This is a genomic window from Pseudomonas sp. (assembly GCF_030683065.1).
In the GTDB taxonomy this organism is placed as follows: domain Bacteria; phylum Pseudomonadota; class Gammaproteobacteria; order Pseudomonadales; family Pseudomonadaceae; genus Aquipseudomonas.
The window spans coordinates 1-56,934 of record NZ_JAUXMX010000012.1 but is presented as its reverse complement, the minus strand read 5'-3'; the positions used below and the strand labels follow the sequence as shown (position 1 = coordinate 56,934).

Annotated in this window: 49 protein-coding genes and 1 pseudogene (1 of these 50 only partly in view); 29 read left to right on the top strand and 21 right to left on the bottom strand. The window is 61.1% G+C overall.

Annotated features, from left to right (window positions below; translation table 11 throughout):
- The 3 genes and pseudogenes from Q8K09_RS03025 to Q8K09_RS03015 all read right to left on the bottom strand — a co-directional run.
- Positions 1-942, bottom strand: partial view of an ATP-binding protein gene (locus Q8K09_RS03025; protein WP_305253543.1) — the beginning only. 1,077 nt of this gene lie to the left of the window's left edge; only the first 942 of its 2,019 coding nucleotides appear in the window; it begins with the start codon at positions 940-942; its stop codon lies beyond the left edge, outside the window.
- A gap of 49 nt (positions 943-991) precedes the next feature.
- Positions 992-1,918: a putative 2-dehydropantoate 2-reductase gene (locus Q8K09_RS03020; RefSeq protein ID WP_305253542.1), complete on the bottom strand. Its 927-nt coding sequence runs from the start codon at positions 1,916-1,918 to the stop codon at positions 992-994.
- Between the two features lie 15 nt (positions 1,919-1,933).
- A pseudogene (locus Q8K09_RS03015) lies at positions 1,934-2,953 on the bottom strand (response regulator); the annotation flags it as partial.
- A 151-nt stretch (positions 2,954-3,104) separates the two neighbouring features.
- On the opposite strand from Q8K09_RS03015, the gene Q8K09_RS03010 reads away from it, so the two are divergent.
- Entirely contained in the window at positions 3,105-3,584 is a 480-nt protein-coding gene (locus Q8K09_RS03010) for a YajQ family cyclic di-GMP-binding protein (protein ID WP_305253540.1), read from the top strand.
- Between the two features lie 106 nt (positions 3,585-3,690).
- Positions 3,691-4,518, top strand: a complete 828-nt coding sequence (locus Q8K09_RS03005) for a mechanosensitive ion channel family protein (RefSeq protein ID WP_305253539.1) — start codon at positions 3,691-3,693, stop codon at positions 4,516-4,518.
- Between the two features lie 128 nt (positions 4,519-4,646).
- Here the strand turns inward: Q8K09_RS03005 and Q8K09_RS03000 are convergent, their stop codons facing one another.
- A complete protein-coding gene (locus Q8K09_RS03000; protein WP_305253538.1) occupies positions 4,647-5,405 on the bottom strand; it encodes an SDR family oxidoreductase in 759 nt (252 codons plus the stop codon).
- Positions 5,406-5,509: 104 nt separating this feature from the next.
- Here Q8K09_RS03000 and Q8K09_RS02995 point away from each other — a divergent pair, with 104 nt between their 5' ends.
- The 7 genes from Q8K09_RS02995 (at position 5,510) to Q8K09_RS02965 (ending at position 13,405) form a co-directional block, all read left to right on the top strand.
- The gene (locus Q8K09_RS02995; protein ID WP_305253537.1) at positions 5,510-6,316 is read left to right on the top strand and encodes a HugZ family protein; all 807 of its coding nucleotides are present in this window, start codon (positions 5,510-5,512) and stop codon (positions 6,314-6,316) included.
- 63 nt (positions 6,317-6,379) lie between these two features.
- Positions 6,380-6,844, top strand: coding sequence for an FxsA family protein (locus tag Q8K09_RS02990; protein WP_305253536.1), 465 nt, complete (start codon positions 6,380-6,382; stop codon positions 6,842-6,844).
- Positions 6,845-7,156: 312 nt separating this feature from the next.
- Positions 7,157-7,450: a co-chaperone GroES gene (locus Q8K09_RS02985; RefSeq protein ID WP_305253535.1), complete on the top strand. Its 294-nt coding sequence runs from the start codon at positions 7,157-7,159 to the stop codon at positions 7,448-7,450.
- 60 nt (positions 7,451-7,510) lie between these two features.
- Positions 7,511-9,154, top strand: coding sequence for a chaperonin GroEL (gene groL / locus Q8K09_RS02980; protein ID WP_305253534.1), 1,644 nt, complete (start codon positions 7,511-7,513; stop codon positions 9,152-9,154).
- 1,019 nt (positions 9,155-10,173) lie between these two features.
- A complete protein-coding gene (ltrA, locus tag Q8K09_RS02975) occupies positions 10,174-11,865 on the top strand; it encodes a group II intron reverse transcriptase/maturase (RefSeq protein WP_305253533.1) in 1,692 nt (563 codons plus the stop codon).
- Between the two features lie 623 nt (positions 11,866-12,488).
- Positions 12,489-13,175, top strand: coding sequence for a lipopolysaccharide kinase InaA family protein (locus tag Q8K09_RS02970; RefSeq protein WP_305253532.1), 687 nt, complete (start codon positions 12,489-12,491; stop codon positions 13,173-13,175).
- Positions 13,172-13,405 (top strand): hypothetical protein, encoded by a 234-nt coding sequence (locus Q8K09_RS02965; protein ID WP_370869478.1) that lies wholly within the window; start codon positions 13,172-13,174, stop codon positions 13,403-13,405. Before Q8K09_RS02970 ends, Q8K09_RS02965 begins: the two co-directional genes overlap by 4 nt.
- Positions 13,406-13,563: 158 nt before the next feature.
- Here Q8K09_RS02965 and Q8K09_RS02960 read toward each other — a convergent pair whose 3' ends face one another.
- The 7 genes from Q8K09_RS02960 to Q8K09_RS02930 form a co-directional block, all read right to left on the bottom strand.
- The gene (locus Q8K09_RS02960) at positions 13,564-16,602 is read right to left on the bottom strand and encodes a multidrug efflux RND transporter permease subunit (protein ID WP_305253531.1); all 3,039 of its coding nucleotides are present in this window, start codon (positions 16,600-16,602) and stop codon (positions 13,564-13,566) included.
- A gap of 46 nt (positions 16,603-16,648) precedes the next feature.
- A complete protein-coding gene (locus Q8K09_RS02955; RefSeq protein WP_305253530.1) occupies positions 16,649-17,776 on the bottom strand; it encodes an efflux RND transporter periplasmic adaptor subunit in 1,128 nt (375 codons plus the stop codon).
- A 191-nt stretch (positions 17,777-17,967) separates the two neighbouring features.
- Positions 17,968-19,593, bottom strand: coding sequence for a methyl-accepting chemotaxis protein (locus Q8K09_RS02950; protein ID WP_305253529.1), 1,626 nt, complete (start codon positions 19,591-19,593; stop codon positions 17,968-17,970).
- A 252-nt stretch (positions 19,594-19,845) separates the two neighbouring features.
- Entirely contained in the window at positions 19,846-20,940 is a 1,095-nt protein-coding gene (locus Q8K09_RS02945) for a DUF1513 domain-containing protein (protein WP_305253561.1), read from the bottom strand.
- Between the two features lie 6 nt (positions 20,941-20,946).
- Positions 20,947-22,008, bottom strand: coding sequence for an imelysin family protein (locus Q8K09_RS02940; RefSeq protein ID WP_305253528.1), 1,062 nt, complete (start codon positions 22,006-22,008; stop codon positions 20,947-20,949).
- A 10-nt stretch (positions 22,009-22,018) separates the two neighbouring features.
- Entirely contained in the window at positions 22,019-23,431 is a 1,413-nt protein-coding gene (locus tag Q8K09_RS02935) for a di-heme oxidoredictase family protein (RefSeq protein WP_305253527.1), read from the bottom strand.
- 156 nt (positions 23,432-23,587) lie between these two features.
- On the bottom strand, positions 23,588-24,922 hold the full coding sequence (locus Q8K09_RS02930) for an imelysin family protein (RefSeq protein ID WP_305253526.1): 1,335 nt from the start codon (positions 24,920-24,922) through the stop codon (positions 23,588-23,590).
- Positions 24,923-25,162: 240 nt separating this feature from the next.
- Here Q8K09_RS02930 and Q8K09_RS02925 point away from each other — a divergent pair, with 240 nt between their 5' ends.
- Entirely contained in the window at positions 25,163-25,735 is a 573-nt protein-coding gene (locus Q8K09_RS02925) for a LemA family protein (RefSeq protein ID WP_305253525.1), read from the top strand.
- Between the two features lie 9 nt (positions 25,736-25,744).
- Positions 25,745-26,632, top strand: a complete 888-nt coding sequence (locus tag Q8K09_RS02920; RefSeq protein ID WP_305253560.1) for a GIDE domain-containing protein — start codon at positions 25,745-25,747, stop codon at positions 26,630-26,632.
- 27 nt (positions 26,633-26,659) lie between these two features.
- Here Q8K09_RS02920 and Q8K09_RS02915 read toward each other — a convergent pair whose 3' ends face one another.
- The 3 genes from Q8K09_RS02915 to Q8K09_RS02905 all read right to left on the bottom strand — a co-directional run bounded on the left by Q8K09_RS02915 (position 26,660) and on the right by Q8K09_RS02905 (position 30,554).
- Positions 26,660-28,726 carry a bifunctional diguanylate cyclase/phosphodiesterase gene (locus tag Q8K09_RS02915; RefSeq protein WP_305253524.1) on the bottom strand — a complete coding sequence of 689 codons (2,067 nt, stop codon included), beginning with the start codon at positions 28,724-28,726 and terminating at the stop codon, positions 26,660-26,662.
- A 446-nt stretch (positions 28,727-29,172) separates the two neighbouring features.
- Complete coding sequence (locus tag Q8K09_RS02910) at positions 29,173-29,754, bottom strand: superoxide dismutase (RefSeq protein ID WP_305253523.1); 582 nt, start codon at positions 29,752-29,754, stop codon at positions 29,173-29,175.
- Positions 29,755-29,942: 188 nt separating this feature from the next.
- Positions 29,943-30,554 carry a LysE/ArgO family amino acid transporter gene (locus Q8K09_RS02905; RefSeq protein WP_305253522.1) on the bottom strand — a complete coding sequence of 204 codons (612 nt, stop codon included), beginning with the start codon at positions 30,552-30,554 and terminating at the stop codon, positions 29,943-29,945.
- An 89-nt stretch (positions 30,555-30,643) separates the two neighbouring features.
- Between Q8K09_RS02905 and Q8K09_RS02900 the strand changes: the two genes are divergently transcribed.
- The gene (locus Q8K09_RS02900) at positions 30,644-31,537 is read left to right on the top strand and encodes a LysR family transcriptional regulator ArgP (RefSeq protein ID WP_305253521.1); all 894 of its coding nucleotides are present in this window, start codon (positions 30,644-30,646) and stop codon (positions 31,535-31,537) included.
- Between the two features lie 189 nt (positions 31,538-31,726).
- Complete coding sequence (locus tag Q8K09_RS02895; RefSeq protein ID WP_305253520.1) at positions 31,727-32,719, top strand: NAD(P)-dependent oxidoreductase; 993 nt, start codon at positions 31,727-31,729, stop codon at positions 32,717-32,719.
- A 26-nt stretch (positions 32,720-32,745) separates the two neighbouring features.
- Here the strand turns inward: Q8K09_RS02895 and Q8K09_RS02890 are convergent, their stop codons facing one another.
- The gene (locus tag Q8K09_RS02890; RefSeq protein WP_305253519.1) at positions 32,746-33,063 is read right to left on the bottom strand and encodes a hypothetical protein; all 318 of its coding nucleotides are present in this window, start codon (positions 33,061-33,063) and stop codon (positions 32,746-32,748) included.
- A 314-nt stretch (positions 33,064-33,377) separates the two neighbouring features.
- Here Q8K09_RS02890 and Q8K09_RS02885 point away from each other — a divergent pair, with 314 nt between their 5' ends.
- The 5 genes from Q8K09_RS02885 (at position 33,378) to Q8K09_RS02865 (ending at position 37,032) form a co-directional block, all read left to right on the top strand.
- Positions 33,378-34,232, top strand: a complete 855-nt coding sequence (locus Q8K09_RS02885) for an ATPase (protein WP_305253518.1) — start codon at positions 33,378-33,380, stop codon at positions 34,230-34,232.
- Positions 34,233-34,333: 101 nt separating this feature from the next.
- Positions 34,334-34,804, top strand: a complete 471-nt coding sequence (locus Q8K09_RS02880; RefSeq protein ID WP_305253517.1) for a nuclear transport factor 2 family protein — start codon at positions 34,334-34,336, stop codon at positions 34,802-34,804.
- Between the two features lie 192 nt (positions 34,805-34,996).
- Positions 34,997-35,707, top strand: a complete 711-nt coding sequence (pcsA, locus tag Q8K09_RS02875; RefSeq protein ID WP_305253516.1) for a phosphatidylcholine synthase — start codon at positions 34,997-34,999, stop codon at positions 35,705-35,707.
- 24 nt (positions 35,708-35,731) lie between these two features.
- Positions 35,732-36,031 (top strand): GIY-YIG nuclease family protein, encoded by a 300-nt coding sequence (locus tag Q8K09_RS02870; RefSeq protein ID WP_305253515.1) that lies wholly within the window; start codon positions 35,732-35,734, stop codon positions 36,029-36,031.
- A 65-nt stretch (positions 36,032-36,096) separates the two neighbouring features.
- On the top strand, positions 36,097-37,032 hold the full coding sequence (locus tag Q8K09_RS02865) for a glutathione S-transferase family protein (protein WP_305253514.1): 936 nt from the start codon (positions 36,097-36,099) through the stop codon (positions 37,030-37,032).
- Positions 37,033-37,049: 17 nt separating this feature from the next.
- Here Q8K09_RS02865 and Q8K09_RS02860 read toward each other — a convergent pair whose 3' ends face one another.
- The 4 genes from Q8K09_RS02860 to yjeH form a co-directional block, all read right to left on the bottom strand.
- Positions 37,050-37,895 carry a DUF4344 domain-containing metallopeptidase gene (locus tag Q8K09_RS02860; protein ID WP_370869477.1) on the bottom strand — a complete coding sequence of 282 codons (846 nt, stop codon included), beginning with the start codon at positions 37,893-37,895 and terminating at the stop codon, positions 37,050-37,052.
- The gene (locus Q8K09_RS02855; protein WP_305253513.1) at positions 37,892-38,710 is read right to left on the bottom strand and encodes a polyphosphate kinase 2 family protein; all 819 of its coding nucleotides are present in this window, start codon (positions 38,708-38,710) and stop codon (positions 37,892-37,894) included. The genes Q8K09_RS02860 and Q8K09_RS02855 overlap by 4 nt, the downstream gene beginning before the upstream one ends.
- 2 nt (positions 38,711-38,712) lie before the next feature.
- A complete protein-coding gene (gene yejK, locus Q8K09_RS02850) occupies positions 38,713-39,720 on the bottom strand; it encodes a nucleoid-associated protein YejK (RefSeq protein ID WP_305253512.1) in 1,008 nt (335 codons plus the stop codon).
- Between the two features lie 118 nt (positions 39,721-39,838).
- Positions 39,839-41,116, bottom strand: coding sequence for an L-methionine/branched-chain amino acid transporter (yjeH, locus tag Q8K09_RS02845; protein ID WP_305253511.1), 1,278 nt, complete (start codon positions 41,114-41,116; stop codon positions 39,839-39,841).
- A gap of 129 nt (positions 41,117-41,245) precedes the next feature.
- On the opposite strand from yjeH, the gene Q8K09_RS02840 reads away from it, so the two are divergent.
- The 6 genes from Q8K09_RS02840 to Q8K09_RS02815 all read left to right on the top strand — a co-directional run bounded on the left by Q8K09_RS02840 (position 41,246) and on the right by Q8K09_RS02815 (position 49,182).
- Complete coding sequence (locus Q8K09_RS02840; RefSeq protein WP_305253510.1) at positions 41,246-41,665, top strand: Lrp/AsnC family transcriptional regulator; 420 nt, start codon at positions 41,246-41,248, stop codon at positions 41,663-41,665.
- A 73-nt stretch (positions 41,666-41,738) separates the two neighbouring features.
- Positions 41,739-42,959, top strand: coding sequence for an exonuclease subunit SbcD (gene sbcD / locus Q8K09_RS02835; protein WP_305253509.1), 1,221 nt, complete (start codon positions 41,739-41,741; stop codon positions 42,957-42,959).
- Complete coding sequence (locus Q8K09_RS02830) at positions 42,956-46,390, top strand: AAA family ATPase (protein ID WP_305253508.1); 3,435 nt, start codon at positions 42,956-42,958, stop codon at positions 46,388-46,390. The genes sbcD and Q8K09_RS02830 overlap by 4 nt, the downstream gene beginning before the upstream one ends.
- 107 nt (positions 46,391-46,497) lie before the next feature.
- On the top strand, positions 46,498-47,298 hold the full coding sequence (locus Q8K09_RS02825) for an ABC transporter substrate-binding protein (RefSeq protein ID WP_305253507.1): 801 nt from the start codon (positions 46,498-46,500) through the stop codon (positions 47,296-47,298).
- Positions 47,299-47,325: 27 nt separating this feature from the next.
- Positions 47,326-47,793, top strand: coding sequence for a potassium channel family protein (locus Q8K09_RS02820; protein WP_370869476.1), 468 nt, complete (start codon positions 47,326-47,328; stop codon positions 47,791-47,793).
- A gap of 102 nt (positions 47,794-47,895) precedes the next feature.
- The gene (locus Q8K09_RS02815) at positions 47,896-49,182 is read left to right on the top strand and encodes an AarF/ABC1/UbiB kinase family protein (RefSeq protein ID WP_305253505.1); all 1,287 of its coding nucleotides are present in this window, start codon (positions 47,896-47,898) and stop codon (positions 49,180-49,182) included.
- Here the strand turns inward: Q8K09_RS02815 and Q8K09_RS02810 are convergent.
- Both Q8K09_RS02810 and Q8K09_RS02805 read right to left on the bottom strand, forming a co-directional pair.
- Positions 49,179-50,318, bottom strand: coding sequence for an ABC transporter substrate-binding protein (locus Q8K09_RS02810; RefSeq protein ID WP_305253504.1), 1,140 nt, complete (start codon positions 50,316-50,318; stop codon positions 49,179-49,181). The genes Q8K09_RS02815 and Q8K09_RS02810 overlap by 4 nt on opposite strands.
- A 110-nt stretch (positions 50,319-50,428) precedes the next feature.
- Positions 50,429-51,226 carry an ABC transporter substrate-binding protein gene (locus tag Q8K09_RS02805; RefSeq protein WP_305253503.1) on the bottom strand — a complete coding sequence of 266 codons (798 nt, stop codon included), beginning with the start codon at positions 51,224-51,226 and terminating at the stop codon, positions 50,429-50,431.
- Positions 51,227-51,638: 412 nt separating this feature from the next.
- On the opposite strand from Q8K09_RS02805, the gene Q8K09_RS02800 reads away from it, so the two are divergent.
- The 5 genes from Q8K09_RS02800 to Q8K09_RS02780 all read left to right on the top strand — a co-directional run bounded on the left by Q8K09_RS02800 (position 51,639) and on the right by Q8K09_RS02780 (position 56,668).
- Positions 51,639-52,559 (top strand): ABC transporter substrate-binding protein, encoded by a 921-nt coding sequence (locus Q8K09_RS02800; RefSeq protein WP_305253502.1) that lies wholly within the window; start codon positions 51,639-51,641, stop codon positions 52,557-52,559.
- 7 nt (positions 52,560-52,566) lie between these two features.
- Positions 52,567-53,733: an ABC transporter permease gene (locus Q8K09_RS02795; RefSeq protein WP_305253501.1), complete on the top strand. Its 1,167-nt coding sequence runs from the start codon at positions 52,567-52,569 to the stop codon at positions 53,731-53,733.
- Positions 53,730-54,674 (top strand): ABC transporter ATP-binding protein, encoded by a 945-nt coding sequence (locus Q8K09_RS02790; protein ID WP_305253500.1) that lies wholly within the window; start codon positions 53,730-53,732, stop codon positions 54,672-54,674. The genes Q8K09_RS02795 and Q8K09_RS02790 overlap by 4 nt, the downstream gene beginning before the upstream one ends.
- Positions 54,671-55,420 carry an ABC transporter permease gene (locus Q8K09_RS02785; RefSeq protein WP_305253499.1) on the top strand — a complete coding sequence of 250 codons (750 nt, stop codon included), beginning with the start codon at positions 54,671-54,673 and terminating at the stop codon, positions 55,418-55,420. Before Q8K09_RS02790 ends, Q8K09_RS02785 begins: the two co-directional genes overlap by 4 nt.
- A 213-nt stretch (positions 55,421-55,633) precedes the next feature.
- Complete coding sequence (locus tag Q8K09_RS02780) at positions 55,634-56,668, top strand: IS110 family transposase (protein WP_305253498.1); 1,035 nt, start codon at positions 55,634-55,636, stop codon at positions 56,666-56,668.
- The last annotated feature ends 266 nt before the right edge of the window (positions 56,669-56,934 follow it).

Sequence of the window (56,934 nt, the reverse complement as noted above, 5' to 3'; positions counted from 1 at the left end):
CTGATTCCACTGGGTGACATAGAGTTGCTCGTCGAGGGCGATCAAGGCCGAGGGCATGGAGTCGATTATGCTGTTGAGGTAGTTCTGGAAGCCGGTGAGCTTTTTCTCGATCTTGCTGCGTACCTGCACCTCCAGCTCCAGCTTGCGGTTGGAGTGGCGCGTTTCTTCAGCCAGGCGATGTGCCTGATCGAATGCGGCCTGGGCATCGTCGCGGGCGCGCTCGAGTTGCTGTTCGCGCGCTTCGATGCGCACCAGCATGGTATTGAACGCATCGGCCAGGCTGCCGATCTCGTCCCGATTGCCGCGCTTGGCCCGCAGGGCATAGTTCTCCTCGCGGGTGACCTGGCGCGACAGCTCTTCGAGCCGGCGAATCGGTTTGGTCACCAGGCGGCGGATCTGCCTTGCCACCAGCAGCCAGAGCAGCACGCTGAACGCAAGAATCGCCAGGCTGGCGGTCAGCGTGCCGGTATAGAAGGCGCTAGGTAATTCGCTGGACGCGACCAGCAGCAAGTAGCCGGGGCGTGCATCAGTTTGTGGCAGTTCAACCAGCAGGTTGGTGCGAAATTCGTTATGGCGCCAGCTGTCCAGCTGCTCTACACGCAGTGGCAACTGAAGTTTTTCCCCGCGATGCAGTTGCGCCAGGCTCACGCCATTGCTGTCATAAATCACCGCGGCGCGCAGGGGCGAGTAGTCATCCAGGCGTTGCAGCAGGGCTTGGGCGGCGCTCGCCGAGCTCAGCGCTTCCTGGCCAAGTGAGGGGCTGGCGATTAAGCGACCGAGTGTATGCAAGGCTTGCGGTGCGACGCTCTGCTGGGAAATCCAGTAGGCCGCGCTGATGAATGCCAGGTTGGCCATCAGTAATACAGCGGCCAGCAATACCAGCAGTGCGGCGAGCAGTTTGCGGCCGACTGGAAGGTTTTCGAGGCGTTGACGCAATGGCATGGGCTGATGAGTCGCAGTGACGGTAAGTTCAGGCAGGGTAACGCGCGGCTTAATGGCTGGGCAATCCGCGCGCATCAAGGTAATGCCGTAGGCGCTCGTGCAGCGCCGCCAGATGCGGTAAGACCAGGCTCTGATGCTGCGCCGTAGCGCAAGCATGACCAAGCAGGTAGGCAATTTCGGTGCGCCGACCCAGGGCGACATCCTGGTGCATCGAGGAGAAGTTTGCCGCAGTAGCCTGGATCACCTGCTGCACATCGGCATGCAGATTCGCCGCTGCAGCGGGCTGGCCACAGCGCTGCAGCAGTTGGTCAAGCTCAGCGCAGAGGGTCGCGACTTCCGTGGCATGGTCACTGAGGCCGCCATTGCGGCAATCGTAAAGCACGGTCAATGGGTTGATGGCGCAGTTCAGCGCCAGTTTGCGCCATAGCCTGCTGAGAATATCCGGGCTCCATTGATGGGGGATGTCGCTGCGCTGAAGGTCGCTTAGCCAGCTCGGCGGAGTGTCGTCTTGCGAGTCGCCGAGCCACGTATGGCCACGCCCGGCGAACACCACCCGCCATTCGCCTTCAGGCGCAGTGCCGTCGCGAAAGGCGCCTTCGGTGCTTGAGGCAAAAATACAGCGCGCCTGGGGTACTTGAGCGGCCACGGCCTCTTGGCTGCCCAAGCCGTTTTGCAGAAGTATCAGCTCGGCGCCTGGCGCCAGTCGCGGTGCGATACTGGCAATGGCTGTTTCGGCGTCGTAGGCCTTGCAGGCCAGCAGCAGGCGCTGGATGGGTGATGCGTCGTCGGTCAATTGCCCTGGCACGGCGTAGCGCCGGGCCTGATCGTGTTCGACCAGGGTCAGGCCTCCTGCGCGCTGGTAGGCGGCGAGGCGAGCCGGGTTGCGCAGGATCAGCTGCACAGCGACCCCAGCACGCGCCAGACGCGCAGCCCACAGGCAGCCCAGGCTGCCTGCGCCGAGCACATGCCAGCTCACGGCAGACACGGCCTGCTAGCGCGCAGGCGGCAGGCGCATGCCTGCTACCCGGGCACTGGCGTAAGACTCCGGCAGCAGCGTGCTCGCATGGGCGATCAGGCTCTCCGGGCTGATGGGCAAGGCTTGGGCATCGAGGCCAACCAGGCAGATGCCGGCCTTGAGGCTGATGAAACCTTCGCTGGTCTTGAACGCTTTGAGATTGAGCCCTTCATGCAGGCGTTTGAAGCTGTTCGGCGAACACTCTTGCAGACCTTCGAGCAGCGTGATCAGGGCGAAGTGGTTGTCGTCCAGGCGCACCAGCACGTCAAGCGGGCGCACCAGTTGCTGCAGGCGGCGGGCGACGCCGTGGAGCAGTTCGTTGTAGAAATCGTTGCCGTGACGCTGGCGCAGTTCGCTGGCCTCTTGCAGGCCGATCAGCAGGTAGCACAGCGCACCGCCGCGCGACTCGACCTGGCGCATGCTGTCGAGCAGCTTCTGTCGCAGGTAGCGGGCATTGCCCAGGCCGGTGAGTGTATCGACCAGATTGCGCTGTTCCAGGCTGGCGATGTTTTCCGTCAGCAGGCGATTTTCCTGGAGCAGGCGCTGCAGGGTGTTACACAGGCGGTCGGCAGCGTAGACCCGGGGCACCAGTTGCTCGTTCATCTGCGCCTTATTGATGAAGTCGTCGACACCTCGATCAAAGGCTTCACTCAATACGTTTTCACCTTCTTTGCCGGTCAGCAGCATGACGTAGGTGTAGTGATCGGTCATTTCATCCAGTTGACGAACGCGGCCAGTCAGTTCCAGGCCATCCATTTGCGGCATTAACCAGTCTGCCAACAGCACGCTGGCCGGGCGCAGTTCGAGCTGCCTGATGGCTTCTGCGGCGCTATTGGCAAAGCGTACATCCTGGTAACCGACCTGGCCCAGGGCGCGGCCGATCATGGCGCTGGAGAATTTGGCGTCGTCCACCACCAGGATACTGAGATGGGGGTTGGGCATGGGCAAGCTCGCGGGAAAAGTCGCATGGGCCCGGTACATTGCCGGGCAGTGTGTGTCGCTAGGAGCCTGCTCGATGTCACGCAGCAGTACAGGGTTAAGTCAGACAAGCGCCTATGACTATATAATGGCCGGGTTTTTCAACCGTCAACAAGCCACGCGTGTCCCGTCTGTGATCTGGGCCGCGCCGTCTATCTGGAGGAAACCTATGCCCTCGTTCGACGTGGTGTCCGAACTGGACAAACACGAAGTCACCAATGCTGTCGACAACGCCATCAAAGAACTTGAGCGTCGTTATGACCTGCGCGGCAAAGGTAGCTTCGAAATCAAAGACCTGACCGTCAACCTGACCGCCGATGCAGATTTTCAGCTGGAGCAGATGGTCGAGATTCTCAAGCTCTGCCTGGTAAAGCGCAAGATCGATGTGCAATGCCTAGAGTTCAAAGATGCCTATCCCTCGGGTAAGAGCGTCAAGCAGGAAATGACCCTGCGTGAAGGCATCGACAAGGAGCTGGCGAAGAAGATCGTTGCCCACATCAAGGACAGTAAGCTCAAGGTGCAGGCTGCGATTCAGGGCGAGCAGGTGCGCATTACCGGCAAGAAACGCGACGACCTGCAGGAAGCGATTGCTGCACTGCGCGCCAAGGACTTCGGTATGCCGCTGCAATTCGACAACTTCCGCGAGTGACGCAGCGAGCCCGTCGGGCCTGGGTTGCGCAGCAGCAATGATTGTAAAGCGACCGCCATGGCTTGCCATGGCGGTCGCGTTTTAAGCAGTGAACAAGGAGTGGTAAATGGAGATGAATGTCGAACAGCTGGTGAAGATGTCCGAGAGCTGGCTGCCAGTGGTGCTGCAATACAGTGGCCAACTGACCCTGGCGATTATCACCCTGCTGATCGGTTGGTGGTTTATCAACACGCTGACCCTCAAAGTCAGCGCGGTACTGGATCGGCGCAATGTCGACCGCGCGCTGCACAGTTTTATCGGCAGCCTGGCCAGCATGATTCTCAAGGTGCTGCTGCTGGTCAGTGTCGCCTCGATGATTGGCGTTGAAACCACCTCCTTTATCGCGGTCATCGGTGCCGCAGGCTTGGCCGTCGGCCTGGCGCTACAAGGCAGTCTGGCGAATTTTGCCGGTGGCGTGTTGATCATGCTGTTTCGGCCGTTTCGCGCGGGGGACTGGATCGAAGGGCAGGGCGTGTCGGGCAGTGTCGACAGTATCCATATCTTCCACACCACCCTGAAGACCGCAGATAACAAAGTGGTCATCGTGCCTAATGGCAGCCTGTCCAATGGCAACATCACTAACTACTCACGTGAGGCCACGCGGCGCGCTGACATCAACCTGGGCATCGATTACTCCAGTGACATCAAGAAAGCCCGCGACGTGCTGCTGAAGATCGCCGAGGACCCGCGCATTCATCGCGACCCGGCGCCGGTGGTGTTCGTCACGGGGCTGGGAGATAGCGCGGTCAACTTGTCATTGCGCGTCTGGGTGGCTACGCCGGATTTCTGGCCAGTGACCTTTGCTTTCACTGAGCAGGCCAAGGAGCAGTTGACTGAAGCCGGTATCGGCATCCCGTTCCCGCAGCGGGTCGTGCATCTGGTTCAGCCAAGCTGAGTCAGCTGCGCTAAAAGCCACCGGTTGCACCCATGAAAATGCCGCGTTCCCTTCGACAGGAATGCGGCATTTGTCTGTGCGTTGGCCTGCCCGGATTGCGCCGCGTTGCAGGCTGATGCACGCGGAGATTACATGCGCAGGCCGCCATCCAGTTCGAGGATACGGCCGGTGTAGTAGTCATTTTCCAGGATGTACGCTACCGAATGGGCGATCTCGGCCGGCTTGCCCATGCGCCGCAGTGGAATGCCTGCGGTCATTTTTTCCAGGGCTTCGGGTTTCATGCTGGCGACCATTTCGGTCTCGATGAAGCCGGGCGCGACACCCGCGACACGAATGCCGTAGCGCGCCAGTTCCTTGGCCCAGACTACGGTGTCAGCGGCAACGCCAGCCTTGGCCGCAGAGTAGTTGGCCTGGCCCATGTTGCCGGCGCGGGAGATCGAGGAGATGTTGACGATCGCGCCCTGGTTCTTCAGCTCGATCATCTTCGCCGCCACTTCGCGGGTGCAGAGGAATACGCCAGTCAGGTTGACGTCGATCACCGCTTGCCACTGAGCCAGGCTCATCTTGGTCATTTCGCCGTCTTTGACCTTGATGGTCAGGCCGTCACGCAGGATGCCTGCGTTGTTGACCAGGCCATTGATCGCGCCGAAATCTTCGGCGACCTGGGCAACCATGTGGGTCACCTGCTCCTCATTGGCCACGTTGCACAGGTAAGCGCGTGCTTCCACACCATGGGCCTTGCAGGCGGCCACAGCGTCGTCGAGTTTTTCCTGGTTGAGATCGACCAGCGCCAGTTTCACGCCTTTTTCAGCCAGGTATTCGCCCATGGCGCGGCCTAGACCCTGGCAACCGCCAGTGATGATGATAACTTTGTCTTTGAGTTGCATCGCGTATCCCCTCAAGGTGTGTCGTGTGGTCCCGCTGGCGCGCTGTAACAGCTATTCTAGGGCGCCTGTCCGTTAGTGACGGATTCTTTGCAAGGAGTCATAAGGTGAGCGTGAAAGCGGCCAAGCATGCCCGAGAATTGCTGCTCAAGGAATACCGCGGGGTGCTCTCGACCCATTCGAAGGCTATGCCGGGCTTTCCTTTCGGATCAGTGGTGCCCTACTGCCTGGACGCTCAGGGCTGGCCGTTGATCCTGATCAGCCGCATCGCCCAGCACACCCATAACCTCAAGCAGGACGCCAAGTGCTCGCTGTTTGTCGGTGAGCGTGGCGCCGAGGATGTGCAGGCGGTCGGTCGTCTGACGCTACTCGCGCAAGCACGACAATTGTGTGACCAGGCCGCAATCGACGCTGCAGCCCGGCGTTATTACCGCTATTTTCCCGAGTCGCAGAATTATCACCGCGCCCATGATTTCGATTTCTGGGTGTTGGCACCGGTACGTTGGCGTTACATCGGTGGTTTCGGCGCGATTCACTGGTTGGATCAGGTGGCGCTGGCTAACCCGTTCGCTTCGCCAGTCGATACTGCGCCAGTCGACACTGCGCCGGTTGATACTGTGGCAGCCACTGCTGCGCCAGTCGACACCGGTGAAGTCGAGCAGGGCATGATCGCGCACATGAACAGTGACCACGCCAGCGCCATCGCTCATTATGTCGCCCTGGCTGGTTTGCCGAGCCAGGTGCCGGCCGAACTGGTGGGTATCGACAGTGAAGGGTTCCACCTGCGCATCGGTCAAGGGTTGTATTGGTTGGCTTTCGCCGCATCTTGCAACACCTCCGCTGAGGTGCGTCAGGCCTTTGTCCAGCTGGTTCGTGCACAAACCTGGCCGACCGACGGTAGCGCTTCAGCTTGAATTAAGCGCAATACCCCATACTTACAGCTTATTGGAAGCCGTTCTTCCGCTAAGGAATCTTTGATGCGTGTTTTTTTGTTTTTGTTCTTGCTGTTCCCGGTCATCGAGCTAGCGCTGCTGATCCAGGTGGGCAGTGCGATTGGTGTGCTGTCCACCCTGTTGCTGGTGATAGGTACGGCGATTCTCGGCAGCATTTTGCTGCGCGTTGCCGGCGTGGCTACAGCCTGGCGCGCGCGCGAGAAGCTGGCGCGCGGCGAACTGCCCGAGCAGGAAATGCTCGAGGGCCTGCTGATTGCGGTCGGCGGCGGCCTGCTGCTGCTGCCGGGCTTCATCAGCGATATCTTCGGCGTGCTGTGCCTGATCCCCTTCACTCGCCGGTTGCTGGTGAACAAAATCCGCCTGCGCGCGGCTGAGCAAGCCATGCGCCAGCGGGCATTTGTCGATGACCTTGCAGCGCGCACCGGACAGACTCGGCCGGGTGCTGCCCAGCCGAATGTGCTGGAAGGCGAGTACGAGCGCCGCGATTGATGCAATTGCCCAAGCGCCATGCACTGCAGGTGAGCGGCTGGGCAATCGCGCCGCTCAAGGGCTTATTTTGCCCATTGGGCCTGCGCCAATACGCCGCTACAGTCGCTCATCAGCCGTAAAAAATTAATCGCTGACCCTTGAAATCCACTTGTGCGCCCTTATGTAGCGGTCACCGCAAGGTTTTCTGCTGGTTTCGGCAGAACAGACTTCCGCGTTGTACTTCGGTGCAGCGCAACCGGCTTCGCCGGACTTTGCTAACCCGCCGGTGTGAACGCCGGTCGATGTAAACAACCTATTTGGGAGAGATCGACAATGAAGCTTCGTCCTCTGCATGACCGCGTCGTAATCCGTCGCAGCGAAGAAGAAACCAAAACCGCAGGCGGCATCGTGCTGCCAGGTTCCGCTGCCGAGAAGCCGAACCAGGGCGAAATCGTCGCTGTAGGTACCGGTCGCGTGCTGGACAACGGTGAAGTGCGTGCGCTGGCCGTCAACGTTGGTGACAAAGTGGTGTTTGGTCCTTACTCCGGCAGCAATGCCATCAAGGTCGACGGCGAAGAGCTGTTGGTCATGAGCGAGAGCGAAATCCTGGCCGTTCTGGAAGCCTGATTTCCGTCTCCGCCACTGTGCATCGCGCTCCACCAAAACGAATTTTGAGGAATATCCATCATGGCTGCTAAAGAAGTTAAGTTCGGCGACTCCGCCCGTAAGAAAATGCTCGCCGGTGTAAACGTCCTGGCTGATGCCGTAAAAGCGACCCTCGGCCCGAAAGGCCGTAACGTGATCATCGAGAAGAGCTTCGGCGCTCCGACCATCACCAAGGACGGCGTATCCGTCGCCAAAGAAATCGAGCTGAAAGACCGCTTCGAAAACATGGGCGCACAGCTGGTTAAAGACGTAGCTTCGCGCGCTAACGATGACGCTGGCGATGGCACCACCACCGCTACCGTACTGGCTCAGTCGATCGTCAACGAAGGCCTGAAAGCCGTCGCTGCCGGCATGAACCCGATGGACCTGAAGCGCGGCATCGACAAGGCGACCATCGCCATCGTTGCTGAGCTGAAGAAGCAGGCCAAGCCGTGCGCTGACACTAAAGCCATCGCTCAGGTCGGTACCATTTCCGCCAACTCCGACACCTCCATCGGCGACATCATTGCCGAGGCCATGGAGAAAGTCGGTAAAGAAGGCGTGATCACCGTTGAAGAAGGCTCGGGCCTGGAAAACGAACTGTCGGTTGTAGAAGGCATGCAGTTCGACCGTGGCTACCTGTCCCCGTACTTCATCAACAAGCCGGACACCATGGTTGCCGAGCTCGACGGCCCGCTGATCCTGCTGGTTGACAAGAAAATCTCCAACATCCGCGAAATGCTGCCAGTACTGGAAGCTGTCGCCAAAGCCGGCCGTCCGCTGCTGATCGTTGCCGAAGACGTTGAAGGCGAAGCCTTGGCGACTCTGGTGGTGAACAACATGCGTGGCATCGTCAAAGTCGCTGCCGTCAAGGCACCGGGTTTCGGTGATCGTCGCAAGGCCATGCTGCAGGACATCGCCATCCTCACTGGCGGTACCGTGATTTCCGAAGAAGTTGGCCTGAGCCTGGAAAGCGCCACCCTGGAACACCTGGGTAACGCCAAGCGGGTCATCCTCAACAAGGAAAACACCACCATCATCGACGGTGCTGGCGTGCAAACCGATATCCAGGCGCGTGTTGCCCAGATTCGCAAGCAGGTTGAAGACACCTCGTCCGACTACGACAAAGAGAAGCTGCAAGAGCGTCTGGCCAAATTGGCTGGCGGTGTTGCCGTGATCAAGGTCGGCGCCGGTTCCGAAGTCGAAATGAAAGAGAAGAAAGCCCGCGTCGAAGACGCCCTGCACGCTACCCGTGCAGCCGTTGAAGAAGGCGTTGTACCTGGCGGCGGTGTTGCCCTGGTGCGTGCCCTGCAGGCCATTAGCGAACTGAAAGGTGAGAACGCCGATCAGAACGTTGGTATCGCTCTGCTGCGTCGTGCTGTTGAAGCGCCACTGCGTCAGATCGTTGCCAACTGTGGTGACGAGCCGAGCGTAGTAGTCGACAAGGTCAAGCAAGGTTCGGGTAACTACGGTTACAACGCAGCCACCGGCGAGTACGGCGACATGATCGAAATGGGCATCCTCGATCCGGCCAAAGTGACTCGTTCGGCGTTGCAGGCAGCTTCTTCGATTGCCAGCCTGATGATCACCACCGAAGCGATGATCGCCGAGATCGTCGACGACAAGCAGTCCGGCGGCGGCATGCCGGATATGGGCGGCATGGGTGGCATGGGCGGCATGATGTAGTGCGACGAGAGTCGTTGTAGGTAGCTAGCCTAGCGGGCTACATCTGGTGGTCACCAACATGGTTTGGTGACCACTTTCCCGCAGAAAATAGCACTATTAAAACCCGATCCCGGGCCTCTAAGCCCGGTTTTGGTCACCCACAAGGTGTCGAATACAGGGTAAGTGCGCCTTAAATTTGGAGCTTTACCCGCTCTCAAATTACCTGCAAGAAGCATATTCCCCAAGGGGAGTGGCTGCTTGTATGGGATCTTGTTTGATATGTGCTTGTTAGCTCTTCTACAGGGCGCAAGCTGTATCTGTCATTGTCTCTCTCGAATACCACAAGGTATTTGGGCATGAGACCTTTTGTTCAGCCAAAAGTAGCCTACGGATAGTGCGTCACTGGTAACGGTGGGGTGCGAAGCTTCCTGACAATGTAGTCCCACGATGTTTGTGGTGTGTGGTCGCCGCGAGGTGCCATGCAAATCCTGCGAGCAACACGCGGGTGCGACGCTAGGCTGGTTGGTATGGTCAACATAAGTGAACTGCTGATAAACACCGTCAACCGCATGGAGCCAAAGTTGCTGATAGGCTTTGACCAAAATGGTGCATGACTGGTTGTCTCTTTTACATCTGGAGACACGCTGACATTGAGTCATCGGTGAATAGGCAGGACCTAACCCATCCTTGTGACAGGTATGGAACTCGGTAAACCCGTATTTTCGCCACTGGCCGTCATGGCAGGGCAGGCTAACCGTAAGGAAAGCTGTTGGAAGTGCGGGCAAAGGATGTCGGAAAAAGCGAATGCCATCCTGTAATGGTATTGGATAGAGGCTATTGCCTTGGCCCGAAAGGGTGCCCACTTCCGACGGGTCTTTGATCGCGTGAAGGCATGTAAAGCCATCAAGAGTGGATGTCTGCTGGGCTGACCGGCAGCATTCATCAAATAAAAATCCCTTGCGGGGCAGTGAACTCACTCCCCCGCAGGGGGGACGTGTGTCTGCTGCCGCCAAGGGAAATTTTCTTTGGAGGAAAGCAAGATGAGTGCGTCTGAAATAGAAGTACCTGCATCCTCCCTCCCGGCCACTGGTTGGCACATGATCGACTGGGAAACCAGTCATCGACGGGTGAGAGGGCTACAGGTTCGAATCGCGAAGGCAGCCAAGAGTCAGCAGTGGCGGCAGGTGAAAGCCTTGCAGCGCATGCTGGTTCGTTCGTTTGCCGCCAAGGCGTTGGCGGTAAAGCGAGTCACTGAAAACCGGGGTCGCAGGACTCCGGGCGTCGATGGGGAAACCTGGAGCACGCCTGAAAGCAAATGGAAGTCAGTTTTTCGGTTACAGCGCAGGGGCTACCAACCCCGGCCATTGCGACGGGTGTATATCCCGAAAGCTAATGGCCAGCGCCGTCCGCTGGGAATACCGACGATGCTGGATCGAGCAATGCAGGCGTTATACCTGCTGGCCCTCGAACCGGTGTCGGAGACCACAGCTGACCGGAATTCCTACGGCTTCCGTCCTCACCGCTCCACGGCAGATGCAATTGAGCAATTGTTCATCAATCTCAGTCGTAAGCATTCTACGCAGTGGGTCATGGAGGGCGATATCAAGGGGTGTTTCGACAACATCAGTCACGACTGGCTGATCACCAACGTCCCTATGGACAAGGTGGTTTTAAGGAAGTGGCTGAAGGCGGGATATATGGAATCTGGCCGATTGAGCCCAACCGGGGCGGGAACTCCGCAAGGAGGCATTATTTCTCCCGTATTGGCCAATTTGGCGCTTGATGGACTGGAAAAGGAGCTTGAATCTCGATTCGGGCAGCGCAATACCAAAGCCAGCTACAAGACCAAGGTCAACTATGTGCGTTATGCAGATGATTTCGTCATCACTGGCATCTCGAAAGAGCTGCTGGAAAATGAGGTAAAGCCTGTCGTCGAAGCCTTTATGGCCGAGCGTGGGTTGAGTCTTGCGGTGGAGAAAACGCTGTTCACGCATGTATCGGAGGGGTTTGATTTCCTGGGTCAGAATGTTCGCAAGTACGGTGACAAGCTGCTGATAAAGCCAGCCCACAAGAACGTGAAAGCATTTTTGGCCAAGGTTAAGGCACTGGTTGAAGCGAACAAAGCGGTACCGGCCAGTCTGTTGATCGAGCGGCTCAATCCGGTTATTCGGGGTTGGTCCAACTATCATCGGCCGATTGTCGCTAAGCAGACCTTTAACTATGTGGATTACAGAATCTGGAAATTGCTATGGCGATGGTGCAGGCGGCGACATGGAAATCGCTGCAAACGTTGGGTCAAGGATAAGTACTTCAAGCGCGTGGGACCACGCAATTGGGTCTTCTCCGGACTACAGCTCAGCGGAAAACTGCTCCACTTGTTGTACGCCAGCGATACGCCAATCAAGCGGCACACCAAGATCAAGGCGGAGGCTAACCCATACGCCCCAGAGGACGAGATGTACTTCGAGCAACGGCTGGAATATGCGTGGCGAAGGTCGGATGAGGGGAAACGGAAGACGCTGACGTTATGGCTCGGCCAGAGCAAGCGATGCCCGATGTGCAAGCAGTTGATTACGTTCGAGACGGGATGGAATATTCACCATGTCATCGAACGGCACAAAGGGGGGAGCGATGCGATGGATAATTTGGTGCTGCTGCATCCTAATTGTCATCGGCAGTTACACAGTGTTGCACCGGTTCTCTCGATTGAGAGAGGGCTTACAAAGGCTTGAGCCGTATGCGGTGAAACTCGCACGTACGGTTCTTAGGGGAGGGATGGCTAGGAATGGCCATTTCTTACCCGACAGCCAGCCTGCTCCCCAGCAGTCCTTGAAAAACCCGCGCCTCGGCGCGGGTTTTTTATTGGCTGCGTAATCGTCAACTGCTGCGCCCGATGAGACGTGTTCGCAGTGCGCGCCAGCGCCGCCCTGGAGGCCGGTCTGCGCGTGTAGGTTGGCGTTGGGCGCAGCGAGGCGCGGCAGAGGCATGCCCATTAGGGTTATTCCTGCACCCCACTAACGTCGGCATAGCCTTGCAGTGGACGCAGCCTGGCGTGCCGATGTTGCTCAATGGACGGCTTGGTCGCGCTGAGCGTGATGGGTGCGGCTGTTAAACGGCATCCGTTCTTATGGCCCTGTAAATTGCTCGCTTTTATGGCCTGTAAATTGCTCTAAGTTTCGTTCTCGCTGCAACCAGCACGCCATCGATGGTTGTGCCCATGCAGCCAGGGTGCCCGGGCCCTTTGTGACGCGGCGCGGGAGGTTACCCGGCGAGCTGGTTTGTTACTGATAGTGACTTGCCAGGGCGGGTAGCTGTATGCGGTCAGGTTGAGGCGCTCGATTTACAGGCGGATGAAATGACAGTGGCGATGGCATTCGAGCAGTGGTGGCAATTGCAGGGTGAATGGGTCGAAGAACCCAATCATCGGCGCGGAGGCGAGAGCGGCGTACAGCGGTTGTGCCAAAGCGACGGCCAAGTGCTTTATGCCAAGCGTCAGGTTGGACACTTCTATCGCAGCCTGCGTTACCCGTTCGGTCGGCCCACGGTGCTGCGTGAGCGTGATGCCTTGTTGGCCCTGCCGCTACTCGGCGTAAAGGCGCCGAACCTGCTCTATTGCGACGTGCAGCGCGACGCTGCCGGGCGTTGGCGTGGTTTGCTGGTGTCTGAGGAACTTAAAGGCTTTCAGGAACTCAGTCACTGGTACGCCGAGGGCGGCCGTGAGTGTTTCAGCGCGGCGGTGAACGAGCAGTTGCTGGAGCAAGTGGCTGGCATGCTGGCGCGATTTCACCGGGCTGGCTGGCAGCATGGCTGCCTCTATCAGAAGCATCTGTTCGTGCGAGTCGAGCAGGTGGGTGAGTGCATCGAGGTTGAAACAGCCCTGCTGGACCTGGAAAAAAGCCGCCGGCGATTCAGTCCACGACGGGCTGCTCGCCATGACATGCAGCAACTAAAGCGCCATTCGTCGTGGAGTGCTGGTGATTGGGATCGATTGGTCTACTTTTATCAGCAGGCGTTTGGCAGCGCTATCAAGGGGTTGCAATGATGAAGTTAGAAATTGCTAGAGGTGTTTTTCTGATTGCGGCACTGGGCGTGGCCTCTTTGGCTGCGGCAGCCTGGCATGAGCCGGGCCCGGTGATGCTGGGTAACGCCAGTCAGGTTGAGTACTGCCCACTGCCACGTAAAATCAGTGCAGCAACGCAACAGGTTACGCCGGACAAGGATTTACTGCTGTTCATGTTCAGCTTGTCGCAGAGTCTGGCTGGACATAAATGAGCGAACGATCCGCCTGACAAACATTACTGTCGTGCCAATGCCGTGTACTTGAGCCAAGTGCACGGCATTTCTTTTCCTGACTGCTTCAGTCTGCTCTTCCTCTGGCCCGCCATGGCTTGCGCCTCACATGCATTTCCTGTGCTGTTTTGTGTGCAGGCTTACGCTGTCGCAGGCTCCGGATCCGGCTTGGCCAGCAGGCTGTAGACGCAGGGCAATACGAACAGGGTGAACAAGGTGCCAACCGACATGCCGGTGGCGATCACCAGGCCTATATCGAAACGACTTACCGCGCCGGCGCCTGTGGCCAGGATCAGCGGGATCATGGCGAAGACCATGGCCGCGGTGGTCATCAGCACCGGGCGCAAGCGAATCGCTGCCGCTTCTTCGACCGCTGCCCGCCGTGACAAGCCTTTTTCACGACGCAGTTGATTGGCGAATTCGACGATCAGGATGCCGTGCTTGGTGATCAGGCCGATCAGGGTGACCAGTCCAACCTGGGTGTAGATGTTCATGCTGGAAAAGCCGAGGAACAGTGGGATCAGTGCGCCACAGATCGACAATGGCACTGTCACCAGGATCACCAGCGGGTCGCGGAAGCTTTCGAACTGCGCCGCCAGCACCAGGAAAATCAGAGCCAGAGCCAGGCCGAAGGTGGCATACAGGGCGCTGCCTTCTTGGATGAACTGGCGCGCCGCGCCGGCATAGTCGGCGGCAAAGCCGGCCGGCGCCTCCTCGGCCATGATCTGCTGCACGGTCTCGATCGCTTCGCCCATGCTGACGATAGGTACGCCCTGGATGATCGCCGAGTTGAGCTGCTGGAACTGATTGAGCTGGGTCGGGCGTGCGCGCTCGCTGACGCTGATCAGGGTCGACAGCGGCAGCATCGCGCCGCTTTCGCTCTTCACCTGATAGTTGCCGAGCCAGTCCGGGTTGTCGCGGTAGGCGCGCTCGACCTGGGCGATGACCTTGTAGCTGCGCCCGTCGATGGTGAAGCGGTTGATCTCGCCTTCGCCGAGCAGGGTTGCCAGGGTCAGGCCGATGTCCTGCATGGATACGCCCATCTGCGCGGCCTTGGCGCGGTCGATATCGACCACCAGTTCGGGCTTGTCGAAGGCCAGGTCGATGTCGAGGAAGGCGAATTTGCCGGAGGCCAGGGCGCGTTGCTTGACCCGCTCGGTGACCTGTAGCAACGACTCGTAATCGCTCGGTGTATTGATCACGAACTGGAATGGCAGGCCGTCACCGGTGCCAGGCAGCGAGGGCAGGTTGAAGCCAAATATCTGCAGGCCGGCGATCTGATTCAGGCGCGCTTGCACCTGCGGCAGGATCTCCATCTGGGTGCGCTCGCGCTCGTTCCAGGGCGTGAGCAAAAAGCCGCCGATCCCCGATTGCACGCCATTGAAGCCATTGATCTGGAACGAGGAGTAATACTCCGGGAACTCCTTGAAGATCTCGACGAATTCATCGGTATAGCGGTTCAGGTATTCGAGGTTGGTCGGCTGCGGCGCGTTGGCGATGAGGAACACGATGCCCTGGTCTTCCTCGGGCGCCAGCTCGCTCTTGGTAAACATCAGCAGCAGCGGAATCAGGCACAGCACGATCAGGGCGAACACCACCACCACCGGGCGAGTATTGAGGGTGGCGTGCAGCGCAACCTGGTAGCGGCGCTTGAGTGAGTCGAAGAGCATGTCCAGGCGATGTGCCAGGCCCGTGGGGTTTTCGTCGTGGCGCAGCAGCTTGGCGCACATCATTGGTGACAGGGTCAGGGCGACGATGCCGGAGATGATCACCGCGCCCGCCAGGGTCAGGGCGAACTCCTTGAACAGTGCGCCGGTCAAGCCGTCGAGAAAGCCGATCGGCGCATAAACTGCGGCCAGGGTGATGGTCATCGACACCACCGGTACGGCGATTTCACGGGCGCCGTCGATGGCAGCATCGTAGGGCGTCTTGCCATCCTCGATGTGTCGGTGGATGTTCTCCACGACAACGATGGCATCGTCCACCACCAGGCCGATGGCCAGGACCATGGCCAGCAGGGTCAACAGGTTGATCGAATAACCCATCAGCTGCATGAAGAACAGCACGCCGATCATCGACAGCGGAATGGTGATCACCGGGATCAATACCGAACGCAGTGCGCCGAGGAACAGGAACACCACGACAATAACGATCAGCACCGCCTCGAACAGAGTCTTCACCACCTCATCGATGGATACCTGGATAAACAGGGTGGCGTCGTAGGCGATGGACACCTTGAGGTTCGGCGGTAGCTGAGTCTCGATCTCGGGCATGATCTGCCGCACTTCCTTGATCACGTCCAGCGGGTTGGCGCTCGGCGTGCCCTTGATGGCGATGTACACCGATGGGGTGCCATCGAAGGAACTGATCGAGTCATAGCTTTGCGCGCCCATCTCCACGCGGGCCACATCGCCGAGCAGCACGCGGCTGTCGCCGATGGTTTTCAGCGGGATGGCGGCGAAGTCCTGTGGCGACGTGAGGTCGGTGCTGGCATTGATGCTGGTGACCACATACTCACCCTTCACTTCACCGGCAGCGGCGAGGAAGTTGTACTGGCGCACGGCGTCGTTGATGTCACTGGCGGTCAGCTCATAGGCGGCCATCTTCAGCGGGTCGAGCCACAGGCGCATGGCGAACACCTGATTGCCGAGGATTTCCGCCTCGGCCATGCCGGGCAGGGTGGCCAGCTTGGGCTGGATCACCCGTGACAGGTAGTCGGTGATCTGCGGGTTGGACAACTGATCGCTGTGGAAGCTGATGTACATCAGTGCCGAGGCGTCGGCTGCTTCCTTGCTCAAAACCGGGTCTTCGGCGTCCTGCGGCAGCTGGTTCTTCACCTCGTTGGCCTTGGCCAGCAACTCGGTGAACAGGCGGTCGCTGTCGGTGCCAATGCGCGCATAGATGGATACAGTCGAGACGTTTTGCCGACTCACCGAGGTCATGTAGTCGATGCCTTCCGCGCTGGCCAGGCTTTGTTGCAAGGGCTGGGTGATGTAGCCCTGGATGGTCTCGGCATTAGCACCCGGGTAGGCGGTCGTCACCGTGATCAGGGCATTCTCCATCTGCGGGTACTGGCGGATGGTTAGCTTATCGAAGGCCTGCAGGCCGAGCAGGACGATCAGCAGGCTGACCACGGTCGCCAGTACCGGGCGACGGATAAAGGGATCGGTAAAAGCCATGGGGCGGTTCCTATGCACCTGCACCGCGGTGGACGGTGCGGGTTGGCTATTCGGTGGTTTCGGCTGTATCAGCGACGATTGTTACGCGGGCGCCGCTATCGAGTTTGAGCTGACCGGCGCTGACCACCTGTTCGCCAGCCTGCAGGCCCTTGAGAATAACCACTTGGCCTTCGCGGCGTTCGCCGGTCTCGACGAAGCGGCGCTCGACCTGGAGGATCGGCTTGCCGTCGGCATCGCTTGCCGGGCTGCCGTCGTCGGCCTGCTGCGCCTCGATCACGTATACCGAGTTGCCGTACAAGGTGTAGGTGATGGCAGTTTCCGGTACCAGCACCTGCGAGATTTCGCCGGCGAGCAGCACCTGCAGATTGGCGAACATGCCGGGCAGTAACTTTTCGTTTGGATTGCCTAACCTGGCGCGCACCAGCAGGTTGCGCGTGGTCGCCTCGACCTTGGGGTTGATCGCGGCGATCTGACCTTCGAATACCTGGTCGGGATAGGCCGCCACCTGAATGCGCACGCGCTGACCGATGGCCAATTGCGGCACGTTCTGCTCCGGCAGGAAGAAGTCGACGAACAGGGTCGACAGGTCCTGCAGGGTGGCAATGGTGGTGCCAGAGGCCAGGTAGTCGCCGACGTCGACCTGACGGATGCCGATGGTGCCGGCGAAGGGCGCGAGGATGCGCTTCTTCGCCAGTGTGGCTTGCAACTGGGCAACGCTGGCGTTGGCTTTCTGCAGTTCGGCAGACAGTCGGTCGAACTCGCTCTTGGAGATGGCCTGTCGAGTGACCAGGTTGCGCCCGCGCTGGTACTCGACCTGCGCCAGGCCCAGTTCGGCCTGGGCGGTGCCCAGGCTGGCCTTTTCCACGTCGCTGTCCATCTGGATCAGCGGCTGGTTGAGGCGAACCTTCTCGCCGGACTGGAACAGCACATCGCGGGCGGTGCCGGCGACCTCGACAGTCAGGTCGATGCCCTGGAAGGCCTTCAACGTCCCGATAGCCGGCAAACGGCTCTGCCACGGTTTGGCTACAGCCTCTACGGCATTCACGCTGATCGGCGGTTGCGGCGCCGAGAACTGCTGAATTTCCTGGTAGATAGCCAGACCTTTATAGGCGGCGAGGGCGAGTACCACGACGAGTACGACGCCGAGCATGATCAGCATGCGGCGGAGCAACATATTCCGGTTCCTTGGCAATGGAAATTGGGCCTGGGAATAGGCAAGAAGAACACATTAGACTCCGCGCAAAGGCCTGTCAAAGCGTCGCATTTGCAACGTGGGAGCGATACAGAAGTTGCCTGATTGATCAAATGCGTTGTCAGCAAAGTGCCAGCGCACGCTGGCATTTTGCTGGTTACGTTATGGCGATTTCAGGCACTCAGGCGTTCGGTCACCTCATTAAGTTGTCCGGACAGGGTTTTCAGGTTCTGCCCGGCACTTTCGGTGCGCTGTACGTTCTCCTGGTTAGCGGTGGCGATGGCGGTAATCTCGGTGAGGTTGCGCGAGATGTCTTCGGCTACCGAGGTCTGCTCTTCAGCGGCGGTGGCGATTTGCCGGTTCATATCGCGGATCGCCTCGACCGCGTTGGTGATCAGCTGTAGCGTGGCGCCGGCCTCAGTGACCTGAGTCACGCCCTCTTCGCTGCGCTGCTGTCCGCTTTCGATGGCGCGCACGGCATTCACTGCACCGGTTTGCACGGTGTCGATGATCTGGTGGATTTCCGCGGTGGACTCGGCGGTACGTTGTGCCAGGGTTCGCACTTCATCCGCTACCACGGCAAAGCCGCGGCCCTGTTCACCCGCGCGGGCGGCCTCGATGGCGGCGTTGAGTGCCAGCAGATTGGTTTGCTCGGCGATACCGCGAATCACTTCGAGGACCTTGCCAATGCGCCCCGTATCACTTTCCAGGCGCCGAATGACGTCGGAGGTGTTGCTGATTTCGCCACGAATATTGGTGATGGTCTTGATGGTCGCCTGCATCACTGTTTCGCCCTGACGCGCTGCGCTGTCGGCTGCATCTGCAGCGCCGGCTGCTTCGGCGGCATGGCGTGCGACCTCCTGAGCGGTGGCAGACATTTCGTGCATGGCGGTGGCCACCTGGTCGGTGCGTGAGAACTGCTCGCGGGTGCCTTGGGCCATCAGCATGGCAATCGAGTTCAGCTCACCACTGGCTGTGTCCAGGTCAGCGGTGCTGCGTTTCAGGCGGGTGAAGGTATCGGATAGGAAGTCGCGCAGGATATTCGCGGCCACGGCCAGGTTACCCAGTTCATCCTGTCGGTTGGAATCGACGCGTTTGCCGAAGTTACCCTGGCTGAGCTGGGTGATATGTTCGATCAGCTCACGGATCGGGTTGATCAGGTTGCGGTTGAGCAGCCATAGGCTGAACAGCGCGATCACCGCGGTAGCACCGAGCATCAGCAGGGTGCCGAACGTAATGGTGCGGTCGGCCGAGGCATTGAGCAGGCTAGCCTGTTCCAAGCTCTGTTTGTGCAGCTCGCTGGCCAGCGTCTCCATTTGCTGGGCGGTGTTGCGGTCGATGCCGGAGACCGCCTTGTCGCCGACCGTAGCGTCACCCCCTGCGGCGATAAAGGCATCGCGCCCCTTGCGGTAGTTGGTGCCGAGTGTCTGGTGTTCGCCGCGTAACGCGTCGACCTTGGTTTTCAGCACGCGGTCATCGCCGGCCAGTGTGCTTAGTCTGCCCAGGGAGTCCTGAACCTTGCGCTCCTGGGCTTCGAACTGGCTCCAGTATTTATCCAGTTGGGCTTTGTCGCTGCCGCGCAGCAGGACGTTCTTCCACTCTTGCACCTGGGTTTTGAAGTTCAGGTTGGTCGAATCGATAAGCGCTGAGGCTTCCAGCGGGCCTTCGAGCAGGCTGCGGTAAGCCTGCATGCCGCTGGAAAGGAAGCTGAAGCAGGCCAGCGCGGTGATCAGAATCAGCGCCAGGCTAGCACCGAGCAGGGCGAGAATTTGCGCGCGCAAGGATTTTTGCAGAAACATGGGTGTACCCCTGAGTATGGACGTCGAGACGCCAGCGAAGCTGACTGCGCCTGACTGCGAAAATCCCTGGCTATTGGTCGGGTTGCCTATAAGCAGCGGCTAACTAAAAGTATAGATCGGCTCTGCGGCAGCGTTCTTTAGCGTACCGGCTTATAGCGTACCGGCGCTGTATTACAAATTAAGACTGGAGTGTGGGCAGCCTGGAGCAGGCACTCAGCGCCTGTTTTCACGCAACAGATCGGAAACGGCGTTTCAGGCCAGGCGCAGGTGGTTGTCCCATAGCCCTGCCGGTAATTGCAGCGGCTGGGCGCTGATGTCGCTGTGGCGGCAATCGAATAGCCGGCAGCGTCCCACGCCCGTGCTGACGACGAAGCCCTCGGCTACTGCGCCAACCCCGGCGCAATCTGCTAGCGGTGCATCCAGGCGCAGGGCGGCGCTGTCCAGGTCCCAGATGAACACCCGGTTGCCGCGCGGCGCGGTCAGCGCCAGCAGGCGCAGTTCGCTGTGGATAGCCACGCTGGCGCTGTACTGGTTCATCGCCTGGCTTTGCGCTTCGCCCAAGGCAAAGTGCTGGAACGCCTGGCCCGGTCGCTTGATCGCTAGCAACGGCACCGGATCTGCAGGGTCGCCCATGTATTGCTGGGCGCTGACGATAGTGCCGTCGCTGGCGATTGCCAGATGGCGCACGCTGTTCATCCGCTCGGGCAGCTGTTCCTTGCTCAGCAGGCCGCCATCGCGATTGAGCAGCACCAGGCTGGACTCCATGCTGTCGAGGTTCATCTCCACCCGGCTGTCGGCTTCGGTGCGGATGCCGCCGTTGGCCACCACCAGGGTTTCGCCATCGGGTAGCCAGAGCAATTGGTGCGGACCGATGCCGTGGCTTGATAGTTCGCCGGTGCGTTGCAGCTGTCGGTCTTGCAGGCGATATACGCCGAGCACTCCGCGGCCGGGATCGCGGGTGTCGTTCTCGGTGGTGTACAACCATTCGCCATCCTTGTGGAACACCGCATGGCCGTAGAAGTGTCGTTGCGTCGGCGTATGCAAGGTCTGTAGCAAGCGGCCGTCGCGGGTGTCGAGCAGGTAACTCTCGGTGCTCGGCCGGCGGCCGACGAACAGGGCCAATGGCAGGCTGGGGTGCGGCACTACGTCATGACAGCGTTCGTTGACCCGGGTGGCAAACACCTTGCTTCCATCCAGGCGATAGCCCACCGCATAGTGTTCGCCAGCCGCATTGTTGCGCGCGGACAGCAGCAGGGGCTGCACGCCACTATTGCTCAGGGTCCAGCCGGCGAAGGCGCCGGCTGCCACTGCGCCGGCTGCCAGGCCGAGAAAAGCTCTACGCTTGATCATGGGCTAGTCGCCGTCATGGGCGTTGAAGCCCATCTGGATACCGAGGGCGTTCGCCAGTTCGGTTTCTTGCAGGCGGTGCAAGGTATTGAGGCTGGCGTACAGGGCGTTTAGTTGCTCGCGCCCGATGTCGTTGTCGAGTAGTTCGCCAAGCGGACGTTGCAGGGCCGCGAGGCGCTGGCGAGTGTCGCTGTAGGCGGCGTCGATGCGTTGTTGCAGGGCTGACTGATCGCTGCTCAATAGGGCTTGCATACCGTCCTGTTCGGCGCCGTGCCAGATACGTTCGGCGCTGGCCAGGCCGGCTGCCAGGTTGGCCAGACTGGCCTTGCTGCGCCAGGCTTCGGCTTGATAGGGCTGTGGCAGACCTTTGCTCTGGCGCCCGAGTGGTGTGCCAAGCTTTTTCTTCAGGCCATCAAGGGCGCTGACCTGGGTGCGCAGCAACTCGGCTACGGCTTCGCTCGCCTCTGCATAGCGTTGGTTGGGGAAGCTTTGCAGTTGCGCGGCCATGCCGTCTTTGGCTTGCCAGTGGCCAAGTACATCGGCTGCCAGGGTTTGCTGGTGCTGGCCGATGGCGACTATCAGCGGGCAATAACGGGCCTTCTGTCCTGCGTTATCGAGGTCTATGCCGGAGTCGTACATCAGGTATTCGTAAGCGGTCAGGCCTTGTACCACTACGCTGGATTTATCCAGGTCGGTGGCTGTCAGCTCGGGCTTGTTGTTCAGTAGGGCCTCGACTTGCCTTGCCACCAGATTTTTCTTGTCCGGCCAGAACTGTACCTGCCAGGCGCGGTTGCCTTCTGCCAGCGGGCCGATCAGCAGTGGCTGCAGGCCGGCCCAGGCGCTTTGTGCGGTGAGAAATGCCTGGCGCGCGTCGCTCAGGTTCTGCTCATCGGCGCAGAAGGCCTGACCACTATTGGCCAGCTGGCTATTGGCCTCGGCCCAGCTGCTGTAGGCCGGTAGCAGTACGCCGTCGGTCAGGGCACTGCTGACACTCTGCTGTGGGTCTACAGGGGCGCAGGCACTGAGCGCCAGGCTCAGCAAGGCGAGGGTGAGGGGGGAACGGATCATGTACAACTCCTTACAACGAATTCAGAAAGGCCAGCAGCGCGGCGCGCTGGTCGGCAGAAAAAGTCAGGACCTCTTGCTTGGCCGTTTCGGCTTCGCCGCCATGCCAGAGGATGGCTTCCAGCAGGTTGCGCGCGCGGCCGTCATGCAGAAACTGGGTGTGGCCGTTGACCGTTTCGGTGAGGCCGATGCCCCATAGCGGTGGCGTGCGCCACTCGCTGCCAGTGGCGAGAAATTCGGCACGGTTATCCGCCAGGCCTTCGCCCATGTCGTGCAGCAGCAGGTCGGTGTAGGGACGAATCAGCTGGTTGGCCAGCTCTGGTTCGGCAGCATCGCTGGCAGTGGTGAACTGCGGGGTATGGCAGCGCTGACAGCCGGCCTGGTGAAACAGCCCTTTGCCTTTGAGCACCTCGGGTGTATCGACATCGCGGCGCGCCGGTACGCCCAGGTTGCGGGTGTAAAACAGTACGTTGGCAAGAATGTTATCGCTGACTTCCGGCTCGCCACCATGCACTGCATTCCGGCAGTCGGTTTGTGCAAGGGTGCAATTGTCATGGGGTATCAGTGAGCTGGTCAGGCCCATGTCGTTGGCAAAGGCATCGGCGTTTTGCTGGTTGAGGTTGGGCTGCCCGGCTTTCCAGCCGAAGCGGCCCAGTACCGTGCGCTGCTGTGCCCTGTCCCAGACTTGATTGGCGCGTCCGGAGATGCCGTCGCCATCGCTATCTTCCGGGTCGGCATTGGCCAGAATCGTCGTATCGGCAATGGCTTCGAGCAGGCCCAGGCCAATCATCGGTGGCGCGATACGGGCGGAAAATTGGCTGTCAGCATGCAGCGGGCCATAGCCGAGCTGGCTGATTTCCAGGCTGGGCTTGCGCAGCTCGATCTGCTGGCCGTCGGCAAAGCTGACCCGTTGCGTGCTGTAACTGACCCGCACCTTGCCTTCGGGGGCGGTGCCTGGGTTGGCCATGTCTTGCAGTTGGCCGCCGTAGGTCGGTTCGGCAAGCACGCCCAGGCGCTCGATGATTTCTGCGTGCTCATGTCCTGCTGGAATCGACAGGCGCACCAGCATCGAGGCGGCGCTGAGCGCATTCGGTGCGGGCGGATGGCCGCGGCCATCTTTGATATGACAGTTCTGGCAGGCATTGGTGTTGAACAGCGGGCCCAGACCATCGCGCGCAGTAGTGGTCGCCGGGGCAATCACCCAAGGATTACGGAAGAAGCTGTTGCCTACGCTGAAATCCAGGCGGCGCGAGGGCGCCAGATTGGCCGAGGGCATGGAGAAGGCATTCTGATCGAACTTGAACACGGTGGCGCTGCCAGCAGACAGTGCTTCGCCGGGTTCGGCTTGGGTAAAGCGTGGCGCGGGGTCACAACCTGCCAGGCCCAAGAGCAGGCACAGGAGCAGGCGAGAAGGCGGGGCAGGCATCGACGAGAATCCGCAGTAGGAGAGTCAGGCGGCAAGCTTAGCAGGCTAACTTAGTTTAAATAAGATAGATTTGCGTTAGCGTTGGCGGCGAAAAGTCGCAGGTATAAAAAAGCCGGTGCGATCAGGCGATCACACCGGCTGCTCGTGCGCGTTGACCTAGAAGGCGTGGTCGGCGGTGTCCGGGTTGAGGTCGCCGATGTTCAGCTTGCCCGCAACCTGTTCGATGGCACCGGTCTGTTTGACCAGGGCGGCGATGGCGTCACGGATGATCTGCTGACCGGCAGCGTTGTCGGCAGCGATCAGCTGGTCGAAGTGCTGACCATTGTTGGCGCTGTCAACCAGCGCCTGCAACGTGGCTTCGGTCGCTGCGAGGTCGGCTTTAAGGGTGCTGTCGGCTGCCGCGTCGACCTTGGCTACCAGGTCGGACAGGCTCGGGCCGGTCAGGGTCGTGCCATCGGCCTTGAGGTATTCACCCAGGTAGACGTTGCGAACGCCTTTGCCGTTGTAGAAGTGCGAGTTATGGGTGTTGTCGCTGAAGCAGTCGTGTTCGTCTTCGGTGGAGTTGGCTTCCAGTGCGACCTTCATGCGCTCGCCGGCCAGTTCGCCGAGGGACAGGCTGCCCATGCCGAAGAGCATCTTGCGCAGGCCATTCTCGGCCGATTCGGCTTCCAGGCTGGCGCGGTAGTTGTCCGCTACGCCGGCCTGCCATTGGCCGACCATTTCGTCGAGGTCGCTGACCAGTAGCTCGCTGGCGGCCTTGAGGAAGGCCCGGCGGCGCTCGTTGTTGCCGCCGGTGGCGCCTTCGCCGACCACGAAGTCAGTGACTGGGCGTTCGCCGGCACCCGGGCCGGTGCCATTCAGGTCTTGGCCCCAGAGCATGAATTCGATGGCGTGGTAGCCGGTGGCGACGTTCGCTTCCGAACCGCCCAGCTCGTTCAGGCTGGCGAGTAGCTGTGGGGTGATTTCAGTCACGTCGAGCTGGTCTTCTCCGACTTGGATCTTCGTGTTGGCGACGATGTTGGCAGTGGCGCCCGGATTGCCCAGCGCCGATTGATAGTCGGCTGCCACGTAATCGATCAGGCCTTCGTCCAGGGGCCAGGCATTCAGTTGGCCTTCCCAGTCGTCGACCACGGCATTGCCGAAGCGGAACACTTCTGTCTGCATGTAAGGTACCCGCGCCGCCAGCCACGCTTCGCGGGCGGCTTGCAGGGTGGCGTCGGTCGGATTGGCGAGCAGTGTATCGATGGCGCTATGCAGCGCCTTGCCGGTGCTGGCAGCATCGCTGAAGACAGCCAGGGCCAAGTCGGCGTAGTGGCTGACCACGGCAGTTGCGGCAGCTTCGTTGACTGTGTTGGTTGCGGCTACCGGGGCACTAGCGCTGCTGGCGGCAGGTGCCGGAGTTTGGCTGACGGGTGCCTTGTCTTCGCCGCAGCCGGCGAGGGAGATGGCGATGGCCAGCAGGCTGGCGGAAGCCAGGGGCATACGAATCATGACGAAATCCTTTGCATGGAGATGAGAGTGGTACGCGGATGCGTACGCAAAGCTGCAACATAATGCGAAAGATTTGCATTTTGCGCAAAGGGTCGTTGCGATTAAATCGCATAAAGCCGTGCGCTCAGTCTCCATCCTGGCAGGCCGATGCCGCTAGAATGCCGGCATTCGGCTTTTGCGCAGCAGGACACCGGGTCCGATCTGCTAGTAGCCATGGCGCATCATTACGGAGCAAACCGCATGAGTCTTACCAGTGTTGCTGTCCTCGTGATTCTGATCCTGCTCGCCGCCTACGCGGTCATTCTCTACAACGCCCTGGTGCGCTTGAAGCACGGGCTGAGCAAGGCGTGGGCGAATATCGATGTGCTGCTCAAGCAACGCCATGAAGAGCTGCCTAAGCTGGTGGAAACCTGCAAGCAGTACATGCAGTTCGAGGGCCGTACCCTGGAGCGGGTGATTGCTGCACGCAACGCCGTCGCCAGCGCCCGCGAACAGCACGATGTAAGCGCCTTGGGTAAAGCCGAGAGTGGCTTGCGCATCGGCCTGGGTCAGCTGTTCGCCTTGGCCGAGAACTACCCGGACCTCAAAGCCAATGACAGCTTTCGGCACCTGCAGCTGCGCATCAGTGGCCTGGAGAATGGCATCGCCGATCGCCGCGAGCTGTACAACGAGGCGGTCAACCTGAACAACGTGCGCATCGAGCAGTTCCCCGATGTGTTGATCGCCCGTGCGTTCGCCTTCAAAGCAGGCGAGTTGCTGGAGTTTAGCGATGCCGAGAAGGCCGACGTCGATCTCAAGACGCTGTTCAGTTAAGCCGTGGCGATCGAAGGGTTGTTGCTTAGCCTGCTGTTCAGCGGCGGGGCAACTATCGGTGGTGCCTGGTGGAGCGTGAAACGCTGGTCACAGGCTCGCCATCTTCTCGACACGCCAACCTCGAAGATTCGTTCGGCGGCCCAGGGCTATGCCGAATTCTACGGTGTGCTGGCAGCGCTGGCCGATGCGCAGGTGCGTGCGCCGCTGACCGGCAAGCCATGTCTGTGGTGGCGCTTCAAGATCGAGCAATACCAGTCCGGCGGCAAGAAACGCAGCTGGCGAGTGATCGAGAGCGGTAGCAGCGAAGTCTGGCTGCGTTTGAACGACGGCACTGGCGACTGCCTGATCGACCCGCGCGGCGCCGAGGTTCGCCCGGCGATTCGTGAGGTTTGGCAGGGCAGTCTGCGTCATCCTCTGGGGCCAGCGAAGAGCGGGCTGCTCAGTTGGTTGGGCAGCGGCAAGCGCTATCGCTACAGCGAGGAGCGTTTGCACGTCGGCCAGCCGCTGTATGCCATTGGCGATTTTCGCAGCAGTGGTGGTGGTCAGGCTCGCGCCCCGGATACGGCGCAGAGCGAAGTGATCCGTGAGTGGAAGGGCGATTTCAACGGTCTGTTGCAGCGTTTCGACACTGACCGCAACGGTCAGCTGGATGAGCAGGAGTGGAGCCGCGTACGCCTGGCCGCGCAACTGGAGGCCGAAGACCGCCATCATCAGGAGAGTTCGCAGCCGGCGCAGCACCATCTGGGCAAGCCTGCCGAGTCGCGGCCGTTCATTCTGGCCAATGCCGGTGAAGACGAGCTGGCGCGGTATTTCCATTGGCAGGCAGCCGGCGGCGCCGCACTTTGCCTGGCCGGCGCTTTGGCGACGGCCTGGTTGCTCGGGGTGAGGGTGCTTTAGTGGCTGTGCCGCGCGCGCTTGCTGTTTCTACAGTGTGACCGGGTTGGTCACACCGGCGCTGAGCCGGCGGGCCTGCTTGAGATAGAGCATCAGCTCACGCGCGGGCAGTGGCTTGCTGTAGAAGTAGCCCTGACCTTCATTGCAGCCTTGGGCCATGATGTAGGCCTCTTGCTCGGCCGTTTCCACACCCTCGGCAATCACCTGCATACCGAGACTTTTGCCGAGCTGGATGATGGCCCGCACGATGGTGGCGTCGTCGTCATCCTGGAGCAGATCCATGACGAAGCTCTTGTCGATTTTGATCTTGTCCAGCGGCAGGCTTTTCAGGTAACTCAGCGAGGAGTAACCGGTGCCAAAGTCGTCAATCGCGATCAGTGCGCCAGAGCGGCGCAGGCTCAGCAAGTGCTGGGCGGCTGTGGTGATGTCTTCCATCAGGCCGGTTTCAGTGACTTCCAGTTCCAGGCTGCGCGGAGGCAAGCGATAGATCTGCATCAAGTTGTTGACCACCCGTGGCAGTTCAACATGGTGCAGTTGTACGGTGGACAGGTTGACCGCCATGCGCAGTTCACTGAAGCCCTGGTCGTGCCATTCGCGCAGTTGCCGGCAGGCTTGGTCGAGAATCCATTCGCCGATCGCGATGATGGTGCCGTTCTGTTCTGCCAGCGGAATGAATAGATCGGGTGGCACCAGGCCGTGTTCTGGGTGCTGCCAGCGCAACAGCGCTTCGACGCCGACCACGTGGTGATCGCGGTAATCGATCTGCGGCTGATAGACCAGGTAAAACTGGTTCAGCGCCAGGGCTTCGCGCAGATCTTTCTCCAGTTCGCGACGACGGCGCATTTCGCTGTCGACGCTGGCGATATAGAACTGGTAACGGTTGCGCGAGCGACTCTTGGCCAGGGTCATGGTCTGTTCGGCTTTTTGCAGCAGCTTCTCGGTGCTGTCGCCGTCTTCGGGGAACAGGGTGATGCCAATGGTGGCGCGCAGGCGCACTTCCTGCTGGTCGAGAATGAACGGCTGCTCGAGGCTGTCGAGTACACTTTGCGCCAGCTCGGCGGCTTCATACGGTTGCTCGATGTCGGCCTGAACCAGGGCGAACTGGTCACCACCCAGGCGGGCCAGGGCACCTAGACGACCGCTGTGGCTGCGCAAGCGGTCGGACAGGGCAAGCAGTAGCTGGTCGCCAGTCTGGTAGCTGAACTGTTCGTTGATGCTCTTGAAGTCGTCCAGGCCTACGCAGAGCACGGCAACCCGGCGCTGCAGGCGACCGGCATCATCAAGAATCTGATCGAGTTGCTGTTGCAGTTGCTGGCGGTTCGGCAGTCCGGTGAGAAAGTCGTACTGGGCCATGCGCAGCAGGCTGCTTTCTGCCTCGCGGCGTAGGTGAGTGTTACGTTCAATAGAGGACAGCAGCTGGTTGGCGGTATTGATCCACAGCCCCAGCTCGTTTTTCTCGTTGCCTTTGAGCATCGGCAGCTTGTGGGCGCTGGGTCGATCCGGGTTGATCTGGCTGAGATGCTCGATGATCTTCGACAGTGGCTTGGTCAGCAGCCAGTGGTAGACCAGATAGAGCACCAGGCCCATCGCCAAAGCCCGGAGTACGCCGGCAATGAAAATCACCACCGAACTGGTGACGAAGCTCTCGCCGTAGAGTGCGGTGTCGAGGGTGATGCTGAGGTCGCCGTAGTACTCACTGTAGGGGCCACGGCCCATCAGCTTGGTCGTGAAATGTTGTTCTTGGCCGAGGATCGGGTCGGTCAGCCAGCGAGTGGGCAACTGCGCCAGATCACGGGCTTTTTCCGCGAGCATCGGCTCGTTGGGGTGGCCGATGGCCGCCACGCGTACCGAGTCGTGCTGGAACAGGCCTTCGATGACCTGCATACCCATTTCGCGATCCAGGCTGTAAACCGCCTGGGTCGAGGGGTCGCGGAACATGCCAAGAATGCGCTGGGCATCGTTGGTCACGGCCTGTCGGGTTTTGTAGGCATCGAACACAATTTGCGCACAGCTCAGTATTACCCCAACGGCAAGCGCCGAGAGCAGTACGACGCGCAGCAGCTTCAGAGACAGGCTGTTCTTGAGTTCCAGCTTCAAATGGCAATTCCTTGTTCGATGCCAGCGACGTCATATCGTTGTGAGTATCAGCAAACTCGCGGTTGTCGTCAAAGGGCCATTACATCATTACAGTGCAGTCGATCGGGTCAGCCGCTCTAGCGTGGCAAAGGCAGGGCGTTTGTTGTCTCCCGGTATGTCGGTGCGAAGGGCCAGGTACTTGAGGGGTGTCCGTTGATTTATTTCACTGAGCATAGTCGCTGGCACTTGCAGAATAATCGCTCGCGCTGCTCTGTATGTCGAGTCCGGCATTCGCTCTATTCTATTGCCCGGCATCACGGCAAGGCATTGACGCTACTGCTTATCACAGGGTTTGAGTGAAGCTGAAATGAAGCTATGCGGTGCTCAGTAGACAGTAAAAAGCCCAGCTGATCAGCCGGGCTTTTTACTCATTGCACAGGCATTGACGGCCGGCGCATTAGTTGGCTTCAGGCTGCGTAGTTGTTAGCTACGAAATCCCAATTGACCAAGTTCCAGAACGCTTCTACATATTTCGGGCGCACGTTGCGGTAGTCGATGTAGTAGGCATGTTCCCAAACGTCGCAGGTCAGCAGCGGGGTGTCGCCGCTGGTCAGCGGGCAGCCGGCACCGATGGTGCTGGCCAGAGCCAGGGAACCGTCAGCTTTCTTCACCAGCCAGCCCCAGCCGGAACCGAAGGTGCCGATGGTTACTTTGCTGAACTCTTCCTTGAACGCGTCGAAGGAACCGAAGGCTGCGTTGATTGCGTCGGCCAGGGCGCCAGTCGGTTGACCGCCGCCATTGGGCTTCATGCAGTTCCAGTAGAACGTGTGGTTCCAGACTTGAGCGGCGTTGTTGAAGATGCCACCCGAAGAGGTCTTGACGATCTCTTCCAGGGATTTGCCTTCAAACTCGGTGCCAGGCACCAGATTGTTCAGGTTCACGACATAGGTGTTGTGGTGCTTGTCGTGGTGGTATTCCAGGGTTTCCTTGGAAATGTGCGGCTGCAGAGCATCATGTGCGTACGGCAGTGCCGGCAATTCGAAAGCCATGGTTGATCTCCTAATCAGGTCAGTTGCGGTGTTCGCGAAGCCGATCACGGGCGGCCCTATCTGCGGCGTGAGTTATCTCTTTGCGCCGCTAGCCTTGGATCATAGCACTGGGCCTTCGCCTTAAACACGTGGGAACTGTGTGGGAAACCAACATCCGGCGGCTGTTCCCGGCTGGGTTGACGGCCGTTTTAGGCGGCGGTGGGAGCCGCGAGCAACTGCCAGGCGATAGTGAACATCATCAAGGCCACGGCCAGATCAATCAGTCGCCAGGTTAGCGGTCTTGCCAGTTGCGGCGCCAGCCAGGCAGCACCAAGCGCGAGGCTCAGAAACCAGATTAGCGAGGCACTGGCCGCCCCCATGGCATAGGCGCCGGGCACACTTTGCTGGGCGCCGAGCGAGCCGATCAACAGCACGGTATCGAGGTACACGTGCGGGTTTAGCAGGGTCACTGCCAGTGCTGCCAGGAGCACGTTGCGCAGTGAGCGCGGGGTAGCCAGTGCCGCGTGATCGAGCCCCTGCGGACGGTAAGCACGCAGCAATGCCTGGACGCCATACCAGAGCAGAAAGGCGGCGCCGCCCCAGCGTGCAACAGCCAATAACAGCGGGTTTTGCGCCAGTAGCGCGGCCACGCCGAACACGCCGGCGGTTACCAGCAGGGCATCGCAGACCACGCAGAGCAAGGCCACCGGTAGATGATGTTCGCGCCGCAGACTTTGCGCCAGAACAAAGGCGTTCTGTGCGCCAAGGGCGATGATCAGTCCGGCGGCGATTACCAGGCCATTCAAATAGCTTTGCCACATGGTTGTTCTCCTGTTGTTGCTGGCCAGTCTGTTGTGCTTGGCTGTATAAGAAAAATCAATATTGCTGATTGCTCATTAGGAGAACTGATTTGTTCGATTACAAGCTGCTGGCCGCCTTGGCCGCGGTGGTGGAACAGGCCGGTTTCGAGCGGGCGGCCCAGGTGCTGGGCTTGTCGCAGTCAGCGGTGTCGCAGCGAATCAAGCTGCTCGAGGCGCGGGTTGGTCAGCCGGTGCTGGTGCGTGCCACGCCGCCGGCACCCACTGAAATCGGCCGCCGCTTGCTCAACCATGTGCAGCAGGTGCGTCTGCTCGAGCGCGATGTGCAAACACAGGTGCCGGCGCTGGATGAAGGTGGGGTCCCCGAGCGTCTGCGCATCGCCTTGAACGCCGACAGTCTGGCGACCTGGTGGGCTGCTGCGGTGGGCGAGTTTTGCGCCCGGTACAAGTTGTTGCTGGAGTTGCTGGTGGAGGATCAGGACGTTGGTCTGAAACGCATGCGCGCCGGTGATGTTGCTGCGTGTGTATGCGCCACGGATCGGCCGGTAGCGGGGGCGCGCAGTCAGGCGCTCGGTGCCATGCGCTACCGTGCGCTGGCCAGCCCGGAATTCATTACCCGGCATTTTCCCCTGGGCGTCACCCCCACGGCATTGACCCAGGTGCCGGGCATTGTGTTCGGTCCGGATGATTTGCTGCAGCATCGCTATTTGGCCGAGCTTGGCGTGGCCGACGGTTTTATGCACCACCTCTGCCCGTCGTCAGAGGGTTTCGTGCGCTTGGCCCTGAGCGGTCTGGGCTGGGGCCTGATGCCGGAACAGCAAGTGTTGAATGAGCTGGCCCGTGGCGAGTTGGTCGAGCTGATTGCCGATCGACCGATTGATGTGCCGCTTTACTGGCATCACTGGCGCAATGGCGGCGAGTTGCTCAACAGCTTGACCGAGCATTTGCGCAAGGTGGCTGGCGGGTGCCTGGTGCCGCTGGCATGAGCTGTTGTGTTGCCTGAATATCGCGTCTACGGTTTGGGCCGTGTTGTGCGTTCTGCTCGGGGGTTGGCGGGCAGTGCCCGTGGCATCCGCCGTCGACGCTGTGGTCGCTGTTCTGGCGCGTTACGACACGGCGCGTCAGTGGCGGCACTGCTAGAGTGCGCAGACGGTCAGGTACGGTGGGGAGTGGCAATGAAGATTCTGGTTACCGGTGCAAGTGGCTTTATCGGCGCACGCTTCGCCCGCTTTGCCTTGGAGCAAGGGTTGAATGTACGGGTCAACGGTCGCCGTGCCGCAGGGATGGAGCACCTGGTCACGCGCGGCGCCGAGTTGATCCAGGGTGATTTGTCCGACCCCGAACTGGTGCAGCGGCTCTGCCAGGGCGTCGAGGCGGTGGTGCACTGCGCCGGTGCGGTCGGCGTGTGGGGCACTTATCAGCACTTCCATCAGGCCAATGTGCTGGTCACCGAGAACGTCATCGAAGGCTGCCTGAAACAGCGTGTACGGCGCCTGGTGCACCTGTCCTCGCCGTCGATCTATTTCGATGGCCAGGCGCATGTGGGTATCAAGGAAGAGCAGGTGCCCACGCGCTTCTTCGATCATTACGGCAAGACCAAGTACCTGGCCGAGCAGCAGGTATTCGGTGCCCAGGAGTTCGGTCTGGAAGTACTGGCGTTGCGTCCGCGTTCGGTCACCGGCGCGGGCGATACCAGCCTGTTTCCACGCTTGATCAATATGCAGCACAAGGGGCGCCTGGCGATCATCGGCAACGGCCTGAACCGGGTCGACTTCACCAGCATGCAAAACCTCAACGATGCGTTGTTCAGTTGCTTGCTGGCCGCTGGGCCAGCGTTGGGCAAGGCCTACAACATCAGCAATGGTGCGCCAGTGCCGCTGTGGGATGCGGTCAACTATGTGTTGCGTCAGCTTGAGCTACCGCCGGTGACCCGGCACCTGCCCTACGCCCTGGCATACAGTGGCGCTGCGCTGAATGAAGGGTTGTGCCGGCTGCTGCCTGGCCGCCCCGAGCCAACCCTGTTTCGCCTGGGGGTAGCGCTGATGGCCAAGGATTTTTCACTGGATATCAGCCGCGCCCGCGAGTACCTGGACTATGAACCGCAGGTCAGTCTGTGGACGGCGCTGGATGAATTTTGCCTGTGGTGGAAGGCCCACCATCCCGGCTAATCGCTCTCGGCCCGTGCTGAGCAATCTCAGGCGTAGACCCGTTGACCGCGGTACATGCGCAGCGAACCACTGGCCTGCTTGGGCTGTGGCTCTTCAACCAGCAGCGGATGCCCGGCTTGCAGGCGGGGTGCCGGGGTCTCGGCTGTGAGGTTGAACGGTTGGTCGCTGTACCGGGCGAGGAGTTGGCCGAGCGTGCGGGTCTCTTCGCTGGTCGAAGTCAGGCAGGCGCTGAGCATCGTATTGATTGCATCCGGCTGGCTCATGCGGATATCCACCGCTAGCTCCTCACGCAGCCTGCGGCGCAAGCTCTTCATGCAATCCAGCACTTCTCTGTTCAGTTCCATGTGTCTTCCCCCCTGTTTTGACTGAACTGGGCGTCGCTCATCCTAAGGACACGAAGCTCGTTCTGTCGGTGTCAACCGTGCGGCGTGTCGCCCTCACCTGACCTCAGGTGCTGTGGGGGCGTCGCAAATAGACAACTGCAAGGCGCGTACCAGTTCACATAATGAGCAATTGTGCGTGCTGTAGCCGGTCAGCATGCGGTGTCACGCTCTGCCGCGGTGCGTCTTGCACTCGCTTGGCGCGACACTGAAGCGTCGCGCACTAATCGTTATACTGAGCGGCATTTCGCGTCCTCAGCGTTTTTAAAGGTTTACTCATGCGTAACGATGCCCACGATGAACTCGATCATGTGCCCAGCCTGATCACCGACACGCGTGACCGTGAAGGTCTCGATAAGGGGCACGCCGAATCCGCCCCGTCTCGCCCCGCTGCAGCGCCGTCCCGGGCCGCCAGTACCGGTGCGCTGTGGGCGCTGGTTGGCGCCTTGACGATCGCCCTCGGTGGGCTGGGCTGGTGGAGCTCTCAGCAGATCAGTCTGATGGAGTTGCAGTTGGTCGCCACCCAGGAAAGCTTCGCGCGCATTAGCGAAGAGGCTGCCGGGCGTATCCAGGACATCAGCGGCAAGGTGGTGGCCACCGAGTCTACGGTCACCAGCGGCAGTGAAGCGCTCAAGCTTCAAGTCAAACAATTGGAAAGCAAGCTGGCCGAACTGAGCAAGCAGCAGCAGAGCGTGGCCGGTCAGCAGGGCGGGCAGGACAAGCGCATCGAACAGTTGGCGACCGACCTTAAAGCTCAGCAAGGGGTTACCAGCCAATTCGGCGGTAGCCTGAAGAGCCTGGGTGGCGAGCAGGCTGCGCTGAAAAAAACCTTGGCGTCGCTGCAAACCGAGCAGGCGTCCTTGAAAGCCGCACAAGCCGGGGCGAGCAAACTCGACGGCCAGCTGCAAAGCCTGAGTGGCGAAATCGAAGCGTTGAAAAAAATCGGCAATCCGAGTCAGGCAATCGGTCGCCTGGAGCAGGATCTACTGGTGCTGCGTAGCGAGTTGGACAATCGTCCGGCACCGACAAGCAATACTGCCGAGTTCGATGTTTTTCGCGCGCAGATGACCCGTAATATCAGCGCCATGCAAGCCCAGATCCAGAACTTGCAGCAGCAGATCGACGCGCGCTGATTGTGCGCGTGCAATGCAGGGCCTTTGACGAGTTTTCAGCCGCCCTGCACCCGCCTCTTCGCCTGTAAGGCCGGGGCAACCCTGCCCTTGGAGTCATGCCTATGAATCACCCTAACGCCGAACTCATTACGCGCTTCTACCAGGCCTTTCAGCAGCGTGACGCCGAGACCATGGCGGCTTGCTATGGCGAGGATGTGCGCTTCAGTGACCCGGTATTTGAGGATCTGCGCGGTAGCGAGGCGGCGGACATGTGGCGGATGCTGACGGCGCGGGCGCAGAATTTCTCGCTGACCTTCAGTAATGTCCAGGCCGACGAACGGCAGGGCAGCGCCCAGTGGGTGGCTACCTACCTGTTCAGCCAAACGGGCAATACGGTGGTTAATCGCATCGATGCGCACTTCATCTTTCGCGATGGCAAGATCGTCGAGCATCACGACCATTTCGGGCTGTGGCGCTGGGCGCGTCAGGCCTTGGGTGCCAAGGGGGTGTTGTTGGGCTGGGCGCCGCCGGTGCAGAGCGCTATTCGCCGCCAGGCGGCCAAGGGTTTGGCGCAGTTCAGGGCTGCTCGATAGCCCTGTGGCGGCAGCTTTTTTGGCCGCAACAGCGAACGTAACGGCCGGCTCTTGGGTCTGAATTACCAGTGGCTTCGGGCACACGTTGTAAACTTGGACTATTCGTTGAAGAGGCGACCGCTGCAGAACGCGGTCTCGCTGAGAACAGTTGTCCTTCAACGGTCAGAAATGAGCCAGCCAGGAAGCCCGATTATGAGTGTAATGTCGTTGTCTGTAAGTGAAGCCAAGGCCTGGAGCGTGCACGCCGTCACCGCCAGTGGGGTGATTCTGGCGTTGTTGGCCCTGCTGGCTGTACTGGATGGCCAACCACAAATTTGCCTGCTCTGGTTGGGTTTGGCGCTGTTGGTGGACGGCCTGGATGGCACCCTGGCCCGCAAGTTCGACGTCAAGGTGGTGTTGCCGCACTTCGATGGCTCGACCCTGGACCTGGTGATCGACTACCTCACCTACGTGTTCATCCCGGCGATCTTCGTCTATCGCTTCATTCCCCTGCCCGAATACACCCTGCTGCTGTCGGTTGGGGTGATTCTGCTGTCGTCGTTGTTCTGCTTCTGTAACCTCAATATGAAGAGCAAGGACAACTACTTCGTCGGCTTTCCGGCGGCGTGGAACGTGGTGATTGTCTATCTCTACTTGCTGGATTTTGATCCCTGGTTGAGTCTCGCCACCATCCTGCTGTTGTCGGGTCTGACCCTGACCAAGATGAAGTTCCTCCATCCGTTTCGGGTCAAGCAATTCATGCCGCTGAATATCGGCGTCACCCTGCTGTGGATGCTGGCCTGCGCCTTGCTGATTGCGCAGTACCCACTCAATCAGACCTGGTTGCTGGCGATCTGGGGGCTGGCCTCCGCTTATTTCGTCGGCATCTGCCTGTGGCGCACGGCGCGTGAGTGGTTGGCTTGAAGCTGTGTGTGGGCGCTGTCGGCGATGACTGAAACTACGGACAAAGCCTGGTTCGTCTACCTGGTACGGACGCAGAATGGCGCGCTGTACTGCGGCATCAGCGATAACCCGCAGCGGCGCTTTGCCCAGCACCAGAGCGGCAAAGGCGCGCGCTTCTTCTATTCCAGCCCGGCGACGGCGCTGGTTTATATCGAAGCCTGTGCGGGCAAGGGCGATGCCTTGCGCCGGGAGCGGGCGATCAAGCGCCTGGGCAAGCCGGCCAAGGAAGTGCTGGTGGCCGGCGGCAGTCTTATCGTTATAGGTGATGGCGAACTATCAAGCTGAGCGGGTAGGCCGCGGTGGACTGCACAGGTAAGCTGGCTGCTTCCTTAATAGTTGCGGAGCCTGTCATGCACGAGTTGATCCTGCACCATTACCCAACCTCGCCGTTTGCCGAAAAGGCACGCCTGATGCTGGGCTTCAAGCAACTGTCCTGGCGCTCGGTGCTGATCCCCGCGGTGATGCCAAAACCGGACCTGACCGCCTTGACCGGCGGCTACCGCAAGACCCCGGTGCTGCAGGTGGGTGCCGACATCTACTGCGACACTGCACTGATCGCCCGGCGCCTGGAAGCGGAAAAAGCCACCCCGGCGCTGTTTCCCGAAGGCCAGGAGTTCAATGTCGCCAACCTTGCGCAGTGGGCCGATGCGCTGGTATTTCAGCATGCGGTGAGCCTGGTATTCCAACCGGAATCGGTGGCCATACGCTTCGGTACACTGCCGCCTGATGCGATCAAGGGCTTCCTGGCTGACCGTGCCGGGTTGTTCAGTGGTGGCAGTGCCAGCCGCCTGCCGCTGGAGCAGGCCAAGCACCAATGGCCGGTGCTGATGAGCCGTTTGCAGCAGCAGTTGGAGCGCGAGCAGGGCGACTTCCTGTTTGGCGAACCGTCGCTGGCCGACTTTGCCATGGCCCATTCGCTGTGGTTCCTGCGCGGCACTCCGGTCACCGCGCCGCTGGTTGACGACTATCCGGCAGTGGCGGCCTGGCTCGGTCGGGTGCTGGGCTTCGGTCATGGTGCGCACAGCGCGATGACTGGCGAAGAGGCCGTGGCGATTGCCCGTGACGCGACCCCGGCGGCTTTGCCGGATGATGCTGTCAGCGATCCTAATGGTTTCGAACCGGGCCAGCGCGTCGCCATAGCCGCCATCGACTACGGCGTCGACGCGGTGGAAGGCGAGCTGATCTATTCGGGACGTGAGGAGCTGATCCTGCGCCGCGAAGACCCTCGCGCCGGCACCGTGCACGTGCACTTTCCGCGGATGGGTTTTGCCATCAAGGCCGCGTGAGTTAATGGGCCAAGCCGTCAGGGGGTGGGCTGCTCGCCTGCTACCGACTGCTGACGCAGCCTGGGTAGTTCAAGGGCCAGTTCGCGGAAGTAGAGGATGCGCTCGTAGCACAGGGTCAGCTCGCCGCTGATGCGGTTGTACCAGGCGTTGGCCTCGCCGCATGAAGCGACGATCAGCTTCAGGTCGCGGGGCAGGGCGAAGGTGTTGCTCGCTCGTTCGGCAATGGCTTCCAGCTCGCCGGAGGCGCGTACCTTGTCCAGTAGTTCGGTGGCGCCTGGCAGGTGCTGCGGTGGCGTCTGATACTCCACCCGCAAGCGATGACCTGCAGGCTCACCGGCCTTGCGGGCGAAGTGCTGACGAATCCAGTTCACCGCATGTTCGACCTGCTGGTATTCGTCCTGACAGTAGAAGGCGCGCTCATCCGGCAGCCCGGTCATCTGGATGATCCACTCCAGTTGCCTGGGGTCGCTGCCATAGGCCAGGCAGGCCAGGTTGTAGAAGCGCTGGGCATCCAGGGCGTGGCTGTCCCATTCGTGCACTTCAGGGGCGGCGGGGTTTTGTCGCTGCCATTCCAGGCGCCAGTAGTCGGCTACATCGAGCAGCTTGGCGTAGAAGTCGGCATCGCGCTGGCGTTCATGGAGCAGGAACAGGCCCATAAAGCCCAGCTGGTCGGCGGCATCCTCTTCGCGGCCCAGTACCGGCAGTTGCAGCTCGCTGATCAGCAGATGGCCCATCTCATGCAGCAGGGTGAATTCCGCATTGGCGGTGACAAAACGCACTTCGTCCGGATGCAGGGCCTGCACCGGTACGGCTTGGGCCATGCCGCTCACACCCAGCAGCAGTGCAATCGCGGCGAGTCTCATGTTGGCCCCAGATCATCCAGACTGAAAGGCGGCGGGTTAGCCGGCCAGTCCAGTTGCAGGCGCTCCAGTTCACGAGCCAGCAGGCTGGCCACCAGCCAGTCGCGCAGCCAGCGGTGATCCGCAGGGATCACATACCAAGGCGCCGCGGCGTTGTGCGTGGCGCGCAACTGCTCGGTCCAGCGCTGCTGGCGCAGTTCATAGTGGCGATAACTTTGCAGGTCGCTGGCATGCAGCTTCCAGCGCTTGTGGGGTTTCTCAAGCCGCTCGCTAAGGCGCTGATGCTGCTCAGTCTTGGAAATATGCAGGAAGCATTTCAATGGATGCAGATGCTGCTGCGGCCACTGGCTTTCGAGTGCCGCGATGGCCTGTTGCCGCGCCGGCAATTCGTCGACGCTGCACAGTCCATCCTGCGGGTCGCTGATCAGTCCTTCGTAGTAGCTGCGGTTGAATACCCCAAGCAGGCCGGGCTTGGGCAGGCGGCGCTGGTAACGCCAGAGAAAATCATGACGTTGCTCACAGGCGTCGGGTCTGATGAAGCTGTGCAGACGCAGGCCTTGCGGGTCAATACAGTTCAATACACGGCGGATCACGCCGTCTTTACCCGAGCAGTCGGTGCCCTGCAGGATCAGCAATATGGCATCGTGCTGGTTGGCCCAGAGCATGCGTTGCTGGTGGTTGAGCCAGGGCCGCAGCTCAGCCAGGGCTTGTTGGGCGCTGCATTTGTCCAGGCCGAAATCCCGCGCCGGGTCCTGCCCGAAGGGCGCTGTAGGGTCACACAGGCAGGTATCCAGTAGGTTGTTCGGCAGGCGGGCCATGCTTAGGTTTTACGGCGTTTGAGTTGATCGGTCAGCTGCGTCGGCAGGTTGCGAATCACCAGGGTGTCGGTGCTTTCGTCGTATTCGACTTTCGAGCCGAGCAGGTGCGCCTCGAAACTGATCGACAAGCCTTCGGCGCGACCGGTGAAACGCTGGAACTGGCTGAGGGTGCGTTTGTCCGCCGGGATTTCCGGCGACAGGCCGTAATCCTTGTTGCGGATATGGTCGTAGAAGGCCTTGGGCCGCTCTTCGTCGATCAGTCCCGAGAGCTCCGTCAGGGTCATGGGCTCGCCCAGTTTGGCCTGGCTGGTGGCATAGCCGACCAGGGTCTTGGTCTTCTCGCGGGCAGTCTCTTCCGGCAGGTCTTCGCTTTCGACGAAGTCACTGAAGGCCTTGAGCAGGGTGCGCGTTTCGCCTGGACCGTCGACGCCTTCCTGGCAGCCGATAAAGTCGCGGAAGTACTCCGAGACCTTCTTACCGTTCTTGCCCTTGATAAAGGAGATGTACTGCTTGGAGTTGGCGTTGTTCTGCCATTCGGAAATATTGATCCGCGCCGCCAGGTGCAGCTGGCTCAGGTCTAGGTGTTTGGCCGCCGTGACATCGAGGGCCTCGTTGACCGCCACGCCTTCGCTGTGATGGAGCAGAGCGATCACCAGGTAATCGGTCATGCCTTGCTGGTAGTGGGCGAACAGCACGTGGCCGCCGGTGGACAGATTGGACTCTTCCATCAGCTTCTGCAGGTGCTCGACCGCCTGGCGGCTGAAGGCAGCGAAGTCCTGGCCTGCGTCGAGGTAATGCCTCAGCCAGCCACTGAACGGGTAGGCGCCGGACTCGGCGTGGAACAGGCCCCAGGCCTTGCCCTGCTTGGCGTTGTAGCTCTCGTTGAGGTCGGCGAGCATGTTCTCGATGGCCTGCGAGGCACCCAGTTCGGTGTCGCGGGCATGCAGTACGGCGGGAGTACCATCGGGTTTCTTGTCGATCAGGTGAACGATGCAGTGGCGGATCGGCATGGGCGGTCTCTTGATGCGTTAAGCGTTGGGCAGATGCGGGCTATTGCCGCGCAGTTTACCCGAGTGGCTCGCTCCGGGGCGTTCGACGTTTGGACGGCGGGGGATCTCCTGCAGGCTGTCAGACCGAGGGTGGTGTTTCGCCCAGCAGGCGGCGCGAACGCAAGCTGCGGCCGTAATCGAGTAGCGCCAGCACGGCCAGCAACCCCAGGGCATACCCGGCATCGCTACCAAGCATGATCAGCACCAGGCCGCACAGCAGCGCACTAAAGCCGGCCAGCCAGCGCCAGATGCCTTTGAGCAAGACCCAGCCTGCGGCCATGCTCAGCAGGTAGACGACCACGAAGTTGCCGTTGGCGTAGCGGATCAGGTCGTCCACCGAGAGGCTGAGCAGGCCGGCCAGGCCGACGCACAGGGCGCAGCTCAGGACCACCAGCAGCAGGGCGCGGGCGGGCACGCCGTGGTGGTTGCGTTGGGCCAGGCGGGCCGGCAGTTTGCCTTCGTCGGCCAGGCTCCAGATCAGCCGGGCGAAGCCCTGGATATAGACGTTGATCGAGGCGAAGCAGGCCAGGTAGCCGACTACCGCGATCAGCCAGCGCGCCTGCCCGCCCAGCAGCAGGTCGAACAGGCGTGGCAGCGAGGCGGCGTCGCTGTGCACATCGCCGTACGCCTGGAAACTCAGCACCGCCACCGAACAGGCCCAGTACACCAAGCCGGCGAGCAGTACGCCGAACAGCAGCGCCAGCGGGAAGTCGCGCGCGGGATTCTTGAACTCCTCGCCCATGTGGGTGAAGGCCTCAATACCGACGAAACACCAGAACATCACCCCCAGCGCGGCCGGCAGCAGGTGCCAGGAGCCCGCTATGGGCGGCAGCAGTGGCTGACTGCTCAGCGGCAAGTCGCCGACCCACCAGATCAGCCCGACGCTGCCGACGATGGCCACGGCGATCAGGCCCTGCAGCATGCCGGAGGCCTTGGCTGGCCGCTGGCCGAGCAGCAGGATGGCGCCCAGGGTCGCGAGCTGGATGGCCAGCATCTGCCAGCGATCCAGGTCGACCACGGCTTGCCAGAAGCCGCTGGCGATATTCAGCGCCGCCGGCAAGCCGACCGGCAACACCGCGAGGAACAGCAGGGCGCTGAGGCGCTCCATGCGCGGGCCAAAGGCACGGCCGATCAAGTGCGGCGCACCGCCGGCATGGGGGTAGTGACGACCCAGTTGAGCGAAGGTGAAGGCGATCGGCAGCACCAGGGCGATGAGGATCATCCAGGCCCACAACGAGGCTTCGCCTGCTGCGGTGGCAGCGAGGGCCGGGACCACAAAAATCCCGGTGCCAAGCAGCGAGGTGCTCAGCAGGCCGATGCCTTGCAGCAGGCCCAGTTCTTGGTTCAGGCGGCTCATGTTGTATGCTCTGACGTTTCGTTCGCCATGATAATTCGCCCGCCTGCTGCTGGATGCTGGCGAAGTGGTGGTTTTGTCCGGCGAACTGGCGGCATTGACCGTCACATTGCCTTTTGCCCGAGAGCTCAAGTGGACAAGTTTGATCAGCAGATCCTCGCCCTGTTGCGCGCCGATGCGCGTGTGCCGGCGAGCCAGATTGCCCGTGTCGTCAACCTGTCGCGTTCGGCGGTGAGCGAGCGCATTCGCCAACTGGAACAGCGCGGCATTATCAGTGGCTACCATGCCCAGATAGCAAGCCCGGCCGATGCGGGGATCAAGGCTTACCTGGAGTTGTTTTACTGCGGTGGGCGCTGCGAAAACTACGTGGAGCGCATGCGCAGCTTCAGCGAAGTACGTCGCTGCAGTGGCATCAGCGGCGAGACCGACATGCTGGTGTATATCGAAGCGCCCTCGATGCAGCGCTTCAGCGAGATCCGCGGGGAGATCGAAAACTACCCCGGTATGCAGAAGGTCAAGACCCATGTGGTGGTCAAGGATTGGACCTTTTGAGTCGATCGGCTGGCGCCTTGTCGGTTGCCCTTCCTTGTTTTTTTCACCGCCTCTCAGCCTGGTAGTCCCGCCCATGCGCATCCTTCACACCTCCGACTGGCACCTCGGCCAGCACTTTATGGGCAAGACTCGCCAGGCCGAACACCAGGCATTCTGCGTCTGGCTGATCGAGCAGGTGCGCGTGCATGAGGTCGATGCGCTGCTGATCGCCGGCGATATCTTCGACACCGGTGCGCCGCCCAGCTATGCCCGGGAGCAGTACAACCGCTTTATCGTCGAACTACGCAGTACGGGTTGCGAACTGGTGGTGCTGGGCGGAAATCACGATTCGGTGGCCATGCTCGGCGAGAGCAAGACCCTGCTGGCGCAACTGGATACCCGGGTGATCCCAGGCGTCTGTGAGGAGTTGAGTGAGCAGCTGCTGGTGCTCAAGAAACGCGATGGCACGCCCGGCGCGCTGCTCTGCGGCATCCCCTTTATCCGTCCGCGCGATGTGCTGCAGAGCCAGGCCGGACAGAGTGCGCAGGACAAGCAGTTGTCGTTGCAGCAGGCGATTCAGCAGCATTACCAGGCGCTTTATGCCCTGGCGCTCGACAGGCGCGCGGAGCTGGGCGGCGAGCTGCCGATCATCGCCAGCGGGCACCTGACCACGGTCGGCGCCAGCGCCAGCGAGTCGGTGCGCGAGATCTACGTCGGCAGCCTGGAAGCCTTCCCCACCAGCGCTTTCCCGCCGGCCGCCTATATCGCCCTGGGGCATATCCACCGGCCGCAGAAGGTCGGCGGTCTGGAGCATATCCGCTACTGCGGCTCGCCGATCCCCTTGAGTTTCGACGAGGCCCGGCAGCAGAAGGAGGTGTTGCTGGTGGAGCTGGATTGCAGCGGCTTGCGTGACGTCACTGCCTTGCCCGTGCCGCGGTTCCAGCCGTTGCTGTCGTTGCGCGGCTCGCTCAAGGAACTGCAACAGGCGATTGCCGAGGCTGCGCAGCAGGGCCGCGATGAGCTGCCGGTGTGGCTGGAGGTGCAGGTGAGCACCGATGACTACCTGAGTGACCTGCAACTGCGTATCGCCGCACTTTGTGAAGGCTTGCCGGTCGAGGTACTGCGCATCCGCCGTGAGCGCGGCAATGCCGTGGCTGCGTTACAGGGGCAGGCCAAAGAAACCCTGGACGAACTGAGCGCAGAGGAGGTGTTCGCCCAGCGCCTGAGTAGCGAAACCCTGGATGCTGCGCAGCAGGCGCCCTTGCTCGCCTTGTACCGCCAGGTAGTCGGCGAATTGCGCGAGGGCGAGGCATGAAGATTCTCAGTCTGCGCCTGAAGAACCTCAACTCGCTGAAGGGCGAATGGAAGATCGACTTCACCGCCGAGCCGTTCAAGGACAACGGCCTGTTCGCCATTACCGGGCCGACCGGTGCCGGCAAGACCACCCTGCTCGACGCCATCTGCCTGGCTCTTTACCACCGCACGCCGCGCATGAGTAGCGTGTCGGCCGGCGCTAACGAACTGATGACCCGGCACACTGGCGATTGCCTGGCCGAGGTCGAGTTCGAGGTCAAGGGTGCGCGCTACCGTGCGTTCTGGAGCCAGCGCCGCGCCCGCGACAAGGCCGACGGTGCGTTGCAGGCGCCCAAGGTGGAACTGGCAGCGGCCGATGGCAGCATCCTTACCGACAAGATCAACGAGAAGCTACGCGAGACCGAGCGCCTCACGGGCCTTGATTTTGAGCGGTTCACCAAGTCCATGCTGCTGGCCCAGGGCGGTTTCGCCGCCTTCCTCGAGGCCAATGCCAACCAGCGCGCCGAGTTGCTTGAAGAGCTGACTGGCACCGATATCTACGGGCAGATTTCCCAGCGCGTGTTCGAGCAGACCCGCGAGGTCAAGGTTGCCCTCGACCAGTTGCACGCCAGGGCCGAAGGCGTCGAGCTATTGAGCGAGGAGCAACGCAGCGAACTGCAGGGCGAGGCCGAACGCTTGGGCGCCGCAGACACCTGCCTGCAGACCGAGCAGACCGAACTGCAGCGCCAACGTCAATGGCGCGACGAGCTGGCCAAGGCGCGCAGCCAGCAGCAAAGCGCCGCCGTTGCCGAGCAGCGTGCGCAAGAACACTTGCAGGCTGCCCAGACGCAGTTGGCACAACTGGCCGCCAGCGAACCGGCCGCCAGGTTGCAGCCGATCCATCGCGATTGGCAGCAGGCGCAGCAGGCCGTGCGCCAGAGCGAGCAGGCCTTGCAGCAGACCCAGGCCGAGCAGCAGCAAGCCGCGCAACGCAGCAGCGAATGCCTGTGGCAGGCCCGTCAGTTCAGCCAGCAACTGCTCGGCGAGCGGCAGCGGGCGCGCGACCACCTGGCTGAACAGCGCGAGCAACTGCAGACCCGTCTGGCCGAGCAGGCGCAACATGGCCGGCTCGGTGAGCAACTGGGCGCCTGGCGCAGCCAGTTGGCCGTGCGCCAGCAGTTGACTGTGGATATCGACCAGCTCGGCAGCCGCCAGCAGCAGACCGTGCAAGCCATGCAGGCGTTGCAGGTACAGCAGGTCGAGCAGGCCGCGCGGTTGAGCGTTGAACAGGCACGCCTGCTCGACGCGCAGCAGGCGCAAGGCGAGCAGCAGCGGCTGCTCGATGGCCTGCTGGCCGGGCGCAGTGAAGCCAGCCTGCGCGAGCGTTGGCAACTGCTGCACCAGCATAGCGGCCTGCTGGCCCAGCTCAAGCAGCTTGCTGCCAGTCGCCAGCAACGGCTAGAACAGCAGGTGCAGCTGGACGCCAAGTTGAGCGGGTTGCACGGCCAGCACGTCGCCAAGGATGCCGAGGTCATGGCCCTGCGCGCGCGCTACAAGGAGGTGCAGCAACAGGTGCGCGACCAGGAAAAACTGCTGGCGCAGGAACAACGCATCCAGGCCCTGGAAACCTACCGCGCCCAGTTGCAGGAAGGCGAAGCCTGCCCGCTGTGCGGCTCCCCCGAGCACCCGGCGATTGCCGCTTACCAGGCGCTGGACGTCGGCGCCACCGAGCAGACTCTGCTGGCGAAGAAGGCCGAACTGGAAACCCTGACCGGCAGCGGTCAGCGCCTGGCCAGTGAGCTGGCAACCCTGGTCAGTCAGCTCGAACAGCACCGGCACCAGCTACAACGTAGTCAGCAGGAGCAGATTGAGCAGGACGAGCGCTGGCAACAATTGACCGCGCAGCTCGGCATCAGCCTGGCCGATGCTGCCGCCCTGGTCGAATACCACGCGCAGCAGGCGGCCGAGCTGGACAGCATCCAGCTTAGCCTTGAGCAACTCGACCGCTTCAAGGCCGCGCTGGAAGGCGCGCGCACGCTGCGTCAGCAACTCGAACAGGGCTGCGCCACCGTGCAGCAACAGCAGGCGTTGGTCAGCCAGCAGTTGCAGCATCAGGACAGCCAGCTGGCTGACATCGCCAGCCGCCTTGAGCACCTGCAGCGCCAGCGCAGCGAACGCGACAGCAGCCTGAGCGGGGAGCTGGCAGCATTCGGCTATAGCGTGCCGAGCGATGGCAACGCCTGGCTGCACGAGCGCGAAGTCGAATGGCAGCGCTGGCAGCAAGCGCAGCAACAGCGTCAGCAACTGGAGGGCGAGCAGCGCGAGCTGGAACACGCCCTCGACGTTGCCCGCGAACTGCACGGCACCTGGCAGCAGCGCTGGGCGGCAGTGCAACAGACCGAGCCACCGGCACTGGCGGCAGTGACCGATGCGCTGACCGCCCTGCAGCAAGCCGAGGCGCAGCTCACCCATGAGCACAGCCGTCAGCAGCAATTGCACGGCACTCAACAGGCTCAGGCGCAGCGGTTGAGCGAGGATCAGCGCGACCTGCAGGCTAAAGCGCAGCAGTGGGCAGCGGCTCTGGCCGCCAGCCCGTTCGATGACGAGGGGGCATTCCAGGCCGCGCGGCTCGACGAGCAGCAGCACAGTGCATTGACTCAGCTCAAGCAGCGCCTGGACAAAGCACTGGCCGAGGCTCATGTGCTGAAAGTCGCCGCTGACCAGCAGTTGGCCGCCTTGCAGGCCACGCCAGCCAGCGAACTTGAACGCGAACAGATCGACGCGCGCCTGCAGTTGCTTGGCGCCGAGTTGAAAAGCCTGACCCAGCGCCAGGGCGAAATCCGCGCGCAACTGCAGGGTGACGATGCGCGGCGGCAGAATCTTCAGAGTTTGTTCGCCGAGATTTCCGCCAAGCAGGTCGAGTATGACCTCTGGCAGCAACTCAACAGCCTGATCGGCTCGGCCGACGGCGCCAAGTACCGCAAGTTCGCCCAGGGCCTGACCCTCGATCACCTGGTCTACCTGGCCAATCAGCAACTTGCACGCCTGCACGGCCGCTACCAGTTGGCGCGGCGCAGCAGCGGCGAGTTAGAACTGGAAGTGATCGACACCTGGCAGGCCGATGTCGCGCGCGACACCAAGACCCTGTCCGGCGGCGAAAGCTTCCTGGTCAGCCTGGCCCTGGCGTTGGCGCTGTCGGATCTGGTCAGCCACAAGACCAGCATCGACTCGCTGTTCCTCGACGAAGGCTTTGGCACTCTGGACGGCGAAACCCTGGAAATCGCCCTGGATGCCCTCGACAGCCTGAATGCCAGCGGCAAGATGATCGGCGTGATCAGCCACGTGGAAGCGATGAAGGAGCGGATACCGGTGCAGCTGAAAGTGCACAAGGGCGTGGGCATGGGCTACAGCGGGCTGGACCGGCGCTTTGCGGTGGTCGCTCGCAGCGATTGATTTACGGCAATATTGCGCTGCCATGGTTAAACCTATACTTGCCACATCTCAAGGTCCCCTGATGCTCGGGGCCGGCAATTCTCGTTACGCTGATGGAGCATCACGCAGTGGCCAAGGCACTTCTCGGTGTTGTCCTGGTTTATCTACTCTCGGGCGTGCTGCCAGCAGCGGCGGCCGTTCCAGTGGGCGGCCCGGCGCTTAAACTGTGCTACGAGGATCAGGATTCCTACCCCTGGGTGATGAACGACGGGAGCGGCCTCAACCTGCAGTTGCTCGGTCTGGTCGAGCAAGCGCTGGGGCTGCGTTTCGAGTTCGTTGCGGTGCCCTGGAGCCGATGTCTCGCCGGCCTTGAGCGCGGGACTTATGACGGTGCTTTCGCCTCCAGTTACAAGGCCGAGCGTCTGGCTATCGGCCGCTACCCGATGGATACCGATGGTCGGCTGGATGAGCGCAAGCGCCTGCATACCTCGATCTATGCCCTGTACCGGCGCAAGGATAGCCAGGTGGGCTGGAACGGCAGGGAGTTCCGTCAGCTCGATGGTCGCATCGGCTCGCTGAGCGGTTTCTCCATCGTCGACTTCATTCGCGAACATGGCGCCGAGGTGGATGAAACCAGCCGTGATCCTCTGGCACTGCTGCAGATGCTTCGCCATGGTCGGGTGCAGGCTGCCGCGCTGCAAAGCCTGCGTGGTGACTTTCTCCTGCAGGCTCATCCGCAGTTGGCAGCAACCATCGAGAAGGTCAAGTTGCCGCTCGAGGAGAAGGCCTATTACCTGATGCTATCGAATGCCTACGTCGGCGCTCATCCGATTATGGCCAAGGCCATCTGGGACGAAATAGAGCGCCAGCGCGAGTCGCCGCAGTATCAGGTACTGCTGCAGGATTTTCTGGCCGGGCCTATACCCTAAGGGCTGGGTGTCAGCATTGCCGGACACATGCAGCGATTAGGCCGCCTACCATTCACAGCAGGATTACCAGTGGCCCTCGTATTTTTAGTCAATACCCTGATCGTGATAACCGTCGTCGTCATTCACTATGAGTTCCTGTTTCGGCTGACCCTGCTGTTGCCGCGCATTAAGGTCCGCCATCGCTTTCGCATCGTGCTGGGGGTTGGTGGTGCTCTGCTGGCTCATGCGGTCGAGGTGTGGATATTTGCCATCGCCTACTACCTGATGCACCGCGCCGATGGCTGGGGTTACCTGGAAGGCAATTTCAACGGCAGTTATATGGATGCGGTGTATTTTTCCTTCACGATCTTCACCACCCTGGGCTTCGGTGATATCCAGCCGCACGGTGATCTGCGTTTTCTCACCGGCATCGAATCACTCACCGGGTTGGTGCTGATTACCTGGAGTGCGTCATTCCTCTTCGTCGAAATGCAGCGGTTCTGGAACACCCGGTAGTGCAGGGTGCTGCCGCTCTGTTATCCCGGCTAACAGGATTGACCGTTGGTAACTGCTCCTCGGCAGGCGCATGATTACCGTTGGTTCTGACGAGCATTACCCATGGCCAAGCCCCCGATTACTCCTCCTGCAGCTTCCGCCCTCGGGCGCTTTTTCAAACTTGCGGGCACAGCTGCTCGTATCGGTGGCGGTCTGCTCGGGCAGCGTCTGACTTTTGGGCGGTCGGCTATCGATTGGCAGCCGGTTGGCGATTTACTGAGCGATGTACTGGGTGAGATGAAAGGCCCGGTGCTCAAGCTTGGTCAGATGGCGTCGCAATGGCAGGGCGTGCTACCAGAGCCGGTGGCGCAGGCCTTGAGTAAACTGCAAAACCGGGTGCCGGCGCTGCCGTTCAGTGCTCTGCAAGGCCATTTGCAGCAAGCATATGGTGACGACCTGAGCCGGTTCTTTCAGAGCATCGAGGAGCAGCCGTTCGCGGCGGCCTCACTCGGTCAGGTGCATCGCGCGGTGGCGCTGGATGGCCGGGCGCTGGTACTCAAGGTGCAGTACCCCGGTATCGCCGAGATATGTGTGGCGGACCTGCGCCAGTTGCGTCGCCTGCTGCCGCTCGGGCGCCTGTTTCGCGCGCCGGCCGCACAGCTGGAAGGGGTTTATCAAGAGCTGGTTGCGGTGATCGACGCGGAGCTGGATTACCCGGCGGAGATGCGTCGCCTGCAGCACTATCGTGCGCACTTTGCTGATTGGCCAGGGCTGCGGTTGCCGCAGCCGCAGGAAGACCTGTGTCGTCCGGGCGTACTGGCGTTGAGCGAAGAGCCCGGCTTGCCCTTTGCCGATGTCGGTCAAGCCAGTGCCGAGGTGCGTGAGCGCTTGGCCTTGACCTTGGTGCGCTGGCTGAGTGCCCAGGCCTTCGAGCTGGGCTTGCTGCATGCCGATCCGCATCCAGGCAACTTTGCCTACACCCCCGCTGGCGAGCTGGTGGTGTATGACTTCGGTTGCGTACGCGCGATGTCGCCTGCGTTGCTTGACGCCTATGTGCAAACCTACCAGGCGCTGCAGGCGCGCGATGGAGAACTGCTGGAACAGGCGTTTCAGGCGCTTGGCACACGGCAACCGCAATCCACCACACCCTACGGTTTGTACCGTCAGCTGCATGGCTTGCTCGGGCCGCTGTTGCAGCCTGGGGTACATTGGGATTTTGCCGCCACGCCGCTGCATGAACAGGTGCAACGGCTGTTGCCCGATGTATTGGGCGCGCTGGGTAGCCTGCAGCCGGCGCCGGCCACCTTGCTGATCAATCGCACGCTGGAGGGGCACTACTGGAATCTCAGTCGCCTCGGCGTGGCGTTGCCGCTGGCCGATGTGTTGCAGGGGCAACTGGCCGGGCGCTAGCGCATGGCCGTGACGGGTACAGCCTGGCCATTCTCGATGCGGGTAAGAAATACCGCGCTGGAACCCTGATGACGCCTGCGTGAGAACGCCACCCGGAAGCCACCGAGGTCTGTATCGAGGTGCTCCAGCGCGTCGAGGAACGTCTCCCGAGTCAGCGCATGGCCGGCCTCGCGCAGCGCCTGGGTAAAGACTACCGCGCCGATATATCCCTCAAGCGAGGCGTGATCAACGTCGCCGGACTGCATGTCGGCCTGATAGGCCCGTACCAGTGGGCGCGAGGTATCGTGCGGGGAGGGCACGACCTGGGTGATATAGACCCCGTCGCTGTCACTGCCGGCCTCGCGGATAAACCCTGAGGTGCCGATAAACGACACGCTCATAAACCGCGTGTTGAAGCCCTGCGCTTTCGCCTGCTTGATCGCCACCGCCAGTTGCCTGTAGGTGCCGACAAAGAACACCGCTTCAGGTTGCGTGCGCTGCAAGGCGTCGATGGCCGCCGCCACGTCCAGTGAGTTGCGCTGGATGTGCGCCTGTGCATGAATCTTCAGGCCGCGCTTGACCAGGGCGCCGTTAAGGCCGCCTTTGACCGACTCGCCGAACGAGTCGTTCTGCATCAGGATGGCGATCTTGCTCAGTTTGAGGTCCTGGGTCACGCGTTCAACCAACTGCTCGGTTTCCTCGATATAGGACGCACGGATAGTGAACACCCAAGGCTTTATCGGCGTACGCAAAAATTCGGCGCCGGTAAACGGGAACAGGTAAGGCACCTGCGCCTCCATGGCCAGCGGCAGGGCGGCGCGTGAAGTTGGGGTGCCCACGTAGCCGAGCAGGGCAAAGACCTGCTGCGTTTTCAATAAGCGCTTGGTATGCGCTGCTGTGCGGCTTGGCTCATAGCCATCGTCCAGGCTAAGCAGGGAGATGCGCCGACCATGCACGCCGCCCTCGGCATTGATGCGATCAAAGTACGCCTGAGCCCCGCTGAGCATGCCCAAACCCAGGGCCGCCGCTGGGCCGCTTTGCGCGTTGACCATAGCGATACGCACTTCATGGTCGCTCAGGCCCGGTTCGGCGATTGCTGCTACGTTCGAAAACAGCAAGTAACCGGCAAGCAGGCCGCGCCGTAAAAGTCGGGTCATTATTGACGGTGTCCTGACCAGAACAGGCGGTGTTTAACTGCCCAGTGCATGCCGTTTTTATTGTTGTCCACGTACACGGTCTCCTGAGATACGTCGATCAGCAAGCCTGATTAATAGTCACTGCTCAAGGGTGGCGTTGGTTCCAGCTGGTATTTCCCCTCATGCAAGTCGGTGAAATAGCGTTCATAGCGGCCCGTCTCGCGGTAATCCGCCAGGCGCTTGTTAAAGCGCGCCATCAGCGCCGGGCTGCCCTCCAGGCTTTTCGGCAGCATCAGGTAGCTGCGGTTGATCAGCAGCGGCTTTGGGTGGTGGGTGATCTTGGCCTGGTTTTCAGCGCTGAAGTGACTGCGTAGGGCGGCATAGCCCACATTCATCTCTTGTGGATAGAGCACGACGCGTTCTTTGAGCAGCTTTTCAAAGTTCTGCATGTCCGTGGAGACACGTTCTATGTTGACTGTGTTCTGGGCAAGAAACTCGTCGAACTGCGGGCCGTAGCTGTATTCCAGGCCGCCACCAAGGGTCATGCCGGTGAGGTCATCGAAGCGACGCCAGTCGAAGGGGAAACTCTTGAGATGGAAGAACACGAATTGCTCGTCCAACAACGGTGCACTGAAGTAAAAGTCGGCTTCTCGCTCGGCTTTGTGCATCCACACGGCGGTGGCGTCAAACCGTCCAGTGGCGGCGGCTGAGTAGGCGCGTGGCCAGGGCAGGAACTGAAAGCGGACGTCATAGCCTTCGTCGGCGAACAGGTCACTGATCAGGTGAGCAATCACCCCGTTGTGTTTCATGTCGGCAGACAGGTAAGGCGGCCAGTCGCCAACGCTGATGTTCAGCGCCTTTTGTTCGGCAGCCTGGGTGTTCATGCACAACAGCATACAAAGGCCAAGGTACAGTCGTCTCGGGGTCATCTACGCTCCTCAGTTGGCACTCCTGCTGCAGTGCAGGCTGATTAGTAGCACTGAACAGGCACCGCTGAACATACCTGGCGGTTACGAATGAGCGGGCATGGGTATTGTTGCCCCCCTGGCGCTTCGAGCGGATGTTACTACGTGTCCTGCCGTTGCGTACCCGCGGTGTTGGCCTACAGGCCGGCGACGCTCACCCACTGCGGCCGCTGCTGACATTGCAGAGCTTCGCGCGACGGCGCTCGATAGTTTCACCCCTGCCGAGTTCGCACTCGAAGCTCCTTGCAACCCAGTAATGGCCGCGCAGGTGGTTTTTTCGCAGCCTATTAACGGGAAGCCAGTTAACCTTAGGTGCAGGTCGGCAGGATTGCCGAGTCGAGTTTTTAAAGCCGTTTCGTTAACAGGGTGGTCACTCATGTCTTTTTTGGGCAAACAACTGGGTCGTGTACTTTCGCTGCTGGCGTTGTGGGGCGCACTGGGTGCTGCACAGGCGCAGCCAAACGTAGTGGTTGCCTCCAAGATCGATACTGAGGGTGCGGTGTTGGGGCAGTTGATCTATCAGGCGCTGAAGCGTGGCGGGGTGCCGGTTGAAGATCGCACCCAGCTTGGCGCCACCCATATCGTGCGCAGTGCCCTGATCGCCGGTGAGGTCGGCATCTACCCGGAGTACACCGGCAATGGCGCATTCTTTTTCGACAGCGCCGACAGTGGCCTGTGGAAAGACGCCGAGCAGAGCTATGCCAAAGTCAAAGCGCTGGACTTCGAGGCCAACCAACTGGTCTGGCTGCAGCCGGCCAACGCCAATAACACCTGGGCCATGAGTGTGCGCGGCGACCTGGCCCGCGCCCATGGCCTGAAGACCCTGGACGATCTGGCCCGTTACCTGGCGGACGGCGGCGCCTTTAAATTCGCCGCCAGCGCCGAGTTCGTCGAGTCGCCTACGGCACTCCCGGCGTTCCAGGCAGCCTATGGCTTCAACCTTGCGTCCGAGCAGTTGCTGGTCCTCGCTGGTGGCAATACCGCGGCGACCATTCGCGCTGCGTCCTTGCAGACCAATGGCGTCAACGCCGCCATGACCTACGGCACCGATGGCGGCTTGAGCGCTCTCGACCTGCTGGTGCTGGAAGACACCCGTGGCGTGCAGCCGGTCTATCAGCCGGCGCCTGTGGTGCGCGCAGATGTGCTCGAGGCCTACCCGCAGATCGGCGAGATTCTTCAACCAATCTTCGCCGCCCTGGACCTGCAGACCCTGCAACGCCTCAATGGCGAGGTGGCGGTGCAGGGCGCGGAGCCGGCGCAAGTGGCTGCGACATTCCTCGATAGCCTGGGCCAATGATGCCGGCATGAGCCTGCCACTGCCGAGCAATAGGGTCATCCCGGTGCTGGCGCTACTGGCGCTGGCGCTGTTGTGGAGTCTGGATTTCGTCACGATTCAGCCCAACCGTATCGCCCCGGGAAACGCGCTGGGGCTATTGGCGGCATTGGGCCCAGCCTGGGCGCTGCTGCTCACGGGGTTGCTGCTGGCCAGCGCGCTGCTGGCGCTGCGGCGGCAACGATCGGGCTACTGGCTGATCCTGGCGATTGTGTGGCTGCTGTTACTGCTAGTCCCCCTTGGCCTGGCCTGGAGCATCGAGCGCCATATAGATGCGGATATGCCTTACGCGCGGGTTGGTATAGGTGCGGGTTGCTGGAGTCTGCTGTTTTTGCTCGGGCTGCTATTGATCGAGTTGCAGCAGCGCCTGCGCCTGTCGCGCGCCTGGTTACTCGGGATTGTTGCCGTTCTGATTATGCTGCTGTGGGCGTTGATCCAGCAGGAGTGGCTGGAGCCGCTGGCGTTGCTGCGTGAATACCAGTCGCGTCGCAGCCAGTTCGCTGCTGCCTTGTACAGCCACCTGAGCCTGGTGGGCGGGGCGGTGGGGTGCAGTCTGCTGTTCGGCGCTGCCATCGCCCTGTTGCTGCAGCGTTACCCAGGGGCGCAAAAGAGCAGTATCGGCCTGCTGAGTTTTATCCAGACCATCCCCAGCCTGGCGCTCTTCGGCCTGCTGATCGCGCCGCTGAGTTACCTGTCGGCACAGTTCCCTGTGTTGCAGCAGCTGAATATTCGCGGTATCGGCTGGGCGCCGGCGCTGCTCGCCCTGATCGCCTACAGCCTGCTGCCGATCGTGCGCAATACCTGCGTCGCCCTGCAGGCGGTCGAGGCCTGCGTGATCGAGTCTGCGCGCGGCATGGGCATGAGTCCTGTCCAGGTTTTCTTCCAGGTCCGTCTGCCGCTGGCCATGCCGCTGATCATCGAGGGCGTGCGGGTCACCAGTATTCAGGCGATCGGCCTGACGGCAGTCGCTGCGCTGATCGGCGCGGGCGGTTTTGGCACTTTTATCTTCCAGGGCCTGGGGCAGGCAGCGATGGATCTGATCATCCTCGGCGCCTTGCCCATCATCGTCCTGGCGTTGCTGGCGGACGGCCTGTTCAGTCTGCTGGCCGCACGCTTTTCCGCTGGAGTGAGGCAATGATCGAGCTGCGTAATGTCAGTAAGTTGTTTGGTCAGACCCGGGCGGTGGACGACATCTCCCTGACCGTGCAAACCGGCGAGCTGTGCGTGCTGGTCGGCACGTCAGGCTGCGGCAAGTCGACCACCTTGCGCATGATCAATCGGCTGAGCGCACATTCGGCCGGCAGCATCCGTATCTCGGGCCAGGACATTGAGCAGATTGACCCGCAACAGCTGCGGCGCGGCATCGGCTACGCGATCCAGAGCACCGGCCTGTTTCCGCACTGGACGGTGGCGCGCAACATCGCCGTGGTGCCGCGTCTGCTTGGGTGGTCGGCCGCACGCATCCGTCAGCGCGTCGAGGAGCTGCTGCAACTGCTTGAGCTGGCGCCGGCCGAGTTCGCGGGCAAGTATCCCCATCAGCTGTCGGGCGGCCAGGCGCAGCGGGTCGGGGTGGCGCGCGCCCTGGCTGGCGATCCAGAGATTCTGCTGATGGATGAGCCCTTCGGCGCACTCGACCCGATCACCCGCGAGAGCCTGCAGAACGAGCTGTTGCGCATCCAGGCGCACGTGCGCAAAACCATCGTTTTCGTCACCCATGACATGGACGAAGCGTTGAAGTTGGCCAACCGTATCGTGGTGATGGACAAGGGGCGGATCGTGCAGCAAGACAGCCCGCAGGCGCTGCTGGCCAGGCCGGTCAATGCCTTCGTCGAGAACCTGCTCGGCGGCCAGGAGCGCGGCCTGAAACAGGCCGGGCTCTTGCGCGTCGATAGTCTGATGCAGGCGTTGGCGACGTCTGCCGTACCCGCCGCTGGCCCCTGCATCAACGCCACGGACAACCTGCGCCAGGCGTTATCGCTGATGCTCTGGCAGCGCTGCAGCAGCCTGCCGGTGGTCGATGAGCAAGGCCTGCAGGTCGGTGTGTTGCAGCTGGATGCACTGATGAGTCAGCCTCGGTGAGCAAGTGCGCAGCGCTACGCGGCACCTGGCAACCGCTGCTGTGGCTGGCCTTGTTGCTGGCGGCGACGCTGGGTTTGTCTGAACTGGACGGGCTGTTTCGCCTGATCGAGCCGAACAGCCGTACGGTGATCTACGGTCGCGCCGCCTTTATCGATCTGCTCGCCAGTCATCTGCTGCTGGTGGCGCTGGCAGCCAGCGTCGCTAGCCTGGTCGGGGTAGGCGCGGCGATTGCGGTGACCCGACCGTGGGGCGAGGATTTTCTGCCGCTGGTCAACCAAGTCGCCTCGATCGGCCAAACCATACCGCCGGTGGCGGTGCTGGCCCTGGCGGTGCCGACGCTCGGCTTCGGCAATGGGCCAACCTTGTTTGCCCTGATGCTCTATGGCCTGTTGCCGATCCTGCGCAACAGCCTGGCGGGCCTGCGCGGCATTGATCCGGCGGTAATCGAGGCCGCGCGCGGCATGGGCATGGCGCCGTTGCAAGTGCTCTGGCAGGTGGAGTTGCCGCTGGCGTTGAACGTCATTTTGGCCGGCATCCGCACCTCGGTGACCATCAGTATCGCCACTGCTGCCATCGGCTCCACCATCGGTGCCAGTACCCTCGGTGATCCGGTGATCTCGGGCCTGGTGACCGGCAATACGGCGTTCATCCTGCAGGGCGCGATTCTGATCGGCCTGTTGGCCGTGGCGGTGGACAGCCTGTTCGAGCAGCTGCAGCGGCGTGCGCCGGGCAACGTGAGTGCCTAGAGCCCATGGCCATGGGCGAGGTCTGCGGGATTGTAGGGTGGGTGACGCTTGCCTGCGCGGCCCGCCCCGTCCACCAATAACAGGGGTGGATGAAAAAGACGTCATCCTTCCTACCCAATTCTCGTAGCCCAATGAAATGGACTCCCCCCTCCTACGGCGTCTATGCGCCAGACTAGAGTTGTCAAAACAAAAGTCACGAAGGGAGGAGTCACCATGAAATTTAAGCGAATTGGTGTCGATTTGGCAAAGCAGGTGTTCCAGGTTCATGGCGTTGACAGTCATGAGCAAGTGGTCTGCCGCAAACAGCTCAAGCGGGCCCAAATGCTGGATTTTTTCCGCCAGTGCGAACCCTGCCTGGTCGCGATGGAAGCGTGTGGCAGCGCTCATTACTGGGCACGCGAACTGCGCACGCTGGGGCATGAGGTGCGGTTGATTGCGCCGCAATTCGTTAAGCCCTACGTGAAGAGCGGCAAGAACGACGCCAATGATGCCGAGGCGATTTGTGAGGCAGCCAGTCGACCGACCATGCGTTATGTCGAGGTGAAGAGTGCCGAACAGCAAGCCAGTCAGGCGCTGCATCGAATCAGAAGCAGGTTGATCAGGGCGCGTACGGCACTGGTCAACGAGATCCGCGGCCTGCTGGGAGAGTTTGGTCTGATTGCGGTACAGCGCGGGACTGCAGCCACTCGTAGGCTGATCCAGACAGCCATGGAGGACGCAGAAAATGGCTTGCCAGGTCAGATGCGTGAACTGTTGTCAGGCCTGCAAGATGAACTGGACGAACGCGATGCGCACCTGTCTCGTCTCGACGGCATGATCCAGCGCCAGTCACGAGAGGATGAGCGGGTGAAACGACTGTTGGAGGTCGAAGGTATAGGGCCTATCTCGGCTACAGCGATTGTATCGGCTGTCGGCGACGCTCGGCAGTTCAGCAATGCCCGGCAATTTGCAGCGTGGCTAGGGCTGGTGCCGCGCCAGCACTCCAGCGGCGGTAAGGAGCGTCTGGGCTCGATCAACAAGCAGGGGGATACCTACTTGCGCACCCTGCTGATTCACGGTGCCCGAGCGGTGCTCAGGCATTGCCAGAACAAAGAGGATCGACGCAGCGAGTGGCTGCAACAGTTGCTGTGTCGACGCAACATGAACATCGCCACGGTTGCCCTGGCGAACAAGAATGCCCGAATTGTCTGGGCGATCCTCAGCCGGGGAGAAAACTACCAGCCCGACCGAGCGCCACAACCGGCATAACCCGCAACACGTTGAGCAGTAGATCCACCACGATTGCACAGTGACATGCAGTGATGACGAACCGGTCGAGCCGGCATGTGTAGAACCTGACTAATCCGGAGGCCCTCTGATTACCAAGGCCGCTAGCCCGATCAGGAGCACATGAGCGGATTTTCATTATGGCTCAAGGCACCTAATGCCTTAATTAGAAGCCGGATATACGGAAGCAGTCGTACCTAGGTTCGTTTGAAGAGCGTATCACTGGCAAAACGGGGGGAGTCCATATA

Bases quoted from the DNA above. Each gene is read 5' to 3' on its own strand.
- Q8K09_RS03010 (WP_305253540.1), top strand. From the start codon at position 3,105: ATGCCCTCGTTCGACGTGGTGTCCGAACTGGACAAACACGAAGTCACC.
- Q8K09_RS03005 (WP_305253539.1), top strand. From the start codon at position 3,691: ATGGAGATGAATGTCGAACAGCTGGTGAAGATGTCCGAGAGCTGGCTG.
- Q8K09_RS03000 (WP_305253538.1), bottom strand. From the start codon at position 5,405: ATGCAACTCAAAGACAAAGTTATCATCATCACTGGCGGTTGCCAGGGT.
- Q8K09_RS02990 (WP_305253536.1), top strand. From the start codon at position 6,380: ATGCGTGTTTTTTTGTTTTTGTTCTTGCTGTTCCCGGTCATCGAGCTA.
- Q8K09_RS02985 (WP_305253535.1), top strand. From the start codon at position 7,157: ATGAAGCTTCGTCCTCTGCATGACCGCGTCGTAATCCGTCGCAGCGAA.
- groL (WP_305253534.1), top strand. From the start codon at position 7,511: ATGGCTGCTAAAGAAGTTAAGTTCGGCGACTCCGCCCGTAAGAAAATG.
- ltrA (WP_305253533.1), top strand. From the start codon at position 10,174: ATGAGTGCGTCTGAAATAGAAGTACCTGCATCCTCCCTCCCGGCCACT.
- Q8K09_RS02970 (WP_305253532.1), top strand. From the start codon at position 12,489: ATGACAGTGGCGATGGCATTCGAGCAGTGGTGGCAATTGCAGGGTGAA.
- Q8K09_RS02965 (WP_370869478.1), top strand. From the start codon at position 13,172: ATGATGAAGTTAGAAATTGCTAGAGGTGTTTTTCTGATTGCGGCACTG.
- Q8K09_RS02960 (WP_305253531.1), bottom strand. From the start codon at position 16,602: ATGGCTTTTACCGATCCCTTTATCCGTCGCCCGGTACTGGCGACCGTG.
- Q8K09_RS02955 (WP_305253530.1), bottom strand. From the start codon at position 17,776: ATGTTGCTCCGCCGCATGCTGATCATGCTCGGCGTCGTACTCGTCGTG.
- Q8K09_RS02950 (WP_305253529.1), bottom strand. From the start codon at position 19,593: ATGTTTCTGCAAAAATCCTTGCGCGCGCAAATTCTCGCCCTGCTCGGT.
- Q8K09_RS02940 (WP_305253528.1), bottom strand. From the start codon at position 22,008: ATGATCCGTTCCCCCCTCACCCTCGCCTTGCTGAGCCTGGCGCTCAGT.
- Q8K09_RS02935 (WP_305253527.1), bottom strand. From the start codon at position 23,431: ATGCCTGCCCCGCCTTCTCGCCTGCTCCTGTGCCTGCTCTTGGGCCTG.
- Q8K09_RS02930 (WP_305253526.1), bottom strand. From the start codon at position 24,922: ATGATTCGTATGCCCCTGGCTTCCGCCAGCCTGCTGGCCATCGCCATC.
- Q8K09_RS02925 (WP_305253525.1), top strand. From the start codon at position 25,163: ATGAGTCTTACCAGTGTTGCTGTCCTCGTGATTCTGATCCTGCTCGCC.
- Q8K09_RS02910 (WP_305253523.1), bottom strand. From the start codon at position 29,754: ATGGCTTTCGAATTGCCGGCACTGCCGTACGCACATGATGCTCTGCAG.
- Q8K09_RS02905 (WP_305253522.1), bottom strand. From the start codon at position 30,554: ATGTGGCAAAGCTATTTGAATGGCCTGGTAATCGCCGCCGGACTGATC.
- Q8K09_RS02895 (WP_305253520.1), top strand. From the start codon at position 31,727: ATGAAGATTCTGGTTACCGGTGCAAGTGGCTTTATCGGCGCACGCTTC.
- Q8K09_RS02890 (WP_305253519.1), bottom strand. From the start codon at position 33,063: ATGGAACTGAACAGAGAAGTGCTGGATTGCATGAAGAGCTTGCGCCGC.
- Q8K09_RS02885 (WP_305253518.1), top strand. From the start codon at position 33,378: ATGCGTAACGATGCCCACGATGAACTCGATCATGTGCCCAGCCTGATC.
- Q8K09_RS02880 (WP_305253517.1), top strand. From the start codon at position 34,334: ATGAATCACCCTAACGCCGAACTCATTACGCGCTTCTACCAGGCCTTT.
- pcsA (WP_305253516.1), top strand. From the start codon at position 34,997: ATGAGTGTAATGTCGTTGTCTGTAAGTGAAGCCAAGGCCTGGAGCGTG.
- Q8K09_RS02870 (WP_305253515.1), top strand. From the start codon at position 35,732: ATGACTGAAACTACGGACAAAGCCTGGTTCGTCTACCTGGTACGGACG.
- Q8K09_RS02865 (WP_305253514.1), top strand. From the start codon at position 36,097: ATGCACGAGTTGATCCTGCACCATTACCCAACCTCGCCGTTTGCCGAA.
- Q8K09_RS02860 (WP_370869477.1), bottom strand. From the start codon at position 37,895: ATGAGACTCGCCGCGATTGCACTGCTGCTGGGTGTGAGCGGCATGGCC.
- Q8K09_RS02855 (WP_305253513.1), bottom strand. From the start codon at position 38,710: ATGGCCCGCCTGCCGAACAACCTACTGGATACCTGCCTGTGTGACCCT.
- yejK (WP_305253512.1), bottom strand. From the start codon at position 39,720: ATGCCGATCCGCCACTGCATCGTTCACCTGATCGACAAGAAACCCGAT.
- yjeH (WP_305253511.1), bottom strand. From the start codon at position 41,116: ATGAGCCGCCTGAACCAAGAACTGGGCCTGCTGCAAGGCATCGGCCTG.
- sbcD (WP_305253509.1), top strand. From the start codon at position 41,739: ATGCGCATCCTTCACACCTCCGACTGGCACCTCGGCCAGCACTTTATG.
- Q8K09_RS02830 (WP_305253508.1), top strand. From the start codon at position 42,956: ATGAAGATTCTCAGTCTGCGCCTGAAGAACCTCAACTCGCTGAAGGGC.
- Q8K09_RS02820 (WP_370869476.1), top strand. From the start codon at position 47,326: ATGCAGCGATTAGGCCGCCTACCATTCACAGCAGGATTACCAGTGGCC.
- Q8K09_RS02815 (WP_305253505.1), top strand. From the start codon at position 47,896: ATGGCCAAGCCCCCGATTACTCCTCCTGCAGCTTCCGCCCTCGGGCGC.
- Q8K09_RS02810 (WP_305253504.1), bottom strand. From the start codon at position 50,318: ATGACCCGACTTTTACGGCGCGGCCTGCTTGCCGGTTACTTGCTGTTT.
- Q8K09_RS02805 (WP_305253503.1), bottom strand. From the start codon at position 51,226: ATGACCCCGAGACGACTGTACCTTGGCCTTTGTATGCTGTTGTGCATG.
- Q8K09_RS02800 (WP_305253502.1), top strand. From the start codon at position 51,639: ATGTCTTTTTTGGGCAAACAACTGGGTCGTGTACTTTCGCTGCTGGCG.
- Q8K09_RS02795 (WP_305253501.1), top strand. From the start codon at position 52,567: ATGAGCCTGCCACTGCCGAGCAATAGGGTCATCCCGGTGCTGGCGCTA.
- Q8K09_RS02790 (WP_305253500.1), top strand. From the start codon at position 53,730: ATGATCGAGCTGCGTAATGTCAGTAAGTTGTTTGGTCAGACCCGGGCG.
- Q8K09_RS02780 (WP_305253498.1), top strand. From the start codon at position 55,634: ATGAAATTTAAGCGAATTGGTGTCGATTTGGCAAAGCAGGTGTTCCAG.